Below are 54,103 nucleotides of genomic sequence, written 5' to 3' on the forward strand. Positions count from 1 at the left end.
TCGACTACACCGAGGCCGACGCCGCCCGACGGCTCTTCCGCTCGCTCGGCCTGGACGACGCGCGCGTGATCTACGAAAGCCATTCGCGCAACACGTGGGAAAACGCCCGCTTGACCCGGCAGCTCGTGGCGCCGCGCCGCGGCGAGCGCTGGCTCCTTGTCACCTCCGCCTATCATATGCCGCGCAGCATGGGCATCTTCCGGGCGATCGGCTTTCCCGTCGTCCCCTATCCGGTCGATTTTCACACGGAGGGCAAGCCCGGGGACTTCCTGCGTCCCTTCCGCACCTGGTCGGAGGGCTGGCGCCTCGCCGATATCGGCATCAAGGAATGGGTCGGCCTCGCCGTCTATCGGCTCATGGGCTACACGGACGCTCTCCTGCCCGGTCCGCGCCCCTGATGTCGCCCGGCGACGGACCACTGCCCGCCTCGCTCCACGCCCCCGTGCGGCGCCCCGGAGCGGAGGGGCGAGCGGCGCGAGCCCGTGGTCCCGGATCGTCGGAGAGGTCACTCCTCGCGCGGCAAGCCGATGCGATAGACGCCGCGGAAATCTTCCGGATCGACCGGCTTGCCCTTGCGATAGATGACGACCCGTCCCTCCTTCGCCAGGCGCACGGCCGCGCGTCGGACGGGCTGCATCAGCGGTCCCCATCCGTCGGGATGATCGCCCCCGATCGCGCGCGCCACTTCGGAAGGGCACACGGTCTTGTCCGGCCCGCGTTCGGCGACCAGCGCGAGCATCACGGTCGCGAGCTCTGCATCGCGGATCTTGTCCAAATCAGCCATGGAGAAGGCGTGCCCGACGTAATCGGGAGTCGTCAAGGCGATTGTTGAACGATCACGGCCGCAATCCATAGGAAATACCACTACTAAATTACCAATAGTGGAATCTCCGAGAAGCATGTCTAATGGAAATTTCAACGATTTGATTCAATTTCTAATAAACGACTATGAAAATTTTACATAAACTCCGCCTCTGGCCCACTTGAAACAAATCCACCCAGCTGAAGGGCTTATGGCTGGGCGAATTGCGGGGAGATCGCGATCGGACGGCGCGCGTCTATCCGCAGCGCTGGCAGGCGCGCGGTGGTTGCAGCGACGGGCGTCGACGCCCCGCGCCGCCGGCCTCACGCGTCGAGCGCGGCGCGCGCATCCGAGGCGAACTGGCGACGCCACATGACGGCCAGGACGGCCGCCGTGGATATGACGAGGACGTAGGGGCTGACGAACCAGCCGAGGTAGGCGAGTGCAAAGAAGAAGGCGCGCTGGCCGCGATTGAAGTGCCGCCCGGCGACGACGTTCATGGCTGCGGTTCGCGATGCGGCCTCCTGCGCCGGCGCGGTGTCCTTCTCCGATGCCATCGGTGTCGCGCCGAGAAGGATCGCAGCGTAGTTGAACAGGCGGTAGGACCAGGAGAACTTGAAGAAGGCATAGCCGAAGATGACGACGAGGCCGACGACCTTCAGCTCCCAGGCGACCCGCGTCGTCTTCAGGCCGAAGGGCAGGTCCGCGACGAGGCCGAGCACTTCGTCGGTCGAGCGCAGCAGGGCGAGCGCGCCGCCGATGGCGATGAGCGAGGTGGAGGCGAAGAAGGCAGTGCCATTCTGGAGGGTGGCAAGGATGGTGGTGTCGACGATGCGCAATTCGCGTGCGAGCATCTGCTGCTTCCACGCGCGGCGATAGTCGTTCATCCTCGCATTGAGGCTGCGCTTGGCGATGGGCAGATCCTCGACCGCGATCTTGTAGCCGACCCACGCCGCGACGAAGAAGACGAGCGCCGCATAGTCGGCGAACACGAAATCGCTCAAGGTCGCCTCCCGATCTCACGAATCCGCCTCATGCTCGCCAAGCCGTCCGGCCGCCGCAAGGGCGTGCACGCGCATGTCCACGCCCGGCGGACATCGGCTCACGGCGCGTCCGCGCCCCTGTCGCCACCCGCAGCCGGCGGGACCATTGACGGCCGGCCGCCCGTGGGAAAGGGTCGGTGCCGGCAACCTTTGCAAGGCATGGTCCGCGCGCCTGTCGGCGATTACCGCGCATCATGCCGATCAACGGGATGGAGTGTGCTTGCGCCCCGGTCGGGCCGAGCCTCGCTCCAGGGAGGATGACATGCCGCAGACCATTACCCTAGGCTACAAGGCCCTTCTCGCCGAGGCCGAGCGGGAGATCGAGACGCTCCCGGCCGCCGATGCGGTCGCACTCCACGGGCGCGACGACATCGTCTTCGTGGATCTCCGGGACCCGCGCGAGCTCGAGCGCGAGGGGCGCATTCCCGGCGCCTTCCACTGCCCGCGCGGCATGCTGGAGTTCTGGATCGACCCGGAAAGCCCCTATCACAAGGCGGTCTTCTCGCAGGACAAGCGCTTCGTCTTCTTCTGCGCCGGCGGCTGGCGCTCGGCGCTCGGCGCCGCCACGGCCAAGCGCATGGGCCTTGCGCCCGTCGCCCACATCGGCGGCGGCTTCGCGGCCTGGCGCAGCGCCGGCGGCCCGATCGAAAAGGAGGACCTGAGCGGCTGACGGCGCGCGCCCGCGCCTCTGCCGGGCAGCAGCGCACCCTTGTGCCGACGTGAGGTCGTCCGCGACAGAGAGGCGGCGCCGGCTGTTTCGCGAACGACCGGTTCAGACCGTGGGCCGCACGACGAAGCCCGACGCGGTCACAACCCGCCCTCCCGGCGGCGCCTCCTCACGCTCGACGGTCTCGACCCGCGCCGCGGAGGGGCCGCGCCGACAGGCCGCGATCATCGCCTCCACGTCCGACGCGGGCCCCATGAACAGGGCCTCGACGCTGCCGTCGAGGCGATTGCGCACCCAGCCGTCGAGGCCGCGCCACTCGGCCTCGCGCGCCACCCAGGCGCGATAGCCGACCCCCTGGACGAGACCGCGCACGACGACGCGGATGGTGCTCTGATCCTCAGCCATGACGAGCCTGCCGGATTGATCGACAGAAACCTACCAAGGCAGCGTCGGCAGAGCCACTCGGCAGAACCTGATGTTATTCCTATTATGGAACTTATTCCTTGATGCCAACTGATGTTTATTGTATGTTCTTATTTGTGCGCTCTCCTCGAAAGGCAGACCAAATGACCTCCTAGGCCGTAAACCCATAAACGGCCGCATGGGATTCCCTTACAGCGGCAATCATGATTCAAGCTCCCTTTCTGGAGCTTGGCGAAGGGCCGCTACGACCTGACGGATTTCGAGTGGGAGGCGATCAGGCCTCACCTTCCCAACAAGCCGCGCGGTGTGCCACGGGTCGATGACCGGCGGGTCTTGAACGGCATTTTCTGGTGCCTGCGCTCGGGCGCGCCCCGGGCGGACATGCCGGCGCGCTATGGACCGCCCACGACGGTCTACAACCGCTTCAACCGCTGGCGGAAGGCGGGCGTCTGGGATCGGCTGATGGACGCCATCACAAAGGCTTACGATGGCGACGTCCAGATGATCGACACCTCCGTTGTCCGCGTCCACCAGCAGGGGGCGACGGCAAAAAGGGGGGTGTCGATCGATGTCCGGGTCGTTCCAGAGGCGGCCTCACCACGAAGCTCCACGCTCTCGTCGACCGGCAAGGCCGCCCGATCCAGATCAAGCTCACGGCAGGCCAGGCCAGCGATATCGCGAGCGCCACGGACCTGATCGGTCATCTTGCGCCCGGCTCCCTGCTGCTCGCCGACAAAGGCTACGACGCCGACGCGTTGCGCGCCGCCGTCGCCGAGCGGAAGGCATGGGCCAACATCCCGCCCAGGTGCAATCGCAAAGACCCGATCTGCTTCTCGAAGCATCTCTACAAGGCGCGCAATCTCGTCGAGCGCTTCTTCAACAAGATCAAACACTTCCGAAGGATCGCCCCACGCTTCGAGAAAACCGCCGAAAACTTCCTCGCCGCCGTGAAGCTTGCCTCCGTGCGCATCTGGCTACGCGGTAATGAGCCTACGGCCTAGTTTCCTGCATTCTATGACTGGTGCATTTCCAGCGAAGGGAGCCTTGTCCCCATGTTGCACGACTGCGGATTCCAAGATGTCGCCGTGCAACCGTTCTGGGGGCATGACTATTTCAAGCATCTGCCTGCCATGCGCCGGATCGATGATGCCTTCAACGCCTTCGCCGCGCGGCGCAACTGGCGACGTTTGCCAGCTATGCCTATGTGATCGTGAGGAAATGAGGGCCTTGTCCCTCATGCAAATTCCATGATCACCGCGTCGACCGCCAGGCTGTCCCCCTCGCGCGCGTGGATCTTGGCGATCGTCGCATCCCGCTCGGCGCGCAGCACGTTCTCCATCTTCATCGCCTCGACGATGGCGAGCGCCTCCCCGGCCTTGACCTCCTGGCCGGCGACGACGGCGATCGACTTCACGAGGCCGGGCATGGGGCAGAGGAGCTGCTTGCCCGTATCCGCAGCCGCCTTCTCGGGCATGAGGGCGGCGAGCTCGGCCTCGCGCCGCGTGAAAACGCGCACCTCGGCATGCGTGCCGGCATGGGAGAGCGCCACGCCGTTGAGAATGGGACGCACCTGCATGGCAAGGGTCTCGCCGTCGATCTCGCCGTGCCAGACCGGCTCGCCCGGCCGCCACGCCGAAGTCACCTCGAGCTCCCGGCCATCGGCGAAACGCAGGAGGAACACGGCCCCGTCGCCCTTGTCCGAAATCGTCAGCTCGTGCCGCTCGCCGCCGATCGTCACCACGCGGTCGCGCTCGAAGCGCACGGGCCGGCCCGCGCGCATCTGCCCGGAGATCCTGCGCTTGCGCTCGTTGAGGAGATGGTCGATCGCCGCCCCCACCGCGGCGAGCCGCACCGAGACCTCGCCCTGGGGGACCGGCATGGCGAAGCCGTCGGGAAATTCCTCGGCGATGAAGCCCGTGGACAGGTGCCCCGCCTTCCAGCGCGGATGCTGCATGAGGGCCGTCAGGAAGGGAATGTTGTGGCGGATGCCCTCGATGGCGAAGGCATCGAGGGCCCGGGCTTGCGCCGCGATCGCCTCGGCGCGCGTCGGCGCATGGGTGACAAGCTTGGCGATCATCGGGTCATAATAGATCGAGATTTCGCCACCCTCGTAGACGCCGGTGTCGTTGCGGATGGTTGCGCCGTTCTCCCTGCCCTCCGCCGGCGGGCGATAGGTGACGAGGCGCCCCGTCGAAGGCAGGAAGTTGCGCGTCGGGTCCTCGGCATAGACGCGGCTTTCGATCGCCCAGCCGTCGAGCCTGATATCGTCCTGCGTGAAGCGCAGGCGCTCGCCGGCCGCGACGCGGATCATTTCCTCCACGAGGTCGATGCCCGTGATCATCTCCGTGACCGGATGCTCGACCTGCAGGCGCGTGTTCATCTCGAGGAAGTAGAAGGAGCGATCCTGGCCTGCCACGAACTCCACCGTCCCGGCGGAGTCGTAGCCCACCGCCTTGGCGAGGGCGACTGCCTGCTCGCCCATCCTGCGCCGAGTCGCCTCGTCGAGAAGCGGCGACGGGGCCTCCTCGATGACCTTCTGGTTGCGGCGCTGGATGGAGCATTCGCGCTCGCCGAGATAGACCACGTTGCCGTGCTTGTCGCCGATGACCTGGATCTCCACGTGGCGCGGATCGGTGATGAACTTCTCGACGAAGACGCGGTCGTCACCGAAGGAGGAGGCCGCCTCCGACTTCGCGCGGGCGAAGCCCTCCGCCACCTCGTCGGCCGAGCGGGCGATGCGCATGCCCTTGCCGCCGCCGCCGGCCGAGGCCTTGATCATGACGGGATAGCCGATCTCCTCGGCGATCTTGACCGCATGGTCGGGGCTCTCGATGACGCCGAGGAAGCCAGGCACCGTCGACACCTTGGCGGCATTGGCGAATTTCTTCGACTCGATCTTGTCGCCCATGGCCTCGATGGCCTTGGGGTTCGGCCCGATGAAGACGAGCCCTTCGGCAGCGAGCGCCTCGGCAAAGGCGGCCCGCTCCGACAGGAAGCCGTAGCCCGGATGCACCGCCTCCGCGCCCGTGCGCCGGCAGGCCTCCACGATCCTGTCGATGACAAGGTAGGACTGGGCCGCCGGCGCCGGGCCGATCGCCACGGCCTCGTCGGCCATCTCCACGTGCAGCGCGTCCTTGTCGGCCTCGGAAAAGACGGCAACCGTCTTGATGCCCATCCGGCGCGCCGTCTTGATGACGCGGCAGGCGATCTCGCCGCGGTTGGCGATCAGGATCTTGGCGAACATGTCTCGGCCGGCTCCGCGCTTCCCCTTTGATATTCAGTCGCTTCTACGCGAGGTGGCGGCACGCGACAATTAGGGCGAAGGGAGCATAGGCGCACGGCGCGTCCGCGCATTTACGCGGGCAGGGCGACGAGCGCCGCCGCGCCGGCCGCCAGCGCGAGAAGCGATGCCGCGGCGAAGGCGAGGCCATAGCCCCTCCCGCCCAGCGCCAGGGCGTAGCCTGCCTTCGCGAGCGTGTTGGAAGCGACCGCCACGGCGACCGCCAGGGCTGCCCCACTGGCCGTCAGCGCCTGGGGCACGAGCCCGGCCACCGCGAGCGACACCGCATCGACATCGGCAAGCCCGGAAACAGCCGCGACGGCAAGGACGGCCTCCTGCCCGAAGAAGCGCGCGGCCACGTCCCCGGCGACACCGACGGCGGCGAGCAGGGCGGCAATCTTCAGCACTGCGAGGAATTCAAAGGGGTTGTGCTGCTCCTGTACGGCGCCGGCCTCGTCCGCGCCCCGCCAGGCGAAGCTGAGCGCGGCGAGGCCCTGCGCCAGAGCGCCGGCGGCGAGGGCCGGCAGGAGCAGCAGCCCGGTCTCCGGCGCCACGGCGAGGACGAGCGCAGCCGTGCGCAGGTAGGCGACGGCACCGGCGAGGCTGGCTCCGGCGACAAGCGACGCCGATGCGGTGCCATCGGCCGCGCGTCGGGCGTTGGCGACCGTCACCGCGGTCGACGACACGAGGCCGCCGGCGGCGCCCGCCGCCAGATGCCCCCAGCGCGCGCCGAAGAGCTTCACAGCGATGTAGCCGGCATAGGACACGGCGGCCAGCACGATGGCGAGCAGCCAGACACGCCGCGGATTGAGGCCGGCGAGCGCCGCGAAGCCCTCGTCCGGCACCAGCGGCAGGGCCACGAAGGTCATGGCGAGCAGCACGATGGCGGAACGAAGCTCCGCCCAGGTCAGCCGTTGCAGGAAGCGATGCAGGACGTGGCGGCTGGCGAGGAGCGCGGTCATGGCCACCGCCGCGGCGCCCGCTGCCGCGACATCACCGGCGACCGCCAGTGCGCCGAGCAGAAACGTGGCCTGCGCCACGATCACGGAGGTGACGCTGAAATCTCCTTCCGCCTCTGCCTCGCGCATCTTGAAGACGACGAAGGCGACGGAGAAGGCACCGAGGACGAAGCCGAGAAGGAGCCCCGCCCCGACGACGTCCTTGCCGAGCGGCACCGCGACCGCCGCGGCCAGCCCGCCGAGAAGCCCCGTGACGCCGTAGGTGCGCACGCCGGCCGTGCGTTGGCCCGCCGCCATCTCCCGCTCACGCCAGTGCCGCTCCACCCCGACGATGAGCCCGATGGCGAGCGCGATGCCGAGACGGTGCATGAGTTCGACGCCCTGCATGTCGCCTTGTCCCGCCCAACTCCCCGGCCACAGTAAAGCACCTGCGGGAGTGTGCCAGCACGCGTCGAAGGCCGAGACGCCAAGCGGGCTCAGGCTGCGCGCCGGCGCGGTTCGAAGGGGACGACCGAACGCCAGGTGCCGCTGCGCAGACCGTTCATGACGAAGGCGAGCAGCGCTTCGTCGACCTGCTGCGCCTCGCGCACGATCTCGAACGCCGCGCGCAGCGCGGTCTTCGTCGGTCCGCCGCCGGCGCCGAGCGAGGTGGCGAGCCAGTGCGCGTCTTCGCTGCGCACGACACCCGTTGGGCGGGCGCCCCAGACGACGAAGTCGACGAGAAGGGCGACGAGGGCGTCGCCCCACTCCTCGCACTGCTCGCCGATCCGGCGGTCGAGGGCGATGAGGACGTCGGCTTCCTCCCGGCTCGCGATACCGTCCGGCATCACATCCTGATTCAGCATCCGCACGTCGACGATCGAAATCGACCGACGGTCGATGACATCATCCGCGAATTCGCGCAAACTCTTCTTGATCATCTGTCGACGCCTCCCCGGCGATTATTTGTGCCGGTGCAGTTCCTGTCTGGCATCAACCTTCGCGCAAGCCCCATCGCCAAGCCGTTAATGCGGGTATATGAATCGCCGTTCAGGTTAAGCGTTGCTGACGGTCGTTGGTTGATCAAATGCTCACGCCGGCATCCGATCCATGCACCGCCCGGCTGTCGTCCGGAGCGGCGCTGCGCTCAACCATGCCGTAATCGCGCAGCACGGCCGCCACGCGCAGGCGATAGTCCCGGAAGACGCCGCCCCGGCCAGCGCTCTGCGCGGCACGGTGCCGGTCGCGATTGCGCCAGACGGCGACCGCCTCCTCATCGCGCCAGAACGATAGCGACAGCAGCTTGCCCGGCTCGCTGAGGCTCTCGAAGCGCTCGACGGACAGACAGCCGTCGATCCCTTCGAGCTCCCGTCTCAATCCGGCTGCGATATCGAGATACTGCTGCCTCTGGCCCTCTGCGGGCCAGACCTCGAAGATCACGGCGATCATCGTCTTGTTCCCTGGTTCTTGGGGGCGGCCGGCAGGTCGGCCGCTCCCGCACTCGCACCGCCATCCTGCGCCCGCCGCGCCTTCAGCGCCGTGCGACGCTGAAGACGGGAATGCGCACATTGACCGAGGGCCGATAACCCGCAGGTTCGCCCAGGTCATCGAGCCCGACCACCGGCTCCGCCAACACTGCGACGGCCGAGGCTGCGATCATGGCGGCGATCCTGTGCCCCGGACAGGCGTGCCGTCCATCGCCCATGGCGAAGCAGCGCGCGTTCCGGCGCCCCATGTCGAACCGGTCGGGATCGGAATTGACGGAAGGGTCGCGGTTGGCCGCGGCGAGCACCACAAGGACGGCCTCTCCGGCCCCCATGCGCACCCCCGCCACGGTCGCGTCCGCGGCGAGGAAGCGGCGCGTGTTCTGGACCGGCGGATCGTGGCGCAGGACCTCGCGGACGAAAGCCTTGCCCAGCCCCGGCTCGCGCCGCAGCGATGGCCGCAGATCCGGGCGGCGGGCGAGCGCGACGAGCGCGTTGCCGAGAAGCCCTGCCGTCGCGTCATGCGCCTGGAAGAGAAGGCCGAGCGCATTGGCGGCGACCGCCTCGGTACCGGCCTCGCGCGCAAGGCGGGCGAGGTGCGGCAGCAGCCCGTCGGCCTCGCCTTGCGCCGCAAGCGCACGGCGGAATGCGTCAACAAGCGCCGCCGCGGCCGCATGGCCCGCTCCGACATCCCCTGTCGTGGCGCCCGGCGCGCAACAGCGCACGAAGGCGCCGACGCCGGCGATCGTCTCCGCCGAGCCCGCCTCCGGCAGGCCGAGGAGCTGGCCCACCACCTGGACCGGCAGACGGACGAGCGCGTTGTCGATCCCGGCGCGGGTCAGGCAGCCTCCTGCCGCGGCGACAAGATGCTTCGCGCAGGCGCGGGCGATCGCCCCGACCTGCGCGGGACGCACGGTTGCCAAGGCCCCCGCCAGCGCCGGTTTCACGGCGGCATGGAAGGCGCCGTCGTTCATCCGCACGAGCTGTCCGAAGGCATCCCCCGCCGCCGATCCCGCGAGATGGCGCGGCACCGGCTCGCGCAGCGGCCGCACGCGACAGGCCTCCGCCGCCAGCACGTCGGCCACCTCCCCCGCCCCCGCGGCGACCCACAGGCCGAGCCCCTCGTCGCGATGCACGGGGCGATGACGCACCAGCTCGGCATAGTAGGGATAGGGATCGTGATGCGTCACGGCGGCAACGGCGTCGGTCGGATGCATGGCAAGCCGGCGTCCTCGTCTGAGATCGACGCGAAGGTAGCCCCTTGCCCGACGATGATGCTTCGGCGACGATCGAAGCATGAAGGAAGGACCGAGCATCGCCCCGATTGCCGCCCTGATCGGCGACCCCGCCCGCGCCAACATGCTCACCGCTCTGATGGCCGGGCGGGCGCTGACGGCGAGCGAACTCGCCGCCGAGGCCGGCGTCACCCTGCAGACGGCGAGCGGGCACCTCGCCAGGCTCGAGTCGGCACGCCTGCTGGTCGTGGAAAAGCAGGGCCGCCATCGCTATTTTCGCCTGTCCGAACCGGATGTCGCGCAGGTCCTAGAGAATCTGATGGGCATCGCAGCCCGCGCGGGCCTCGCGCGCGTGCGCACCGGTCCGAGGGATCATGCCCTGCGCAAGGCCCGCGTCTGCTACGACCATCTCGCCGGCGAGCGCGGGGTCGCCCTGCTGCGCGGCCTGGACGAGCGGAGGCTCATCGCGGATGAGGGTACGCTCGCCCTGACGGAGGCCGGCCGGCGCTTCTTCTGCGACTTCGGCATTGACCTCGAGCGGCTCGAGCGGAGCCGCCGCCCCCTGTGCCGCGCCTGCCTCGACTGGAGCGAGCGGCGCCATCATCTCGGCGGCGCCCTCGGGGCGGCGATTCTCGCACGCCTGTGCGACCTCGGCTGGGCGCGGCGGGGCGCGGACCGCGTGGTGACTTTCAGCCCCCGGGGCGAGCACGAATTCGCGCGCGTCCTCGCGGCGCCGCTATCCTGAAGGCGAGGGCCCGGGCGGGACCGCGCCTCGGCCGGCGCGGCGAAGGGCGCGAAGGGGGCTATGCTGCGCCGCCCGCCCCTGCTATGTGGGCCGCCCTTTGCATTCCCCCCGTCTCGATCGCGCTCATCGCTCGCGATGAGCGGCAACCATTCGTCGCATCATGTTCTGCGGATTGGATTTCGGCACCTCCAACACGACGCTCGGCATCGCCACCGGCGACGGGCTCGCGCTCGCACGGCTCGAAGGACCGGAGACGACCCTGCCGAGCGCCGTCTTCTTCGCTGCGGGCTCGCACGAGGTGCTCACGGGCCGCGCGGCCATGGCCGCCTATCTCGACGGCGTCGACGGGCGCCTCCTGCGCTCGCTCAAATCGGTCCTGGGCACGGCACTCATCGACGAGAGCACGCAGGTTGGGCGGCGGCGCATCTCCTTCCGGGATGTAATCGCGACCTTCCTGCACGAAGCCAAGCGCCGTGCCGAAGCCGAGAGCGGGCGGGAGCTCACGGCCGTCGTGATGGGCCGGCCCGTGCATTTCGTCACCGACGACGAGGAGGCGAACCGCCGCGCCGAGGACGCGCTCGCGGCTGTCGCGCGATCCGTCGGCTTCCGCGACGTGCTCTTCCAGTTCGAGCCCGTCGCGGCGGCCCTCGAATACGAACGCGGCCTCGCGCGGGAGGAGATTGCCATCGTCGCCGACATCGGTGGCGGCACGTCGGATTTCTCCGTCATCCGTCTCGGCCCGGAGCATGCGCAACGTCACGACCGCCAGGCGGACGTGCTGGCCAACGAAGGCGCGCGCGTCGGCGGCACGGACTTCGATCGGGACTTGAGCCTGCTCGCGGTCATGCCGCTGCTCGGCTACCGCAGCGCCATGCAGAAGAAGGGGCTCGACGTCCCCTCCTGGTACTACTTAGAGCTCGCCACCTGGTCGCGCGTCAATTTCCTCTACGCCTCCAAGGTCCTGCGCGAGCTGCAGGAGGTGCGGCGGCAGGCCGCGCGTCCCGACCTCATCGAACGCCTTGCGCGCGTCATCGAGACGAGGCAGGGACACACGCTGCTCATGACGGTCGAGCAGGCCAAGATCGCCCTGACCGAGGACATGTCCACGCGCCTTGCGCTCGGCGCCATCGAGGACGGCCTCGCCGCCGCGGTCGAACGCCGGGAGTTCGCGGAGGCGACAGACAGGCTCGCCGCCACGATCGCCGAGCGGATACGCCGCTGCCTCTCGCAGGCGGGCCTCGCGGCCGCGGACATCGACGTCGTGTTCCTGACCGGCGGCTCCACCTGCCTGCCGCACGTGCGCGGCCGGATCCTCGCCGAACTGCCCGCAGCGCGCGTCGTCGACGGCGACCGCTTCGGCGCCGTCGGCCTCGGCCTCACGGTGGAGGCCGCGCGGCGCTTCGCCTGAGCGGTGGCCGCGGAGCTTGCATCGGCGCAAGCGGCCCTTTCCGCCATAGGCGACGGCAACCGCACGGCCCATCTCCGGCGCAACGGGCATCGCCGCCGCGATGCCGCAGGGAGTTCGAGCCATGACCACCGCGCCAGCCACCGCCGGCGTCCACCACGTGACGGCGATCGCGAGCGACGCCCGCCGCAACCTCGCCTTCTACACGCAGACCCTTGGCCTGCGCTTCATCAGGAGGACGGTCAATTTCGACGATCCGACGACCTACCACTTCTACTTCGGCGACGAGGTCGGCACGCCCGGCACCATCCTGACCTTCTTTCCCTGGGCCCATGTGGCGCCCGGGCGAGCGGGCGTCGGGCAGACGATGGAGACTTCCTTCCGCGTCCCGGAGGGCTCCGTCGGCTTCTGGGCCGAGCGTTTCGTCGCGCGCGGTGTCGTGCACGATGCCCCGGAAAGGCGCTTTGGCCGCACCGTGCTGCCCTTCCGGGATCCTGACGGCATGAGGCTCGCTCTCGTCGCCACGCCGGCTGCCGAGGCGGAACCGGCCTGGACGACGCCCGAGATCGCGGCGGAGGCCGCCATTCGCGGTTTCGCCGGCGTGACCCTGCTCGTCGGCGACGCCGGCCCCACCGGCGCGGTTCTCTCCGATGTGCTCGGCTTTGTCGAGATCGGGAAGGAGGGCACGCTCGTGCGCCACGCCACCGGAGCGCAGCACGGCGGGATCGTCGACCTGCGCATCGCCCCGGGCTTTCTCCCGGCGACCATGGGGGCCGGCTCCGTGCACCATGTCGCCTTCCGCGCAGCCGATGACGCGGCCCAGGCCGCCATGGCGCGCAGGCTCGCCAGGGAGCATGGCCTGCCGGTCACCGAGCAGAAGGACCGGACCTATTTCCGCTCCGTCTACTTCCGCGAGCCGGCCGGCGTGATCTTCGAGATCGCGACCGACGGACCCGGCTTCACTGTGGACGAGAGCCGCGACGCGCTCGGCACAGCGCTGCGGCTGCCGGCGCAGTACGAGCCGCATCGCGCGGCGATCGAAAGCGCCCTGCCCTCGCTTGCCTGACGCCCCCCGAGGTTCGGGATCGGGACCCGGAGACGGTCATGACCGATGTGAGCACGAAACCCCATTCCTTCATCCACCGCTTCGTCCCGGCGCGAACACCCGATCGCCCGCCGCTTCTCCTGTTGCACGGCACGGGCGGGGACGAGAACGACCTCCTGCCCCTCGGCGAGGCTGTCAGCGCCGGCGCCGCCCTGCTCTCGCCGCGCGGCAAGGTGCTCGAGAACGGCATGCCGCGCTTCTTCCGCCGCCTCGCCGAGGGTGTCTTCGACGAGGCCGACGTGAAGGCCCGGGCTGAAGAACTCGCCGATTTCGTCGAGGAGGCCCGCGCCCGCTACGGCCTCGGCCGACCGGTCGCGCTCGGCTTCTCGAACGGCGCCAACATCGCCGCCGCGATGCTTCTCGTCCGCCCGGAGGTGCTCGCCGGCGCCATCCTGCTACGCGCCACGGTGCCCCTTGTGGCGGCAGCCGTGCCCGCGCTGAAGGACAAGCCGATCCTGCTCGTCTCCGGCGCGGCGGACCCCCTCGTGCCCGCGGCCAATGCAGCGAAGCTCGCCGCGCTCTTCACGACGGCCGGCGCCGCCCTGCGGCACGAAACCCTGCCCGTCGGCCACGGCCTGTCGCAGGCCGATCTCTCCCTGGCCGGAGCCTGGCTCGCCGGTCTCGGCCGCTGAGGAGCCATGCACGCGGCATGCTTGCCAAGCCCGCGGGGAATCTCCCACGTTTCGAGAAATCCCAGAAGCGATTCCCGAGGTCCCAGCCGCAATGACCGCGCAGACGACGGTGCGAAGCGATGCCGCCTTCGAAAAGGCTTTGGCTCTCTTGGAGCATATGCCGCTCGTCGACGGCCACAACGACCTGCCCTGGGTCATTCGCACCGACGCCGGCGCCCGCGGCGACGTGCGTGCCTACGATCTCACCCGCCTGCACGAGGAGGCCGACACCGACATTCCGCGGCTGCGCGAGGGCGGCCTCAGCGCCCAGTTCTGGGCGGCCTTCATCCCCACCGACACGCCGCGGCCGGGCCGTGCAACGCTGGAGCAGATCGACGTTATCCTGCGCCTCAACGAGGCGCATCCGGACGTCTTCATGCCGGCGACCAAGGCGAGCGATATCGCCAAGGCCAAGCGCATCGGCAAGATCGCCTCCTTCATCGCGGTGGAGGGCGGCGTGGGGCTCGAGAACAGCCTCGCGCCGCTGCGCGTCTGGCACGCCGCAGGCGCGCGGCTGATGACGCTCTGCCACAACGAGACGCTGGACTGGATCGATTCCGCCACGGACGCGCCCCGCCACGGCGGCCTCACCGCCTTCGGCCGCGCCGTGGTGCGCGAGCTCAATCGCCTCGGCATGATCGTCGACTGCGCCCACGTCTCGCACGCGGTCATGCATCAGGTGCTCGACCTGTCGACCGCTCCGGTGGTCTTCTCCCACTCGAATGCCTTCGCGCTGTGCGACCACCCGCGCAACGTGCCGGACGACGTGCTGGCGCGGCTCGCCGCCAACGGCGGCCTCGTCATGGCGACCTTCGTGCCGGATTTCATCAACCAGGCAACCCGGGACTGGATGCGCCCGCTGAAGGACGCCTGGGGCAAGACACCACCCGACCTCGACCAGGCCGCGGCCCTGGCGGCCGAGGAGCAGCGCTCGGGTCCCTGCCCCCGCGCGACCCTCGTGCAACTCGCCGATCACATCGAATATCTCGCCGACAGGGCCGGCATCGCCCATGTCGGCATCGGCTCCGACTTCTTCGGCGGCCCGACGCCCGACGGGCTCGAGCATGTCGGGCGCTTCCCCCATCTCATCGCCGAACTGATCCGTCGCGGCTGGTCGGATGCTGCCATCGTCGGCCTCGCCGGCCAGAATTTCGTCCGCGTCTTCCGCGCCGTGGAGCGGGAGGGGCAGCGGCTGCGGCGTGTCGTCCAGCCCGCTCTCGGCACCGCCGAGGAACTCGACGAGCGCTGACGCCGACCAGGGCGCCCGCATCCCTCGGTGCGGGCGGCCGATGGGCGTAGGCCTATTGGAAGGCGAGCGCGGGGATCGTGGCGAGCGGCGTCAGCGGCGCGCTCCTGATCGTCTTCGCATCAAGGTCGAAGCTCATCAGATCGACGCTGCGCAGCACCTGATTGTCGTAGGTCTTGATGTAGTAGCGCCGGGCCTTGAGATCGGCGATCGCGGAAAACTGCGTATATTCGAGCCCCCCTCCCTCCTTCGGCGTGCCGCGGATGAAGCCCACGGGAATGTCGAAATTGTTGAGGATGTGCTCGGCGAGCCTCACCGTCTCGGCCCCCGTCGGCAGGGTCTTGGCCGATATCACGTAGCCGATCGCCCGCAGGAAGCGCGATGGCGGCGTCGGGTCACCGGGAATGCCGAGAAGCCCGGACCCCTGGCCGAACGGTTCGAGCTTCAAGCCCTCGATGCTCACCGGGTCGGCATTGACCGGCGAGATCTTGATGTAGTTGCGCAGATTGGTCATGTGCCAATCGAACGTCGGCGAATTGGTGAGGACCCCGAGGGGATTGTCGTAGACCCTCAGCTTGCCGTCGATCGGCTCGATGACGATCGAGGCGCCGCTCGCGTCATGCAGCGCGAAATGGAAGGGTGGAGCGATGCCGCCGAGCTCGGCCACCGGCGCGTCGATGACCTCGACACCGGCGAGCGCCGCCTTCACCTCGGCGACCGTCGCGAAACTGGTGAGCACCCAGGTCAGGAACTCGGCCCCGGCGATCGACCTGGCCGGGTCGGCCTTGGCCGGGTCCGCATAGCCTGCGAAACCGGGGAAGTAGAGGTTGCCGCCGGCCAGTCCCTTCTCGTTCATGCCGTCGGCGACCCCGGGCTTGCCGAAGGCACTCATCCCCACGACCGCATATTTGCTGGACCATTTCAGGCCGGGGCCGCCCGCCGGGCCGGTCGCCACATAGGGCTGCCCGCGCGGAATGATGATGACCGAGGATTTCAGGTCGATGCCGTATTCCATCGTGCGGCCGTAGACGGGCGAACCGTCTGCCGCCTTCAGAAGGAAGCTGGTGCAGGCCTCGGCGGAAGGCGCGAAGGCGACAGCACCGGCAAGCGCCATCGCCGCCACGCGCCGAAGGGTCGAGGATCTGAGCTTGAAGAAAGACATGGGTGCCCCGCAATGCGATCGATCGAACGAGTGAAGGTCGGCCGATCTAGCCCGGGAGACACTTAACGAGGCCTGTTCGCCGGCCACCCGAAGGACAACGCCTGCGAACACGGAAAACCGAACCTTACCGCGAGGGGGCGGAAGCCGGCGCGCCACCTCAGAGCGGGATGTTGTCGTGCTTGCGCCAGGGGGTCTCGGCCTTCTTCTGCCGCAGCATGGCGAGAGCGCGCGCGAGGCGCCGGCGCGTCGAATGCGGCATGATCACCTCGTCGATGTAGCCGCGCTCGGCGGCGACGAAGGGCGACATGAAGCGGTCCTCGTAAGCCTTGGTGCGCGCCGCGATCTTCTCGGCGTCGCCAAGGTCGGCCCGGAAGATGATCTCGACCGCGCCCTTGGCGCCCATGACGGCGATCTGCGCCGTGGGCCAGGCATAGTTCACGTCGCCGCCGATGTGCTTGGAGGCCATGACGTCATAGGCGCCGCCGTAGGCCTTGCGCGTGATGACGGTGACGAGCGGCACGGTCGCCTCGGAATAGGCGTAGAGGAGCTTCGCCCCATGCTTGATGAGGCCGCCGTACTCTTGCGCCGTACCGGGGAGGAAGCCCGGCACGTCGACGAAGGTGACGATCGGGATCTCGAAGGCATCGCAGAAGCGCACGAAGCGCGCCGCCTTGCGCGAGGCGTCGGCGTCGAGCACGCCGGCGAGCACCATCGGCTGGTTGGCGACAACGCCGACCGTGCGCCCCTCGATCCGGATGAATCCGGTTATGATGTTTTTGGCGTAAGCCTCCTGGATCTCGAAGAAATCCCCCTCGTCCGCGACCTTGAGGACGAGTTCCTTCATGTCGTAGGGCTTGTTGGGATTGTCCGGAACCAGCGTGTCGAGCGACATCTCGATGCGCTCGGGATCGTCGGTCGTCGGCCACTCGGGCACGCCCTCGGTGTTGTTCGCCGGCAGGAAGTCCATGAGGCGGCGAATCTGCAGCAGCGCCTCGACGTCGTTGTCCCAGGCCCCGTCCGCGACCGAGGATTTCGCAGTGTGCACCTTGGCGCCGCCGAGTTCCTCGGAGGTGACGGTCTCGTTCGTCACCGTCTTCACCACGTCGGGGCCGGTCACGAACATGTAGCTCGTGTCGCGCACCATGAAGATGAAGTCGGTCATGGCCGGCGAATAGACGTCGCCACCGGCGCAAGGGCCCATGATGACCGAGATCTGCGGAATGACGCCGGAGGCCTGGACATTCCGCTTGAACACCTCGCCGTAGCCACCGAGCGCGGCGACGCCCTCCTGGATGCGCGCCCCGCCCGCGTCGAAGAGGCCGATGACGGGGGCGCGCATCTTCAGCGCCATGTCCTGGACCTTGGTGATCTTCTGGGCATGCGTCTCGCTCAGCGAGCCGCCGAAGACCGTGAAGTCCTTGGCGAAGACGAAGACGGTGCGGCCGTTCACCGTACCCCAGCCGGTGACGACGCCGTCGCCCGGGATCTTCGCCTGCTCGGCCATGCCGAAATCGATGCAGCGGTGCTCGACGAACATGTCGAACTCCTCGAAGGAGCCCTTGTCGAGCAGGAGCTCGATGCGCTCGCGGGCGGTGAGCTTGCCGCGCGCGTGCTGCGCCGCGATGCGCTTCTCGCCGCCGCCGAGGCGCGCCCCGGCACGCCGCTCTTCGAGCTTTTCGAGGATATCTTTCATGCTCCCGCCCTGCCGGTCGTTTCCTTGAACCCCGTGGGCTCATTAGCACGCCAGCCCTGGAGCAGGAACCGCGACGGAAGGGGGAGACGCGCACGCGCCGAACGGCAACATGCGCGGGCGCCCCACCCCCGATCTGGCGGGGGGGATCGCCGGGCGAGGCTCACAGCATCCCCAGGTCACCGAGAAGCGCCTTGACCGTCGGTATCCGCTTGCCGATCAGGTCCCGACTGGTGAGGTCGAGGTTCAGGGCGAAGAAGAAGACGTCCTGACCCCGCTCCACCCAGCCGACGAACCAGCCGATGCCGCCCTTTCCGGCCGAACCGGTCTTGCCACGCAGCGCGTAGCCCTCGCCTTTCTCGACGAGCATGATGTCCTTCACGATGGCCTGCGCCCGCTTTGACACGCGCAGCTCGTCACGATAGAGCCGCTCGAGGAAGACGATCTGCTCGTAGGCGCTGATGTGCAGGTTGCCGGCGAGCCAGAACCGATCGACCGGCGCGCCGCCGATGTCGGCATTGCCGTAGCCGAGTTGCCTGACAAGGGCCTTCATGCGGTCATGCCCGATGCGGCGCGCGATCTCCTGAAAGACGGGCAATGCCGAGGCATTGACTGCGGAGCGGAGGGTGTGGTCCTGGTTCCAGGCCTCGATCGCGCGCGTCCTGCCGTCCCATTTGAACACCGGGTGGTCGGCGTCCTGCGCCACCCCGGTCTCGAGCGCGATCAGCGCATTGGCGATCTTGAAGGTGGACTGCGGCCTGTAGCCCCGCCGCGCCCGCTGCTCATCGACCACGATGACGCGGCCCGTACGCATGTCCTTGGCGACGAACGTGCCGTGGGTGCCGAGGTCGGCGAAATAGGACTGGAGTTCCGGTCGCTCTTCGGCGCGGGCAGCCGACAACGGAGCAGCCGCGGAGGCACTGTCCGCGCCTTGCGTCGTGCCACCGCCCTGCGCGGCGAGAGCGGACAGTCCCTCGCCCGCCAGCGCGAGCCCGAAAGCGAGCGATACCGCTCCGACCAAGCGTGACATATTCCCCACGAGCGACCTCCATGATGCCGTCCGACGGTTGCGTTCCATGATACCGCTGGACCAGCAACCTAGACGCCGCCCGAAATCGCGATGTGACATACCGCACCGCCCGAATGGCCACAACCGGCCTCGGCCCGCGGCGGCACCGGGCATGAGATGTCAGATTGTCGACATCTCAGCCGACGAGGCGCAGGAGCGTCGCCGCAGCGCGGAACTCGGCGAAGCGGTGCTCGCGCCGCGCGAGCGCCTCCGCGTCCTTGCCCCAGATCTCCATCTGCACGTCCTCGTCGACATGCGCCGCCTGCCAGCCTTCCTCGACGCTCAGCCGGCCGTGCGCCACGGCGAGCGCGATGAGGACGGAGCCGGTAAGCGTCGTCATGGCGTGCAGCGCCGCGAGCGCCAGGGGCGTCGAGAAGGCCGCCACGGCGCGCTCGATGCCCGCGATCGCCTCCGGCGGCTGCTCGACGAACATCACGCCCGCGGCGAGCACGAAGCGGCTACCCAGACGCTCGCGCGCCCAGGCAAGCACGGGATCCCACACCGCCGTCTGGCGTGCGGCCAGGCGCGCGGGCGCGTCCGCCCGGTAGCAGAGGAGATCGGACCCTGCGTATTTCACCGCGTCCGCCGCCACGGCGGCCGGATCGGCGGCGACCCCGTCGATCGCCGAATTGACGAGGCGCGTCAGCGGCATCGTGGCCGGATCGACGACGTCGATCTGCGCCGCCCATTCGGCGGCCACGGCCTCGGCCGCGGCCCGGGTCGGCAGGCTCAGGGGCTTGCGCGCCGGCGTCCGCGCCGCCCGCCCGTCGAGCAGAAGCACGAAGGCATCGCCGCGCGCCTCGACGGTCGCCGCCTTGTAGAAGCGCCTGGGCAGGGGCTTTCGCATCGCTTCCTGTGCCGCCTTCATGGGATCGACGGAACGCTCCCCGGAAGACGGGAAGAAGATGTCGGTGAGATCGTCACTCATGCGCCGCTCATAGCACCCGGCGCGCAAGGACGAAAAGTGGCGGCGCGGCAGGTCGGCGACCGATGCCTCACCCCGCCTGCGGCAACAGGCGCGGCAGATCCTCGAAGCGCGTCAGCACCTCCTCCGCTCCGGCCGCGCGCAGGGCCTCGGCCGGATGGTAGCCCCAGGCGACGCCGACGGCGCGACAGCCCGCCGCCCGCGCCATCGCGACATCGAAGGTCGTGTCGCCGACCATCACGGTCTCGCCGGGTTCCGCGCCGACCTCCGCCATCGCCTGCAGGAGCATGGCCGGGTGGGGCTTCGACGGCGCATCGTCGGCTGTCTGCACGGTGTGGAACAGGCGGTGCCAGCCGTGTGCATCGAACAGGCGCGATACACCGCGGCGCGACTTGCCGGTGGCGATGCCGAGCATCACCTCCTCCCGCCGGCCGAGGCTCGCAAGGACGTCGACCGCGCCCGGAAAGAGCGGAGAGGCGAGCACGGGATCGGAGAGGAGGCGCTGGAAGGCCGTCTTGTATCCCTCCGCAAGGCTCTCGTGGGGCCCCTCCGGGCCGACGAGCTCCAGGAAGGCCTCGCGCAGCGACAGGCCCACCACCGAGAGCGAGCGCTCGCGCGGCGGGGGCGCGAGGCCGTGCGCCGCGAAGGTCGCGGCCTGGGCTGCGACCAGGAGGTTCTGGCTGTCGACGAGCGTGCCGTCGACGTCGAAGACGACGAGCCTCATTCCTCCGGTGCCTCGACGATCGGGTCGTAGCGGCTCGCATCGAAGCCGAGGAGATTCCAGGACTGCTGCATGTGCGGCGGCAGCGGGGCCGTGACGTCGATCGCCTTGCCCGTGCGCGGATGCGGGATGACGATGCGCCGTGCGAGCAGATGCAGCCGGTTCTGGATGCCGCCGGGAAGCTCCCAGTTCTCGACGTTGAAGTATTTCGGATCGCCGACGATCGGGTGGCCGATGTGGGCGGTGTGGGCGCGCAGCTGGTGCGTGCGCCCGGTGACGGGCTTCAGCGACAGCCAGGAGAGCTTCTGCCCCGCCTGGTCGACGAGGGCGTAATAGGTCACGGCGTGGCTCGCCCCTTCGTCGCCGTGCGCCGCCACGCGCATGCGGGCGTCGCCGTCCGCGGCCTCCTCCTTGGCGAGATAGGTCGAGACCCGGCCCTGCTTGACGCGCGGCACGCCGGCCACGAGCGCCCAGTAGATCTTGCGCGCCGCGCGCGAGCGGAAGCTCCTGGCGAGCGTGGTGGCGGCGAAGCGGGTCTTGGCGATGACGAGGCAGCCCGCCGTGTCCTTGTCGAGCCGATGGACGAGGCGGGGCTTCTGCCCCTCGGCGTCGCGAAGGGCCTCGAGCATGCCGTCGACGTGCCGCTTCGTGCCAGAGCCGCCCTGCACCGCGAGCCCCATGGGCTTGTTGAGCACGAGGACGTCCTTGTCCTCGTAGAGGGTGATCGACTTGAGAAAGGCAGCATCGTCCGCGTCCTTCGCCGCGCTGCGCGCCGGCGCCGGGCGCTCCTCGAGCTTGAGCGGCGGCACGCGCACCTTCTGGCCGGGCGAAAGGCGCTCGTTCGGCTTTGCCCGCTTGCCGTCGACGCGCAGCTCGCCCTTGCGCACGATGCGCTGGATGTGCGTGAAGGCGAGCTGCGGGAAGCGCGCGACCAGGAACCGGTCGAGCCGCATGTCCGCCTCGTCGGCCTCGACGACGAGGGTCTGCACGCCGGTCGCGAGCGTTTCGCTGGCGGCGGCCTTCTGCTCGGCCTTCGTCGCCCCCTTCGGAGCGGCGGCCGCGGGCCGCCCGGTGCGCGCCGCCCCCTTGGCCGCGGGCGCCTTCGTCGCAGCCGTCCCCGGCACCAGCGCCTTGGTGGCCGGCGCCTTGCTGGCAGCCGGCGCGCCGCGCTTTCCCTTGCCCGCGCTGCGCGCGGCTTCACCGTGCAGGGTTGCGTTGCGGGGCCCGGTCCTTCGACCGCCCGTTGCCGGGCTGCCGCCCGCCCGGCCCCGCGCGCCCCCCCCGTTCCGTCTGTCGCGGCTCATGACATGCTCCGGATGAGGAAGAGACCAACGGCGAGGCCGATGATCGAGAGGATGAACGATGCGGCCGTGTAGGTGCCCGCGGCCGCGACCTGGCCGCGTTCCCACAGCAGCACCACATCGAGCGAGAAGGCCGAAAAGGTGGTGAAGCCGCCGAGTACGCCCGTGGCGAGGAAGAGCCGCACGTGCTGGCTCCACCCCTCGCCCGCCTTCAGCGCGAGCCAGCCGGCAAGAAGGCCCATGACGAGCGAGCCGACTACGTTGACGGTCAGCGTGCCCCACGGGAAATCCGTGCCGAAGGCCCGCGCCGCGGCCAGGTTGACGCCGTGGCGGAGCACCCCGCCGAGGCCGGCGCCGAGGAAGACGAAGAGGGTGGCCTGCATCGCAGTTCCGACGCGCTCCCGTATCGATGCCGGAACGGCTCCGGCGACCCCTGCAAACCCCGCTCGACGCGAGACCCGGATTGCGTATCGCGCCCACGGGACAGCCGGGTCAAGCCCGACCGCGGCGACAGAGCGACTGCATCCTGTCATTCGGCGCTGCGGCGCCGATCCTGCCTGAGCTTCTCCCACCACTCGAGGCGCTTCCTGATCTCGCGCTCGAAGCCGCGCTCCACCGGCTCGTAGAATCGCTGCCGGCCGAGTGCCTCCGGCCAGTAGTCCTGGCCGGAAAAGGCGTCGGGTTCGTCGTGGTCGTAGGCGTAGCCGGCGCCATAGCCCTCGCTCGTCATAAGCCTGGTGGGCGCGTTGAGAATGGTCTTCGGCGGCATGAGCGAGCCGGCCGTCTTCGCCGTCTGCATGGCGGCCTTGTAGGCGACATAGGCGGCGTTCGACTTCGGCGCGGTGGCGAGATAGATCGCCGCCTGCGCGAGCGCCAGTTCGCCCTCGGGTGTGCCGAGGAAGTCGTAGGCCTCCTTCGCCGCATTGGCGACGACGAGCGCCTGCGGATCGGCGAGCCCGATGTCTTCCACCGCCATGCGCACGAGTCTGCGCGCGATGAACAGCGGGTCCTCGCCCGCGTCGAGCATGCGGGCGAGATAGTAGAGCGCCGCGTCCGGGTCCGAGCCGCGCACCGTCTTGTGCAGGGCGGAAATGAGGTTGTAGTGGCCCTCCTGCGCCTTGTCGTAGATCGGCGCCCGGCGCTGCACGATCTCCTGCAGCTTCACCTGGTCGAAGGTCTCGCCCTCATGCGCGGCGCGCCACACCTCCTCGGCGAGCGTCAGGGCCGCGCGGCCGTCGCCGTCGGCCATGCGGACGAGAGACAGGCGCGCCTCCGCGTCGAGGGGCAGGGCCTTTCCCTCGATATCCTCGGCCCTTGCGAGGAGTTTCCGGATCGCTTCCTCGTCGAGCGGCTTGAAGACGAGCACGCGCGCCCGCGACAGGAGCGCCGCATTGAGCTCGAAGGAAGGGTTTTCCGTCGTCGCGCCGACGAGGGTGATCGTCCCGTCCTCCATGACGGGGAGGAACGCATCGAGCTGGGCGCGGTTGAAGCGGTGGATCTCGTCGACGAAGAGCAGTGTCCCCTGCCCCGTCGAGCGCCGGCCGCGCGCCGTGTCGAAGGCCTTCTTCAGGTCTGCCACGCCCGAGAAGATCGCCGACATCGGCTCGAAGACGAGCTTCGTCTCTCCGGCGAGGAGCCGCGCCACGGTCGTCTTGCCTGTGCCCGGCGGCCCCCAGAAGATGAGGGAACCGACCGAGCCTGAACGCAGGAGCCGCGTCAGCGCTCCGTCCGGGCCGACGAGATGGTCTTGCCCCACGACCTCGTCGAGCTTGCGCGGCCTGAGGCGGTCGGCGAGCGGACGCGGGGCGGACTTGTCGAGGCCGGCGGCGGAAAAGAGATCGGACATGGCTTGTCTTTAACGCCGCGCGGCCAGGGAGGACAACTTTCCCGCGGCCGCGGCGAAGGGCGCATGGGCGCGGGCCGCCCCACGCCTTTAGTCCCTCGCCCTCTGCCGCAAGTAGACGTCGGGCTCGTGGCGGGTCACCCGCCGCTCGGGCGTGGCGATCGGCTCGAAGCCGTAGCGCGCGTAGAGGGCATGGGCGTCGCGCGTCGCGAGCAGTCACCGGCGCAGGCCCTGGAGGTGGGGATGCGCCATGATCGCCGCGACGAGCGCCTTGCCGATGCCGCCGCCGCGGCGCGCGGGATCGACGATCACGTCGCAAAGATGGGCGAAGGTGGCACGATCGCTCACCACACGCGCGAAAGCGCATATCCCGCCCGCTGCATCGAACGCCGCAAAGCACAGCGAGCCTTCCACGGACCGGTCTAAGACCTGACGCGGCAGCCCGGCCGCCCGGTAGCTCGCGGCGAGCCACGCATGAATCCTGTCGAGGTCCATGCGCGCCGGCTCGGTCACGATCGTCACCCCGCCGCCGCCCGGCGGCCCTGCATGCGGGGGGCCATCTCGTCTCTCCCGAAGGCACCGGGATCAGGACGAAGCGATTCGTGCCGAAAGTCACCGGCTACCGCCCGGCCCGGCCGAGTTGGCCCTCAGCCGCCGAGGACAGTTGTGAACACCTGGCCCTTGCGGCTGATGGTCAGTTCCCATAGCCGGCTGCGTTCGCGCAGGGCTTTCTCGAGCGCCCGCGACGTGCCGATCCGCTCGCCGTTCACGGCGAGGATCATGTCGCCCTTCTGGAAGCCGACCTGCGCCGCCGCGCTCCCTTCCTGCACGTCGGTGATGACTACGCCCTCGCTCACGGGGTCCATGGACAGCTCTTCCGCCACCGCGGGCGACATGTTGGCCGCCGTGGCGCCGGCGAGCGGCGAGCGCCCGGTGATCTTCACCGCCTCCCGCGGCCGCGTCTCCGGGGCCGGCTCCAGCCGCACGGGCACGACGACCTTCTTGCCGCCGCGCAGCACGGTGAGCGAGGCCGTGCCGCCGAGCGGCTTCGTGGCGAAGCGGTAGCCGAAGCCCTCCGGGTCGTCGACGGGCTGGCCGTCGACGGCCACGATGACGTCGCCCCGCAGCAGGCCGCCCTGCGCCGCAGGGCTCCTGTCGTCGATCGCGGCGACGAGCGCGCCGGCCGGGCGGTCGAGCCCGATGCTCTCGGCGATGTCGTTGGACACGACCTGCAGCCGCGCCCCGAACCACGGCCGGCGCACCGACCTGCCGCCGTTCCGCGCCGAGTCGACGACGACACGCACCATGCTCGCCGGAATGGCGAAGCCGATGCCGTGGCTGCCGCCCGAGCGAGAGAAGATCGCCGTGTTGATGCCGACCACGCGGCCGTGCATGTCGACGAGCGCACCGCCCGAATTGCCGGGATTGATGGCCGCGTCCGTCTGGATGAAGGACTGGTAGTCGGTGATGCCGACCTGCGTGCGCGCGAGCGCCGAGACGATGCCCTGCGTCACCGTCTGCCCGACGCCGAAGGGATTGCCGATGGCAATGACGAAGTCGCCGACCTCGAGCGCATCGGAATCGCCGAGCAGGAGCGCCGGGAACGGGCCCTTGTTCTTGAGGCGCAGCACCGCAAGGTCCGTGCGCGGATCGCGCAGGACGATCTCCGCCTCGAACTCGCGCCGGTCGGCGAGCGCCACCTTCACCTCCGTCATGTTCTCGATGACGTGGTTGTTGGTGACGACGAGCCCCGAAGGATCGACGATCACGCCCGAACCGAGCGAGCGCTGCACACGCTCCTGCGGCACGCCGAAGTCGCCGCCGAAGAAGCGACGGAAGAAGGGATCGTCGAAGAAGGGGTTCTGCTGCTGCTTCTCGACCCGCGTTCCGTAGACGTTCACCACCGCCGGCGCCGCCTGCTTCACGACCGGAGCGAGCGACAGCTGCACCTGCGCCCTGCCTTCCGGCACCGCGCGCTGCTGCGCCGAGGCCGGCCCGGCGGTCAGCGCGAGGGCGAGGGAAGCACAGAGGACGATCGATCGGATCATGGCAGGGTCCGCAACTCGAAACCGCGGGACATATAGGCCCCGCGCCCCTCGCGCGCCAGCCCCGCCCGGCCGCCCCCAGCCGGCCGGTGGTCCGCCCGCCGCCCCCGCCCGCCGCAGGGCGGCCCCGGCCTTCGTGCATGGCTCGTTCAAAGGTTCTTCAAGCCTTGCCGGTCACCATGCCGGTTACCGACGCCGCAGGATGCGAGCGGGATGGACGAGACGAAGGGCGGCGCCCGCATGGACGAGACATCGCCGGACGCGATTGAATGGGTGGAGAGGCTGTTTCTCGCGGGGCAGGATCCCCATGAGGAGCGACGCCGCGCCCCGCGCCGTCCGGTGGCGGTGCCCGCCGCCATCGCACTTGCCGACGGCGCAACGCTCTATTGCGCCATCCGCGACGTGACGGCGGCCGGCGCGCGGCTCGCCGTCCCGAAGGAGGCGAAACTGCCCGAGGCCTTCGACCTCGCACTCCTGCCGAAGGGCCTGACGCGGCGCGTCAGCCTGAAATGGCGCCGCGGGCAGGCGGCCGGCGTCGCCTTTCTGTGACTTCGCCGTCGGATCGCATGGACGCGGAGCCGTTCAGCGGCCTCCTGCCGCCTCGAGGATGCGGGCGATCTCGGCATGGCCCTTCCGCCGCGCATGCTGGAGCGGCGTGACGCCGTCGCGGTCGGCCAGATTGACCTTCGCGCCCCTTTCCACGAGCCGCCGCACGATCTCCGTGTGACCCGCACCGCCGGTGCCGAGGAGAACGGCCTCCAGCAGCGCCGTCCAGCCCAGACGGTTGACGTGGTCGATATCGATCGCTGTCACGAGAAGCATCCTCACCGCCTCGACATGTCCCCGCTCGCACGCGGGAATGAGCGCCGTCCCACCGAACCGGTTCGTGCTTCCCACATCGGCACCGGCGGCGAGCGTCATCGCGAGGATTGCGACCCGCCCTTCCGCTCCGGCGTAGAGGAAGGGGCTGTCCTCGATCGCGTCCTTGGCATTCACGTCTGCACCGGCCTCGATCAGCACGCGTGCGACATCCGGCCTGTCGGCGATGGTCGCCACAAGAAGCGCTGTCCGGCCCTGCTCGTCTCGGGTATCGACAGCCGCACCACGTTTCAGGAGGTCGCGCACCAGGGCAACCTCGCCGGCTCGCACGGCCACGAGAAGCTCGCGGTCCAACGGTGTTCCTCCCTGCCGCGACAGACCGGGCTGCGCGAGGAGGGTCGCCGCCGCCGCGAGCGCTGCCATTGCAGCGCGCCGATCCATCCTGCCCCTCCCCTTCCGCTCGCCTTGCGGCGCCCTCCAAACAGTGTGCCCCGCCGGCCTTGCGCCCGACCGGCCCTCGATCTGCGCCGGTCGGCCCGGCCGGCCCCCGGTCGATCGATATCACTGCCGGCCCTGGCGACAAAAAAAGGGGCGGCCGAAGCCGCCCCTTATGTTCAAACCGGCGAGGTCCGCTCAGGCGGCGGTCTCGACCACCTCTTCCTTCTGCGTCGGGCCCGAGTCCTGTCCCTTCGCGTCCACGTCGCGGTCGACGAACTCGATCACCGCCATCGGCGCGTTGTCGCCGTAGCGGAAGCCGGCCTTGAGCACGCGGGTGTAGCCGCCATTGCGCTCCTTGTAGCGCGGGCCGAGCACGTCGAAGAGCTTCTTCACCATAGCGACGTCGCGCAGCTGGGCGATCGCCTGACGGCGGGCATGCAGGTCGCCGCGCTTGCCAAGGGTCACGAGCTTCTCGACGACCGGACGCAGGTCCTTGGCCTTCGGCAGCGTCGTGACGATCTGCTCGTGCTTGATGAGCGCGGCCGCCATGTTGGCGAACATGGCCTTGCGGTGCTCGGACGAGCGGTTGAACCGCCGATGGGCGAAACCGTGACGCATGGCTGTCTCCTTGATGTTACGGCCGCCGTGCCAAGGTACGGCCGTCCTTTCTTCCGGCCCGCTGCGGGCCGCTGCACAAGCGAACGGAGCCCCCGGGCCGAGCGCCCGGGGGGCCTGTCAGTAGTGCTCCTCGAAGCGCTTCGCGAGCTCTTCGATGTTCTCCGGGGGCCAGCCGGTCACCTCCATGCCGAGGTGAAGGCCCATGGAGGCGAGCACTTCCTTGATCTCGTTGAGCGACTTGCGGCCGAAGTTCGGGGTGCGGAGCATCTCCGCCTCCGTCTTCTGGATCAGGTCGCCGATGTAGACGATGTTGTCGTTCTTCAGGCAGTTCGCCGAGCGGACCGACAGCTCGAGCTCGTCCACCTTCTTGAGGAGCGCCGGGTTGAAGGGCAGCTGCGGCGCGGCGACGGCGGCCTCCTCGCGGCGCGGCTCCTCGAAGTTGACGAACACGGCGAGCTGGTCCTGCAGGATGCGGGCGGCATAGGCCACCGCGTCCTCGGGGCTGACCGAGCCGTTGGTCTCGACCGTCATCGTCAGCTTGTCGTAGTCGAGGATCTGGCCTTCGCGCGTGTTCTCGACGCGATAGGAGACCTTCTTGACCGGGCTGTAGAGGCTGTCGACGGCGATGAGGCCGATCGGCGCGTCCTCCGGCCGGTTGCGCTCCGCCGGCACGTAGCCCTTGCCGGTGTTGACCGTGAACTCCATGCGGATCTCGGCCCCCTCATCGAGGGTGCAGAGCACGAGCTCGGGGTTGAGGATCTGCACGTCGCCGACGGTCGCGATGTCGCCAGCGGTGACCGGCCCCGGCCCCTGGCGGCGCAGCGTCATGCGCTTGGGACCGTCGCCGTGCATCTTGATGGCGATGGTCTTGATGTTGAGGACGATGTCGGTCACGTCCTCGCGCACGCCGGGAATCGACGAGAACTCGTGCAGCACGCCGTCGATATGCACGGCCTGCACCGCCGCGCCCTGGAGCGACGACAGCAGCACGCGGCGCAGCGCGTTACCGAGGGTCAGACCGAAGCCACGCTCCAGGGGTTCGGCGACGACGGTCGCCACCCGCTTCGGATCGTCGCCCGGGGAGACCTCGAGCTTGTTCGGCTTGATGAGCTCTTGCCAGTTCTTCTGGATCACGACCGCACCTCTGCGAGTCTCAAGACACGGACGGGTGGCCGCTTGGGACACCCGTCCGATCGATGCGTGATGCAGCGGTTGCCCGCCGCTCGGCGTCAGACGCGCCGACGCTTGCGCGGACGGCAGCCGTTGTGCGGAATGGGCGTCACGTCGCGGATCGAGGTCACGGTGAAGCCCGCGGCCTGCAGCGCGCGCAGCGCCGACTCGCGGCCCGAGCCCGGACCGGACACCTCGACCTCGAGGGTGCGCATGCCGTGCTCGGCGGCCTTGCGCGCCGCATCCTCGGCCGCAACCTGCGCCGCATAGGGCGTCGACTTGCGCGAGCCCTTGAAACCCATGGCGCCGGCGGACGACCACGAGATGGTGTTGCCCTGCGCGTCCGTGATGGTGATCATCGTGTTGTTGAACGACGCATTCACATGCGCGACGCCCGACACGATGTTCTTGCGTTCGCGACGGCGGACGCGGGTGGCTTCCTTTGCCATACTCAAAGATCCTTCAGGCGCGCCCGTCGTACCAGGCGCTCGGGATTGAGCTCGCTCACGCGAGCAGGTGATCGCGACGACGAAGGCCCGCGCCGCTCGCGGGCCGCCGCATCACTTCTTCTTGCCGGCGATCGGCTTCGCCTTGCCCTTGCGGGTGCGCGCATTCGTGTGCGTCCGCTGGCCGCGCACCGGCAGGTTGCGGCGGTGGCGCAGGCCGCGGTAGCAGCCGAGATCCATGAGGCGCTTGATGTTCATGGACACTTCGCGGCGCAGGTCGCCCTCGACGAGATAGTCGCGGTCGATCGTCTCACGGATCTGCAGCACCTCGGAGTCGGTGAGCTGGTTCACGCGGCGCTCAGCCGGAATGGACACCTTCTCGCAGATTTCCTGAGCCTTCTTCGGCCCGATACCGTGAATGTACTGCAACGCGATGACCACGCGCTTGTTGGTCGGGATGTTTACGCCTGCGATACGAGCCACGTCTCGTCTCCATGTGGGCCGGCGATTGACCTTCGCCGGCGTCGGTTGTCCCCGCGTCCGGTGGAGGCCGGCCCTTGCGGAGGGTTCATGCAAGCGAACGACGCCGCCCTTCCTCGGAAGGATGACGGCATCGCCCTTGAAGCAAGACGAGTGCCATAGCGAGTCTCAGCCGAGCCGTCAACCCGCCTTCAGCACCCGTTCGATGTCGGCGGACACGGCCTCGATCGACCGCATGCCGTCAATCTCGGTGAGCTGGCCGCGGGCCTTGTAGTACGGCGCGACCACCGCGGTATCGCGGTTGTAGGCCGCGAGCCGGGTCTTGAAGACCTCGGGATCGTCGTCCTTGCGCACCGGCTCGCCGCGGGCCCTGGTCTCCGCGGCACGCTTGACGATGCGGCCGACGAGATCGGCCTGATCGACCTTGAGCTCGATCACCGCATCGAGCCTGAGGCCCTTGGCGGCGAGCATCGCCTCCAGTGCCTCGGCCTGGGCCACGGTGCGCGGAAAGCCGTCGAGGATGAAGCCCTTCTTCGCATCCGGCTCCTCGATGCGGTCGGCAACGATGCCGATCACGATCTCGTCGGAGACGAGATTGCCGGCGTCCATCACCGCCTTGGCCTTGAGCCCGATGGGCGTGCCGGCGCCGACAGCCGCACGGAGCATGTCGCCGGTCGAGAGCTGCGGGATGCCGTAGCGCTCCATGAGGAGCTTCGCCTGCGTGCCCTTACCGGCCCCCGGCGGTCCGAGCAGAATGAGCCTCATTTGCGCCTAGCCCCCCTGAGCTTCGCCTTCTTCACCAGCCCCTCGTACTGATGCGCGAGCAGATGTCCGTGCACCTGGGCGACCGTGTCCATGGTCACGCTGACCACGATGAGTAGCGACGTCCCACCGAAATAGAACGGCAGCGAGGCGTAGGAAATCAGCACTTCGGGTATGAGGCTGATCAGCGCCAGATAGGCCGCACCGATCACGGTGATGCGCGTCAGCACGTGGTCGATGTAGTCCGCCGTGCGCTCGCCCGGGCGGATGCCGGGAATGAAGCCGCCGTGCTTCTTCAGGTTGTCCGCCGTCTCCGTCGGATTGAACACGATCGCCGTGTAGAAAAAGGCGAAGAAGACGATGAGCGCGACGTAGAGCAACATGTAGAGCGGCCGGCCGTGACCCAGGTAGGCCGCCATGGTGGCAAGGATGCCCGTGCCACCCGCCTGCTGCGAGAAGCTTGCGATCGTCGTCGGCAGGAGCAGCAGCGACGAGGCGAAGATCGGCGGGATGACGCCGGAAGTGTTGAGCTTCAGCGGCAGGAAAGAGGTCTGGCCCTCGTACACGCGATTGCCGACCTGCCGCTTCGGATAGTTGATGAGCAGCCGGCGCTGGGCGCGTTCCATGAAGACGATGAAGGCGATGACGGCAACCGCCATCACCATCACGCCGAGGATGAGGCCGGTCGAGATGGCACCCTGGCGGCCGAGCTCGAGCGTGCCGACGAGCGCCGACGGCAGCTCGGCCACGATGCCGGCGAAGATGATGAGCGACGTGCCGTTGCCGATGCCCCGCGCCGTGATCTGCTCGCCGAGCCACATCAGGAACATGGTGCCGCCGACGAGCGTGATCACCGTCGAGATGCGGAAGAACATGCCCGGCTCCTGCACCACGTTGCCGGAGCCCTCGAGGCCGATGGCGATGGCATAGGCCTGGAAGACCGCCAGCACGACGGTGAGGTAGCGCGTGTACTGGTTGATGACCTTGCGGCCCTGCTCGCCTTCCTTCTTCAGCGACTCGAGCGACGGCACGACGCTCGTCAGGAGCTGCACGATGATGGAGGCCGAGATGTACGGCATGATGTTGAGGGCAAAGATCGCAAGCCGGCCGACGGCGCCCCCCGAGAACATGTTGAACAGGCCGAGCACGCCGCCCTGCGCCTGCTTGAAGATGTCGGCGACGGCTTCCGGATTGATGCCGGGCAGCGGGATGTAGGTGCCGAGGCGATAGACGAGAAGCGCCCCGAGCGTGAACCAGATGCGCTTCTTCAGTTCCTCGGCCTTGGCGAGCGCGCCGAAGTTGAGGTTTGCCGCGAGCTGTTCCGCTGCCGATGCCATGGCTGCCCCGCTTGTGACCCGATGGGCTCTTGCGCAAGAACGGCGGCCGCGGAGGTTCCCCCTCCCCGGCCGCCGCCCCGTCAATCACATAGGATCGAGATCACGCCTCGGCCACAGCCTGGCCGAGAAACTTGATCGATCCGCCGGCCTTCTCGATGGCGGCGACCGCGGACTTGGACGCAGCCGCCACTTCGAAGGTCAGCTTTGCCTTCAGCTCGCCGACACCGAGCACCTTCACGCCGTCGCGCGGCTTGGCGCAGATGCCGGCGGCGACGAGCGCCTCCACCGTGATCGGCGCCTGGGCGTCGAGCTTGCCCGCGTCGATCGCGGCCTGCACCCGCCCGATGTTGACCTCGTTGAAGTCATTCGAGAAGGGATTCCAGAAGCCGCGCTTCGGCAGGCGCCGGTGCAGCGGCATCTGGCCGCCTTCGAAGCCCTTGATGCGCACGCCGGTCCGGGACTTCTGGCCCTTCACGCCGCGGCCAGCGGTCTTGCCCTTGCCGGAGCCGATGCCGCGGCCGACGCGCATCCGCTCCTTGGTCGCGCCGGGATTGTCGCGAATATCCGTGAGTTTCATCGTGGCGCCCTCCTCACTGCCCGTCGACGACGCGCACGAGGTGCTTGACCTTCTCGATCATGCCGCGCACCGCGGGGGTGTCGGGCAGGGTCGAGCGGCGGTTGAGCTTGTTGAGACCGAGGCCGATCAGCGTCTGGCGCTGCACGTCGGGACGACGCAGCGGGCTGCCGATCTGCTGGACCGTCACGGTCTTGTCGGAGGTCTTCTTGGCCATCTCGGGAGCCCTCCCCTCACGCGTCCGCGCCGACGCCCTCGGCGTCGGCATCGCGACGGCGCGCCTGCAGCGTCGAGACCTTGAGGCCACGGCGGGCAGCCACCGAGCGCGGCGAATCCTCGCGCTTCAGCGCATCGAAGGTCGCACGCACCAGGTTGTAGGGGTTCGACGAGCCGAGCGACTTCGCCACGACGTCGTGCATGCCGAGCGTCTCGAAGACGGCGCGCATGGGGCCGCCCGCAATGATGCCGGTACCGGCCGGCGCGGCACGGAGCACGACCTTGCCGGCGCCCCAGCGCCCGGCGACGTCGTGATGCAGCGTGCGGCCTTCCTTGAGCGGAATGCGCACGAGCGACCGCTTGGCGGCCTCGGTGGCCTTGCGGATCGCCTCCGGAACCTCGCGGGCCTTGCCATGGCCGAAGCCGACGCGGCCCTTCTGGTCGCCGACGACGACGAGGGCGGCGAAGCCGAAGCGCCGGCCACCCTTCACCACTTTGGCAACACGATTGATGTGGACCAGCCGATCCACGAACTCGCTGTCGCGCTCTTCGCGCTCGCGAGGCTGCTGACGCTCTCTCGCCATTGTCCGTCTCACTTCCGCGGGGCGGCGGCCCCGCTCGCTCGAATGGATATGTCCGCCGAAAACCGACGGTCCGCCCCTTAAGGGCGAACCGCCGAAACTTCAAGCCGATATGTGGATGGGCTCAGAAGTTGAGCCCGCCCTCGCGCGCCGCCTCGGCGAGTGCCTTGACGCGACCGTGGTAGATGTAGGCGCCGCGGTCGAAGATCACGTCCTTGACCCCGGCCTTCAGCGCGCGCTCGGCAATGAGCTTGCCGACCACGGCCGCCGCGTCGACCGTCGCGCCCGTCTTCAGCGAGCCGCGCACGTCCTTCTCCATCGTCGAGGCGGAGGCCAGGGTATGGCCCTTCGCATCGTCGATGATCTGCGCGTAGATCTGCTTCGAGGACCGGAACACGGACAGGCGCGGCCGGCCGTTCGCAGCAGCGCGGAGCGAGCGGCGCACGCGCGCCTTGCGGCGCTCGGTAGCATTGAGGTGAGCCATCTCTGCCGCCCCTTACTTCTTCTTGCCTTCCTTGCGGAAGATGAACTCGTCCGCGTATTTGACGCCCTTGCCCTTGTAGGGCTCCGGCCCGCGGAACTTGCGGATCTCGGCAGCGGCCTGACCGACCTTCTGCTTGTCGATGCCCGCGACGACGATCTCGGTCGGCTTCGGCGTCGTGATCGTGACGCCAGCCGGGATCTCGTAGTCGACATCGTGGCTGTAGCCGAGCGACAGCTTGAGCACCTTGCCGGCGACCGCCGCCTTGTAGCCGACGCCGTTGATCTCGAGCTTCTTCTCGAAGCCCTTCGACACGCCCTCGACCAGGCTCGCCACCTGCGCCCGCGACATGCCCCACATGGCCCGCGCGCGCTTCGTTTCGCTGCGCGGATCGACCTTCACCGCGCCGTTCTCCATGACGACGGCAACATCGTCCGGCACGACGAACGACAGCTCGCCCTTCGTGCCCTTGACCTTCACCGTCTGGCCGTCGACCGTCGCCGTCACGCCGGACGGGATGGTGACGGGCTTCTTGCCAACTCGAGACATGTTCTCGACTCCCGTGGTTCTCGCCAGCGCCCGAAGGATCAGAAGACCTTGCAGAGCACTTCGCCGCCCACGTTGCTCTCGCGCGCCGCGTGGTCGGCCATGACCCCCTTCGGCGTCGAGAGAATGGTGATGCCGAGGCCGTCGGCCACGCGCGGCATGGTGTCGACCGAGGCATAGACGCGACGGCCGGGCTTCGACACGCGCGAGATCGAGCGGATCACCGGCTCGCCGTCGTAGTACTTGAGCTCGATCTCGAACTCGGTCCGGCCGTTGCCGTATTCCGTGGTCGAGTAGCCGCGGATGTAGCCCTCAGCCTGCAGCACGTCGAGAACGCGCGCACGCAGCCTGGAACCCGGGGTCGTGACCTTGCTGCGACGCCGCTGCTGGGCGTTGCGGATGCGGGTCAGCATATCGCCGAGCGGATCATTGATCGCCATCTGCCGATCCTCCTTACCAGCTCGACTTCACGAGGCCGGGAACCAGGCCCTTCGAGCCGAGTTCGCGCAGCGCGATACGCGACATCTTGAGCTTGCGGTAGAACGCGCGCGGACGGCCCGTCACCTCGCAGCGGTTGCGCAGGCGCGTGGGATTGGCATTGCGCGGCAGGGCCGCGAGCTTGAGGCGCGCCTCGAAGCGCTCCTCGAACGACTTCGACTCGTCGTTCGCCACGGCGAGCAGACGCTCGCGCCTGCCGGCGAACTTCTTGACGAGCCGCGCCCGCCGGTTGTTCTTCTCGACTGAACTCTTCTTCGCCATGTCTATCTCCGGTGTCCGCGTATGAGAGCCTCGGCTCTCACTGCCGGAACGGGAAGTTGAAATGCCTGAGGAGCGCGCGCGCCTCCTCGTCGGTCTTGGCCGTCGTGCAGACCACGACGTCCATGCCCCAGATGGCCTCGACCTTGTCGTAGTTGATCTCGGGGAACACGATGTGTTCCTTGATCCCGAGGGCGTAGTTCCCCCGCCCGTCGAACGACTTCGGATTGAGGCCCCGGAAGTCGCGCACGCGCGGCAGCGCGACCGTCACAAGCCTGTCCAGGAACTCGTACATCCGCGCCTTGCGCAGCGTCACCTTGGTGCCGATCGGCATGTTCTCGCGCACCTTGAAGGTCGCGATCGCCTTGCGGGCGCGGGTGATGACGGGCTTCTGGCCGGCGATGAGGGCGAGATCGGCCGCGGCCACGCTCGCCTTCTTCGAGTCGTTCACCGACTCGCCGACGCCCATGTTGATCACGACCTTCTCGATGGCCGGAACCTGCATGGGGTTCTTGTAGCCGAACTCGGCGATGAGCTTCGGCCGCACGACCTCGTCGTAATGCTTCTTCAGACGGGGCATGTAAGCCGCCGTCACGTCCTTCTTCGCCGCCTCAGCCATCGATCAGATCTCCCGAACGCTTGGCGAAACGCACCTTGCGCCCGTCGTCCAGCGTCTTGAAGCCGACGCGGGTCGGCTTGCCATCCTTCGGGTCCGCAAAGGCCAGGTTCGACAGGTGGAGGGACGCCTCCTTGGAGACGATGCCACCTTCTTGGTTCGCGGTCTGACGCTGATGCCGCTTCACGAGGTTCACGCCGCGGACGAGCGCACGCTGCTCCTTCGGCAGAACCTGAATGACTTCTCCGGTCTTGCCCTTGTCGCGACCGGTCAGGACGACGACCTTGTCGCCCTTCTTGATCTTCGCGGCCATCAGAGCACCTCCGGCGCGAGCGAAATGATCTTCATGTGATTCTTGGCGCGCAGCTCACGGGGAACCGGGCCGAAGATACGCGTGCCGACCGGCTCCTTCTGGTTGTTGATCAGCACGGCCGCATTGCGGTCGAAACGGATCACCGAGCCGTCGGGACGACGAATGTCCTTGGCGGTACGCACGACGACCGCCTTCATGACGTCGCCCTTCTTCACGCGCCCGCGCGGAATGGCTTCCTTGATGGACACGACGATGATGTCGCCCACCCCGGCATACTTGCGCTTCGAGCCGCCCAGCACCTTGATGCACATGACACGGCGCGCGCCGGAGTTGTCGGCGACGTCGAGATTCGTCTGCATCTGGATCATGGCAACGATCCTTTCTCTGTCTCAGCCGGTTTCCGGCAATCCTGCCGGACTACGCCTGACGGGGATCTCGCGTCCCCTCGCCCTTGTTCGTTCACGCCTTGGGAGCGTTCGGGAGAAGCACCCAGGTCTTCAACTTGGAAATCGGCTTCGATTCCTCGATCCAGACGGTATCGCCAACCTTGGCCGTATTGCCCTCGTCGTGCGCGTGGTAGTTCTTCGTCCGCCGCACCGTCTTCTTCAGAAGCGGATGCGTGAAACGACGCTCGACCTTCACGACGACAGTCTTGTCCTGCTTGTCGCTGACGACGACGCCCTGCAACACACGTTTCGGCATAGTCGCCTCCTCAAGCCTTGCCCGCCTGCGCGAGCTTCTGACGCTGCAGCGTCTTGATCCGGGCAATGTCCTTGCGGACCTCGCCGACGCGGCCCGTGTTCTCGAGCTGCCCGGTCGCGCGCTGGAAGCGCAGATTGAACTGCTCCTTCTTCAGCTTCAGGAGCTCGTCCTGAAGCTGGTCCCCCGACATCGCCTGGAGGTCGGAGAGCCTCTTCTTAGCCTTCATCTCTCATCCCTCACTCGGCGATACGCTGAATGAAGCGCGTCTTGATCGGCAGCTTGGCGGCGCCGAGACGCAGCGCCTCACGGGCGATCTCCTCGTCCACGCCGTCAAGCTCGAACATGATCCGGCCGGGCTTCACGCGGCACGCCCAGTAATCGGGCGCGCCCTTGCCCTTGCCCATGCGGACTTCGGCAGGCTTGTCCGAAACCGGCACGTCAGGGAAGATGCGGATCCACACGCGACCGGCGCGCTTCATGTGACGCGTGATCGCGCGGCGAGCCGCCTCGATCTGACGCGCGGTGACTCGCTCCGGCTCGAGCGCCTTAAGGCCAAACTGGCCGAAGTTCAACGCCGTGCCGCCCTTGGCCACACCATGGATGCGGCCCTTGAACTGCTTGCGGAACTTAGTCTTTTTGGGCTGCAGCATTGTCCTGCCTCCTGACCGCCTGCGCTGTTACGCCGCAGCCTCACGACGACCGCTCGGACGCTGGCCGCCCTCGTCGGCAAGCCGCTTGTCCTGGGCCATCGGATCGTGCTCGAGGATCTCGCCCTTGAAGATCCACACCTTGATGCCGCACGTGCCGTAGGTCGTGAACGCCGTGGCCGTGCCATAGTCGACGTCGGCGCGCAGCGTGTGCAGCGGCACCCGCCCCTCACGGTACCACTCGAGCCGCGCGATCTCGGCCCCGCCGAGGCGACCGGAGCAGTTGATGCGGATGCCCTCGGCCCCGAGGCGCATGGCCGACTGCACGGCCCGCTTCATGGCGCGGCGGAAGGCAACGCGACGCTCGAGCTGCTGCGCGATCGACTCGGCGACCAGTGTCGCGTCGATCTCGGGCTTGCGCACCTCGACGATGTTGATCGCGACATCCGCGTCCGTCATCTTCGCCACGGTCTTGCGCAGCTTGTCGATGTCGGCACCCTTCTTGCCGATGACCACGCCCGGCCGCGCCGAGTGGATGGTCACGCGGCACTTCTTGTGCGGACGCTCGATCACGATCTTGGAGACGGCCGCCTGCTTCAGCTGCTTCATCAGCGCTTCGCGGATGGCCATGTCCTCGTGCAGGAGCTTGCCGTATTCGCCCTTGTTGGCGAACCAGCGCGAGTCCCAGGTCCGGTTGATGCCGAGACGCAGACCGATCGGATTGACCTTCTGACCCATCTCGCTCTCCTCAAGCCTTCTCGGCGACTTCACGAACCACGATCGTGAGGTTCGAGAAGGGCTTCTCGATGCGGGCGCCGCGACCGCGGGCACGCGCGTGGAACCGCTTCATGACGAGCGCCTTGCCGACGAACGCCTCCGCCACGACGAGATCGTCCACGTCGAGATCGTGGTTGTTCTCGGCATTGGCGATGGCGCTCTCCAGCGTCTTCTTGACGTCGCCGGAAATGCGCTTGCGGCTGAACTCGAGGTCGGCGAGCGCGGTCGAAACCTTCTTGCCGCGGATGAGCGCCGCCACGAGGTTGAGCTTCTGGGGGCTGACACGCAGGTTGCGCGTCACCGCCCGGGCCTCGTTGTCGGCGAGCGCGCGGGGATGGGCTTGCTTACCCATGGCTCACTTCCTCTTCGCCTTCTTGTCCGCCGCGTGGCCGTGGAAGGTCCGCGTCGGAGAGAACTCGCCGAACTTGTGGCCGACCATCTCCTCGGTCACCGAGACCGGGATATGCTTCTGGCCGTTGTAGACGCCGAAGGTGAGGCCCACGAACTGCGGGAGGATCGTGGAGCGGCGGCTCCAGATCTTGATCACCTCGGCGCGCTGAGAGCCGCGGGCGGCCTCCGCCTTCTTGAGGAGGTAGCCGTCGACGAACGGACCCTTCCAGACAGAACGTGCCATCGTGCGCGCCCCTTACTTCTTCTTCCGCTGGTGACGGCTCGACACGATCATGCCGTCCGTCCGCTTGTTGGAGCGGGTCTTCTTGCCCTTGGTCGGCTTGCCCCAGGGCGTGACCGGATGGCGGCCACCCGAGGTGCGGCCCTCACCACCACCGTGCGGGTGGTCGATCGGGTTCATGGTCACGCCGCGGTTGTGCGGGCGACGACCGAGCCAGCGGGAACGACCGGCCTTGCCGATGTTGATGTTCATGTGGTCCGGGTTCGACACCGCACCGACGGTGGCGAAGCACTGACCATGAACGAGGCGCTGCTCGCCCGAGTTCAGGCGGACGATGACATAGCCCTGGTCGCGGCCGACGATCTGAGCGTAGGTTCCGGCCGAGCGGGCGACCGCACCGCCCTTGCCGATCTTCAGCTCGATGTTGTGGACGATGGTGCCGACCGGCATGTTGCCGATGGGCATGGCATTGCCCGGCTTGATGTCGACCTGCTCGCCGGCCACCACCGCGTCGCCCACCGACAGGCGCTGCGGCGCGAGGATGTAGGCGAGCGCCCCGTCCTCGTACTTGACGAGGGCGAGGAAGGCGGTGCGGTTCGGATCGTACTCGATCCGCTCCACCGTGCCCGGCACGCCGAGCTTCTCGCGGCGCTTGAAATCGACCAGGCGGTAGGTCCGCTTGTGGCCGCCGCCGCGAAAGCGCACGGTGACCCGGCCGTTGTTGTTGCGGCCGCCCGAGGACGACAGGCCCTCGGTCAGCGACTTGACCGGCTTGCCCTTGTAGAGCTCGGACCGGTCGACGATCACGAGCTGGCGAAGGCTCGGCGTGACCGGTTTGAATGTCTTCAAAGCCATCGGCTCACTCCTTCACCTGCTCACAGGCCGGTCGTGACGTCGATCGAATGACCCTCGGCGAGGGTCACGACCGCCTTCTTCACGTCCGAACGCTGGCCGACCGTGTTCCTGAAGCGCTTCACCTTGCCCTTGGTGAGCACGGTGTTGACGCTCGTGACCTTCACGTCGAACAGCTTCTCGACGGCGGCCTTGATCTGCGGCTTCGTGGCGGTCTTGGCCACCTTGAAGACGACCTTGTTCTGCTCGGCAGCGTTGGTCGCCTTCTCGGTGATCACCGGGCCGACGATGACGTCGTAATGGCGCGGATCGATGCTCATTTGAAGCGCGCCTCCAGCGCGTCCACGGCGGCCTTCGTCAGGACGAGCGTGTCCCGCCGCAGGATGTCATAGACGTTGATGCCCTGGACCGGCAGGACGTCGACGTTCGGGATGTTGCGCGCGGCAAGCCCGAAGTTCGCGTCGAGCTCGGCCCCGTCGATCACGAGCGCGCTCGCAAGCCCGAGCTTGCCGAAGCGCTCCTTGAGCGCCTTGGTCCTGGGCTCCGCGACCGCGGCCTTGTCGAGCACCACGATGGCGTTTGCCTTGGCCTTGGCCGACAGGGCGTGCTTGAGCGCCAGCGCACGGACCTTCTTCGGCAGGTCGTGGGCGTGGTCGCGCACAACCGGCCCGAAGGCCTTGCCGCCGCCGCGGAACTGCGGCGCCGAGGCCGCGCCGTGGCGGGCGTTGCCCGTGCCCTTCTGTCGGTACATCTTCTTCGTCGTGCGGCTCACTTCGGAGCGGCCGAGCGACTTGTGCGTGCCGGCCTGGCGCTTGGCGAGCTGCCAGCGCACGCAGCGGTGGATGAGGTCGGCGCGAGGCTCGAGGCCGAAGATGGCCTCGTCAAGCTCGATCGAGCCGGCCTTGCCGCCTTCGATGGTGGTCACGTCGAGCTTCATCACGCGCTCTCCTGCCCTTCAGCTGCCGGCTGCTCGGCGGCCGGAGCCGCGTCGGCCTTGCCCGCCTCGCGGAAGGCGCCCGGCAGCGGGGCCTCCTTCGGCAGCGCCCGCTTCACAGCGTCGCGCACCATGATCCAGCCGCCGGCGACGCCCGGAACAGCGCCCTCGACGAGGATCAGGCCGCGCTCGACGTCGGTCCGCACGACACGCAGGTTCTGCGTGGTGACGCGCTCGACACCGAGGTGACCGGGCATCTTCTTGTTCTTGAACGTCTTGCCGGGGTCCTGGCGGCCGCCCGTCGAACCGATGGAACGGTGCGAGATCGACACGCCGTGCGAAGCACGCAGACCGCCGAAATTCCAGCGCTTCATGCCGCCGGCAAAGCCCTTGCCGGTCGTGACGCCCGTGACGTCGACAAACTGGCCCGGCACGAAGTGGTCCGCCGTGATCTCGGCGCCGACCGGGATCATGTGAGCCGGATCAACACGGAACTCGACGAGCTTGCGCTTCGGCTCAACCTTGGCGACGGCGAACCGGCCGCGCTCGGCCTTCGAGACGTTCTTCACCTTGGCCCTGCCGGCGCCGACCTGCAGCGCCGTGTAGCCGTTGGTCTCGGCGGTCCGATGCGCGACCACCTGGCAGTGGTCGAGTTTCAGGACCGTGACCGGGACATGCTCGCCCGCGTCCGTAAAGACACGGGTCATCCCGACCTTCTGTGCGATGACGCCTGAGCGCATGAGCGTATCCTCTCGGCGTGACCCTAAACTGACAGGCCCGAAGGCGCCGTCAGAGCTTGATTTCCACGTCGACGCCAGCAGCGAGGTCGAGCTTCATGAGAGCATCGACCGTCTGCGGCGTCGGTTCGACGATGTCGAGCACGCGCTTGTGCGTGCGCATCTCGAACTGCTCGCGCGACTTCTTGTCGATGTGCGGCGAGCGGTTGACCGTGAATTTCTCGATGCGCGTCGGCAGCGGGATCGGACCCCGAACCTGCGCGCCCGTCCGCTTCGCCGTCGACACGATCTCGCGCGTGGAGGCGTCGAGAATGCGGTGGTCGAAAGCCTTCAGGCGGATCCGGATGTTTTGACCGTTCATGACAGAGCCCTCAGGGCACGATCCCGGGACGGGCGGCGGCGCAGCCGAAGCGGCGCGCCGCCGGTCCGCCTTACTCGATGATGGATGCGACGACGCCGGCGCCGACGGTGCGGCCGCCCTCGCGGATGGCGAAGCGCAGCTTCTCCTCCATGGCGATCGGCACGATCAGGTGCACTTCCATCGTCACGTTGTCGCCCGGCATCACCATCTCGGTGCCCTCGGGCAGGTGCACGACGCCCGTCACGTCCGTCGTCCGGAAGTAGAACTGCGGACGGTAGTTCGTGAAGAACGGCGTGTGGCGGCCGCCCTCCTCCTTCGTCAGGATGTAGGCCTCGGCCTTGAACTTCGTGTGCGGCTTCACCGACCCGGGCTTGCACAGCACCTGCCCGCGCTCCACATCCTCGCGCTTCGTGCCGCGCAGCAGCGCGCCGATGTTGTCGCCCGCCTGACCCTGGTCAAGCAGCTTGCGGAACATCTCGACGCCCGTCACCGTCGTCTTCTGCGTCGCACGCAGACCGACGATCTCCACTTCCTCGCCGACCTTGATCACGCCACGCTCGACGCGACCCGTCACCACCGTGCCGCGCCCCGAGATCGAGAACACGTCCTCGACCGGCATCAGGAACGGCTGGTCAACAGGGCGCTCCGGCTGCGGGATGTAGGCGTCCACCGCCTCCATCAGCTTCAGCACCGCGTCGTGCCCGATCTCCGGGTTGCGGTCCTCCAGCGCGCACAGCGCAGAGCCCTTCACGATCGGGATGTCGTCGCCGGGGAACTCGTACTTCGACAGAAGCTCCCGAACCTCAAGCTCCACAAGGTCCAGAAGCTCAGGATCGTCGACCATGTCCACCTTGTTCATGAACACGACAAGCGCCGGAACGCCCACCTGCCGCGCAAGCAGGATGTGCTCCCGCGTCTGCGGCATCGGCCCGTCCGCAGCCGACACCACCAAGATCGCCCCGTCCATCTGCGCCGCGCCCGTGATCATGTTCTTCACGTAGTCCGCGTGCCCGGGGCAGTCCACGTGCGCATAGTGCCGGTTCGCCGTCTCGTACTCCACATGCGCCGTCGAGATCGTGATGCCGCGCGCCTTCTCCTCAGGCGCCTTGTCGATCTGGTCATACGCCGTGAACGACGCACCACCCTTCTCGGCCAGAACCTTCGTGATCGCAGCCGTCAGAGACGTCTTGCCATGGTCAACGTGGCCAATCGTCCCGATGTTGCAGTGCGGCTTCGTCCGCTCAAACTTTTCCTTCGCCATCGTAGGGCTCCTTGTAGGAACTCGACGTCAGTCGATTGTTCGTTTCTGGTTCAGGCTCAGGCGTACTTGGCCTGGACCTCGGCGGCGACCGCCGACGGCACCTGCTCGTAGTGGTCGAACTGCATCGTGTAGGTGGCGCGCCCCTGGCTCATCGAGCGCAGGGTGTTCACGTACCCGAACATGTTGGCGAGCGGCACCATCGCATTGATGACGACGGCGTTGCCGCGCATGTCCTGGCCCTGGATCTGGCCGCGACGCGAGTTCAGATCGCCGATGACGGAACCGGTGTAGTCCTCCGGCGTCACCACCTCGACCTTCATCACCGGCTCGAGAAGCACCGAGCCGCCCTTCTGCAGCGCCTCGCGCAGGGCCGCGCGGGACGCGATCTCGAAGGCGAGGGCCGAGGAGTCGACCTCGTGGAAGGCGCCGTCGACGAGCGCCACCTTCAGGTCCACGACCGGGAAGCCGGCCAGCACGCCCGAAGTGAGCACGCTGTTCAGCCCCTTCTCGACGCCCGGGATGTACTCCTTCGGCACCGCACCGCCGACGATCCGCGACTCGAACTCGTAGCCCGCACCCGGCTCGTTCGGCTCGACCACGAACTTCACGCGAGCGAACTGGCCCGTACCGCCGGTCTGCTTCTTGTGCGTGTAGTCGACCTCGGTCTTCTTCGTGATCTTCTCCCGATAGGCGACCTGCGGCGCGCCGATATTGGCGTCGACCTTGTAGGTGCGCTTCAGGATGTCGACCTTGATGTCGAGATGCAGCTCGCCCATCCCCTTGAGGATGGTCTGGCCCGACTCGCTGTCGGTCGACACGCGGAAGGAAGGATCCTCGGCCGCGAGCTTCGACAGGGCGATGCCGAGCTTCTCCTGGTCCGCCTTCGACTTCGGCTCGATCGCGATCTCGATGACGGGCTCGGGGAACTCCATCTTCTCGAGGATGACCGGCTTCAGGCCGTCGCACAGCGTGTCGCCCGTGCGCACCTCCTTGAGGCCGGCGAGCGCCACGATGTCGCCCGCGTAAGCCTCCTTGATGTCCTCGCGGTTGTTCGCGTGCATCAGGAGCATGCGACCGACGCGCTCCTTCTTGTCGCGCGTCGAGTTGAGGATCGAGGAACCGGACTCGACCTTGCCCGAATAGACGCGGCAGAAGGTGATCGTGCCGACGAACGGGTCGTCCATGATCTTGAAGGCGAGCATGGAGAACGGCTCGTCGTCCGACGGCTTGCGCTCGGCCGGCTCCTCCGTCTTCATGTCGATGCCCCTGATCGCGCCGCGATCCACGGGCGACGGCAGGTAGGCGACGACGGCGTCGAGCAGCGGCTGCACGCCCTTGTTCTTGAAGGCCGAGCCGCAGAGCACCGGATGGAAGGCGCGCTTCTGCACGGCGAGGCGCACCAGACGCTGCAACGTCGCCTCGTCCGGCTCCTGGCCGTCGAGGTAGGCCATCATGGCCTCCTCGTCGAGCTCCACGCAGGCCTCGACCAGCTTCGTGCGGTACTCCCTGGCCTTCTCGACGAGATCGGCCGGGATCTCCTCGTCATGGTACTTCGCGCCGAGCGCCTCGTCTTCCCACACGACCGCCTTCATGCGGACGAGGTCGACGACGCCCTTGAAGTTCGACTCCGAGCCGATCGGCAGCTGCAGGCAGACGGGCTTGCCCGCCACCCGGTCGACGATCATGTCGACGCAGCGGAAGAAGTCAGCGCCGATCTTGTCCATCTTGTTGACGAAGACGAGACGCGGCACGTCGTACTTGTCGGCCTGGCGCCACACCGTCTCGGTCTGCGGCTCGACGCCCTGGTTGCCGTCGAGGACGCACACCGCGCCGTCGAGCACGCGCAACGAACGCTCCACCTCGATGGTGAAGTCGACGTGCCCGGGCGTGTCGATGATGTTCAGGCGCTTGCCCTGCCAGAAACAGGTCGTCGCGGCGGACGTGATCGTGATGCCGCGCTCCTGCTCCTGCTCCATCCAGTCCATGGTGGCAGCGCCCTCATGGACCTCGCCGATCTTGTGGCTCTTGCCGGTGTAATAGAGGATCCGCTCGGTCGTGGTCGTCTTGCCGGCATCGATGTGGGCCATGATGCCGAAGTTGCGGTAGTCCTCGATGGCGTGCGTGCGAGGCATCGTCTTGAGCTCCGTCCGGTCCTGCGCCCGTCACCAGCGATAGTGCGAGAAGGCGCGGTTCGCCTCGGCCATGCGGTGCGTGTCTTCGCGCTTCTTCACGGCACTGCCGCGATTGTTCGACGCGTCGATGAGCTCCGCCGACAGGCGATCGACCATGGTCTTGTCGTTGCGCGCACGCGCGGCGGCGATGAGCCAGCGGATCGCCAGCGCCTGCCGACGCTCGCTGCGAACCTCGACCGGCACCTGGTAGGTGGCACCGCCGACGCGGCGGGACCGCACCTCGATCGCCGGCGCAACGTTGTCGAGCGCCTGCTTGAAGACGGCGAGCGGGTCGGTCTTCAGCTTCTGCTCGATGACGTCGAAAGCGCCGTAGACGATCGCCTCGGCGACCGACTTCTTGCCGTCGTGCATCACGGAGTTCATGAACTTCGTGACGACGACATCCCCGAACTTGGCGTCCGGAATGATCTCGCGCTTCTCGGCCCTGTGACGTCGGGACATCTGTTCCGCTCCGTCCTGTTCGAATTCCAGATCGCGCCCGACTTACTTCGGACGCTTCGCGCCGTACTTCGAACGACGCTGCTTGCGGTTCTTGACGCCCTGAGTGTCGAGCACGCCGCGCAGAACGTGGTAGCGCACACCCGGAAGGTCCTTGACACGGCCGCCGCGGATCATGACGACCGAGTGCTCCTGCAGGTTATGCCCCTCGCCGGGGATGTAACCGATCACCTCGAAGCCGTTGGTCAAGCGGACCTTGGCCACCTTACGCAGCGCCGAGTTCGGCTTCTTCGGCGTCGTCGTGTAGACGCGCGTGCACACGCCCCGCTTCTGCGGGCAGGCCTCGAGCGCGGGAACCTTGTTCCGGCTCTTCTGCGCCGTCCGCGGGTTGCGGATCAGCTGGCTGATCGTCGGCATCCTTCGCCCTCTCGCTCTCGCACCGCCCAGGCGGCCGCCAAGCAACGTCAATCAATTCGGTTCACGGCGCCGCCCCGCCCCATTCCATGGGAATGCAGACAAAGCGAATCCGCGCCTCAGGCCCATCCAGCCTTAGGCGCGAAGCGCACGCAGAGGACCACGATGCTCACACATCGCAGTCATGCCCCTTGCTGACTTTACAAGTCTGACTTGCGGTCAGTCGGTGCTGATCACGACAGCGTTTAGGGTTCAAACATCGAAGCTGGGCGCCTCGACCGGCGAACACCTACGGCCTATCGAAAGTGCAGTGCTTCTAACGTCTGAGTCGTCCCGCGTCAACCGCAAATCGGCACCAAATGCAGGTGGCGTCTAAGGTTGGCCGCCCGCATCCCCCGTCCGTTCCGTACGAGGGCGGATGACATCATCGGCGTTGAGCACGGCGGCGGGCCCGGCCTTGCCCTTCTGTGCACGGCCGGGGCCTTCGACCCGGTCCAGGATCGCGCGCCCCGATCGTGTGCGGCCGTATTCGTCCCGTCCGGGCCCGGAAGCCGGCTGGCGACCCAACGAAGCAAAAAGAAAGGGCCACCCGGAGGTGGCCCTTGCCGCTTGCCGATGAACCGGCCTTCGCCGCCCCCGGGCATCTTACTCCGCGGCAGCCGGCGGCAGCTCGCCGGCGACCTCCGCGGCAACCTTCGCCTCGCTCGCGCGCTGGGCCAGGATGAGATCGTCGCGGCGCTGGGCAACCTCGCGCAGGCGGCCGGCGATGGCGCCGGTGCCGGCGGGGATCAGGCTGCCGACGATGACGTTCTCCTTCAGTCCCTCGAGGTTGTCCGCCTTGCCGTTGACGGCCGCCTCGGTGAGGACGCGGGTCGTCTCCTGGAAGGAGGCGGCGGAGATGAAGGAGCGCGTCTGCAGGCTTGCCTTGGTGATGCCGAGCAGCACCGGCGCGCCGGCGGCCGGCTTCTTGCCCTCGGCGGCGAGCTTCTCGTTCGCCTCCTCGAGCTCCATCCGGTCGACCTGCTCGCCCTGCAGGAACTCGGAATCGCCCGGATCCGAGATCTCCACCTTCTGCAGCATCTGGCGGACGATCACCTCGATGTGCTTGTCGTTGATGTTCACGCCCTGCAGGCGGTAGACCTCCTGAATCTCGTTGACGAGATAGGCGGCGAGTTCCTCGACGCCCTTGATCGCCAGGATGTCGTGCGGCGCCGGGTTGCCGTCGACGATGAAGTCGCCGACTTCGACCACGTCGCCGTCCTGCAGGTGGATGTGCTTGCCCTTCGGGATCAGGTACTCGACCGGCTCCGACCCGTCATGCGGAACGAGCGTCAGGCGGCGCTTGTTCTTGTAGTCACGGCCGAAGGTGATCGTGCCCGACTTCTCGGCGATGATCGCCGCATCCTTCGGGCGCCGCGCCTCGAACAGCTCCGCCACGCGCGGCAGACCGCCCGTGATGTCGCGGGTCCTGGCGCTCTCCATCGGGATACGGGCGAGCACATCGCCGGCCTTCACCTTGGAGCCTGGGTCGCAGGCGATGATCGCATCGACCGGCAGCAGGTAGCGGGCATCGCCGCCGCGCGCCACCTTGGCGACCTTGCCGCCCTCGCCGAGCACGACCATGGCCGGACGCAGATCGGCCGTGCGGGCCGAGCCGCGCCAGTCGATGACGACGCGCTTGGCGATGCCGGTCGACTCGTCGATCGTCTCCGACATGGAGGCGCCCTCGACGAGATCCTCGAAGCCGACGGTGCCGTCCACCTCCGTGAGGATCGGCCGGGTGTAGGGGTCCCACTCGGCGATGCGCTGGCCACGCTTCACCTGGTCGCCCTCGTCCACCTTCAGGCGCGCGCCGTACTGGATGCGGTTGACCGCGCGCTCCTGGCCGTCCGGCCCGACGATGACGACGGACAGGTTGCGGCCCATGGCGATGAGGTCGCCGTCCGAGTTCCGTGCCACGTTGCGGTTGCGGATCTTGACCATGCCTTCGAAATTCGTCTCGAAGAACGACTGGTCGGCGATCTGCGCCGCGCCGCCGATGTGGAAGGTGCGCATCGTGAGCTGCGTGCCCGGCTCGCCGATGGACTGCGCCGCGATGACGCCGACCGCCTCGCCCATGTTGACGGGCGTGCCGCGGGCAAGGTCGCGCCCGTAGCAGGTGGCGCAGACGCCGTTCCTCGCCTCGCAGGTGAGCACCGAGCGGATCTTCACCTCCTGGATGCCGGCGGCGGTGATCGGCTCGATGTGCCACTCCTCGATCATGGTGCCGGCCGGCACGATGACGCGGCCCTCGGCGTCGACGACGTCCTCCGCCGCCGTACGGCCGAGGATGCGCGAGGCGAGCGAGGCCACGATCTGACCGGCATCGACGATGGCCCGCATGCGGATGCCCTTGTCGGTGCCGCAATCCGCCTCGCGGATGACCGCGTCCTGCGCCACGTCGACGAGGCGACGGGTGAGGTAACCCGAGTTCGCCGTCTTGAGCGCCGTATCGGCGAGGCCCTTGCGCGCGCCGTGCGTCGAGTTGAAGTACTCGAGCACGTCCAGGCCTTCCTTGAAGTTCGAGATGATCGGCGTCTCGATGATCTCGCCCGAGGGCTTCGCCATCAGGCCGCGCATGGCGGCGAGCTGGCGCATCTGCTCGCGCGAGCCGCGGGCGCCGGAGTGGGCCATCATGTAGATGGAGTTCACCGGCTTGTCGCGGCCCTGCTCGTCCTTCTGCACGGACGAGATGCGCGTCATCATCTCCTCGGCGAGGCGCGTGGAGCACTTGCCCCAGGCGTCGACCACCTTGTTGTACTTCTCGCCCTGGGTGATCAGGCCGTCGTTGAACTGCTGCTCGAACTCCTTCACGAGCGCGCGCGTCTCGTCGACGATCGCCCACTTGTTCTCCGGCACCACCATGTCGTCCTTGCCGAAGGAGATGCCGGCCTTGAACGCGTGGTAGAAGCCGAGCCCCATGATGCGGTCGCAGAAGATCACCGACTCCTTCTGACCGCAGTTGCGGTAGACGGCGTCGATCATGTTCGAGATCTCCTTCTTCGTCATGAGCTTGTTCACGACGTCGAAGGGCAGCTTCGGATGCTTCGGCAGCACCTGCGAGAGGATGACGCGGCCGGGCGTGGTCTCGTAGATCTTCGAAACCGGCTGGCCGTCCTCGCCGAGGCCCCTCCAGCGGTACTTGATCTTCGAATGCAGTGTGATGACCTTCTCGGCGAGCGCATGCTCGAGTTCGCCCATGTCGGCGAAGGCCTTGCCCTCGCCCGGCTGCCCCTCCGAGATGATCGACAGGTAATAAAGGCCGAGAACGATATCCTGCGACGGCACGATGATCGGCTGGCCGTTCGCCGGGTGCAGGATGTTGTTCGTCGACATCATCAGCACGCGCGCCTCGAGCTGGGCTTCCAGCGACAGCGGCACGTGCACGGCCATCTGGTCACCGTCGAAGTCGGCATTGAAGGCCGCGCAGACGAGCGGGTGCAGCTGAATGGCCTTGCCTTCGATCAGGATCGGCTCGAAGGCCTGGATGCCAAGGCGGTGCAGGGTAGGCGCGCGGTTGAGCATCACGGGATGCTCGCGGATCACCTCGTCCAGGATGTCCCAGACCTCGGGCTTCTCCTTCTCGACGAGCTTCTTCGCCTGCTTCACCGTGGCCGACAGGCCCTTGGCGTCAAGCCGCGCGTAGATGAACGGCTTGAACAGCTCGAGCGCCATCTTCTTCGGCAGGCCGCACTGGTGCAGCTTGAGCTCGGGGCCGACGACGATGACCGAACGGCCCGAATAGTCGACGCGCTTGCCGAGCAGGTTCTGGCGGAAGCGGCCCTGCTTGCCCTTCAGCATGTCTGCGAGCGACTTCAGCGGGCGCTTGTTCGCACCCGTGATGACGCGCCCGCGCCGGCCGTTGTCGAACAGCGCGTCCACCGACTCCTGCAGCATCCGCTTCTCGTTGCGGATGATGATGTCCGGCGCCCTGAGCTCGATGAGGCGCTTCAGGCGGTTGTTGCGGTTGATGACGCGCCGGTAGAGGTCGTTGAGGTCCGACGTCGCGAAGCGGCCGCCGTCGAGCGGCACGAGCGGACGCAGGTCCGGCGGGATGACGGGGATGACCGTCATCACCATCCATTCGGGCTTGTTGCCGGACTGGATGAAGGCCTCGATGATCTTGAGGCGCTTCATCAGCTTCTTCGGCTTGAGCTCGGACGTGGTCGTCGCGATCTCCTGGCGCAGGTCCGCGGCGATTTTCTCGAGATCGAGGCTCTTCAGGATCTCACGGATGGCCTCCGCGCCGATCATGGCCGTGAAGGAGTCCTCGCCGTATTCCTCCTGCGCGCGCAGATACTCCTCCTCGGTGAGCAGCTGGCGGTCCTTGAGCGGGGTGAGACCCGGCTCGATGACCACGTACTGCTCGAAGTAGAGGATGCGCTCGAGGTCCTTCAGCGTCATGTCGAGCAGAAGGCCGATGCGCGACGGCAGCGACTTCAGGAACCAGATGTGGGCCACGGGCGCGGCGAGCTCGATGTGGCCCATGCGCTCGCGCCGGACGCGCGCCAGCGTCACCTCGACGCCGCACTTCTCGCAGATGACGCCCTTGTACTTCATGCGCTTGTACTTGCCGCACAAGCACTCGTAGTCCTTGATCGGGCCGAAGATGCGCGCGCAGAACAGGCCGTCACGCTCCGGCTTGAACGTGCGATAGTTGATCGTCTCCGGCTTTTTGATCTCGCCGTAGGACCAGGACAGAATCTTTTCCGGGCTCGCGATCGAGATCTTGATCTGATCGAAGGTCTGCGCGGGCGCCTGGGTATTGAAGAGATTCATGACCTCTTGGTTCATCGCCGTCTCCTCGGTTGCGGGGGCGCTCAGGGAGCGGCACGTCCCGCCGGCAATCACGTTGCGGACACCGCGGCAGCCCGCGACATCAACGCTTCAAGCTCTGAAGCCGCGGGCGCTCGCTGAGCCCCCGCGGCCTTGTTCATCCTCAAACCGACACCGGCACCCTCACTCGGCTGCCTCCGCGGGCGGCAGCTCTTCCGCCGCCTTCTTCGTCGAGACGAGCTCGACGTTGAGGCCGAGCGACCGCATCTCCTTGACGAGAACGTTGAAGCTCTCCGGGATGCCCGCCTCGAAGGTGTCGTCGCCGCGCACGATGGCCTCGTAGACCTTGGTGCGGCCCGCCACGTCGTCCGACTTCACGGTCAGCATTTCCTGCAGCGTGTAGGCGGCACCGTAGGCCTCGAGGGCCCACACCTCCATTTCGCCGAAGCGCTGTCCGCCGAACTGCGCCTTGCCGCCCAGCGGCTGCTGGGTGACGAGCGAGTACGGGCCGATCGAACGGGCGTGGATCTTGTCGTCGACCAGGTGGTGCAGCTTCAGCATGTAGATGTAGCCGACCGTGACCTTCCGGTCGAAGGGCTCGCCCGTGCGTCCGTCATAGAGCGTCGACTGGCCCGACTCGTCGAGGCCCGCCTGCCGCAGCATGGTCTCGATGTCGGATTCCTTGGCGCCGTCGAAGACCGGGGTGGCGATCGGCACACCGCGGCGCAGGTTCTGGCCGAGTTCGACGAGATCCTCGTCCGCCATGCCCTCGACCAGCTTGTCGTCGCCGTAGACCGACGTCAGCGTCGACCGGAGCCCCGCCGCGTCCTTCGACTTCATGTAGGCGTCGACCGCCCGGCCCACCTGCCTGCCGAGACCGGCGCAGGCCCAGCCGAGATGCGTCTCGAGAATCTGGCCGACGTTCATGCGGCTCGGCACGCCGAGCGGATTGAGCACGATGTCGGCATGCGTGCCGTCCTCCAGGAACGGCATGTCCTCGATCGGCACGATGCGCGACACGACACCCTTGTTGCCGTGCCGGCCGGCCATCTTGTCGCCCGGCTGGATCTTGCGCTTCACCGCGACGAAGATCTTGACCATCTTCATCACGCCGGGCGGCAGCTCGTCGCCGCGCTGCAGCTTCTCGACCTTGTCGAGGAAGCGCTGCTCCAGACGCTTCTTCGACTCGTCATACTGCTTGCGCATGGCCTCGAGCTCGCCCATCAGGGCGTCGTCGGCCACGGCGAAGGTCCACCACTGCGAGCGCGGATACTCGGCGAGCACCTCGCGGGTGAGCTGGGTGTCCTTCTTGAAGCCCTTCGGGCCGGCGACCGCCACCTGGCCCGACAGCGCCTCGGCGAGGCGGGCGTAGACGTTGCGGTCGAGGATCGCCTGCTCGTCGTCGCGGTCCTTGGCGAGACGCTCGATCTCCTCGCGCTCGATCGCCTGGGCGCGCTCGTCCTTGTCGACGCCATGGCGGTTGAACACGCGCACCTCGACGACCGTGCCCGTCACGCCCGGGGGCACGCGCAGGCTGGTGTCACGCACGTCGGAGGCCTTCTCGCCGAAGATGGCGCGGAGCAGCTTCTCCTCCGGCGTCATCGGGCTTTCGCCCTTCGGCGTGATCTTGCCGACGAGGATGTCGCCGGCGTGGACCTCGGCGCCGATATAGACGATGCCGGCCTCGTCGAGGTTCTTCAGCGCCTCTTCCGACACGTTCGGAATGTCGCGCGTGATCTCCTCCGGCCCGAGCTTGGTGTCGCGGGCCATCACCTCGAACTCTTCGATGTGGATCGAGGTGAAGACGTCGTCCTTCACGATCCGCTCGGAGAGCAGGATGGAGTCCTCGAAGTTGTAGCCGTTCCACGGCATGAAGGCGACGAGGACGTTGCGGCCGAGCGCAAGCTCGCCGAACTCCGTCGACGGGCCGTCGGCGATGATGTCGCCCTTGCGCACCATGTCGCCCACCTTCACCAGCGGCCGCTGGTTGATGCAGGTGGACTGGTTGGAGCGCTGGAACTTCATCAGCCGGTAGATGTCGACGCCCGACTTTGACGGATCGAGGTCCTGCGTCGCGCGGATGACGATACGGGTCGCGTCCACCTGGTCGACGATGCCGGTCCGCCGCGCCGCGATGGCGGCGCCGGAGTCACGCGCGACGACCGCCTCCATGCCCGTGCCGACGAAGGGTGCGTCCGCCTTCACGAGCGGCACGGCCTGGCGCTGCATGTTCGAGCCCATGAGGGCGCGGTTGGCGTCGTCGTTCTCGAGGAACGGGATGAGCGCCGCCGCGACCGAGACGAGCTGCTTCGGCGACACGTCCATGCAGTCGACGCGATCCGGCGAGACGACCACGTTCTCGCCCGCCTTGCGGCAGACGACCAGCTCGTCCGTCAGGCGGCCGTCGGCGTCCAGAGCCGCATTGGCCTGGGCGACATAATACTTCGCCTCCTCCATGGCCGAGAGGTAGACGACCTCGTTCGTCACGCGGCCGTCCTTGACCTTGCGGTAGGGCGCCTCGATGAAGCCGTACTTGTTGACGCGGGCGAAGGTCGCGAGCGAGTTGATGAGGCCGATGTTCGGACCTTCCGGCGTCTCGATCGGGCAGATGCGGCCATAGTGCGTCGGGTGCACGTCGCGCACCTCGAAGCCCGCCCGCTCGCGGGTCAGGCCGCCCGGGCCGAGCGCCGAGAGACGGCGCTTGTGCGTGACCTCGGAGAGCGGGTTCGTCTGGTCCATGAACTGCGACAGCTGCGAGGAGCCGAAGAACTCGCGCACCGCGGCGGCCGCGGGCTTCGCGTTGATCAGGTCCTGCGGCATGACCGTGTCGATATCGACCGACGACATGCGCTCCTTGATGGCGCGCTCCATGCGCAGGAGGCCGAGGCGATACTGGTTCTCCATGAGCTCGCCGACCGAGCGCACGCGGCGATTGCCGAGATGGTCGATGTCGTCCACCTCGCCGCGGCCGTCGCGCAGGTCCACGAGCGCCTTGACCACGGCAAGGATGTCCTCGCGGCGCAGCGTGCGCACCGTGTCCTCGGCGTCGAGGTCCAGGCGCATGTTCATCTTGACACGGCCGACGGCCGAGAGGTCGTAGCGCTCCGGATCGAAGAACAGCGACTGGAACATCGCCTCCGCCGTCTCCAGCGTCGGCGGCTCGCCGGGGCGCATCACGCGATAGATGTCGAACAGCGCCTCCTCGCGCGAGGAGTTCTTGTCGACGGCAAGCGTGTTGCGGATGTAGGGACCGACATTGACGTGGTCGATGTCGAGCACCGGAATCTCGCCGAAGCCGGCATCGGCCAGCGTCTTGAGGAGCTTGTCGCCGATCTCGTCGCCCGCCTCGGCGAAGATCTCGCCCGTGTTCACGTCGACGAGGTCTTCGG

The 54,103-nt window shown here is 67.9% G+C and carries 61 protein-coding genes and 1 pseudogene (2 of these 62 running past the window's edge); 10 read left to right on the top strand and 52 right to left on the bottom strand.

Going from position 1 to position 54,103, the window contains the following annotated elements:
• Nucleotides 1–398 carry the 3' portion of a YdcF family protein gene (locus QNA08_RS03205; protein ID WP_283739211.1) on the top strand. It extends 397 nt beyond the left edge of the window, so 398 of the gene's 795 nt are visible here — the last part of the coding sequence; its start codon lies off the left edge, out of view; the stop codon is at nucleotides 396–398.
• 107 nt (nucleotides 399–505) lie between these two features.
• Here the strand turns inward: QNA08_RS03205 and QNA08_RS03210 are convergent, their stop codons facing one another.
• Nucleotides 506–784 (bottom strand): DUF3253 domain-containing protein, encoded by a 279-nt coding sequence (locus tag QNA08_RS03210; protein ID WP_283739323.1) that lies wholly within the window; start codon nucleotides 782–784, stop codon nucleotides 506–508.
• Nucleotides 785–1,125: 341 nt separating this feature from the next.
• Entirely contained in the window at nucleotides 1,126–1,806 is a 681-nt protein-coding gene (locus tag QNA08_RS03215) for a DUF599 domain-containing protein (protein WP_283739212.1), read from the bottom strand.
• 301 nt (nucleotides 1,807–2,107) lie between these two features.
• Between QNA08_RS03215 and QNA08_RS03220 the strand changes: the two genes are divergently transcribed.
• The gene (locus QNA08_RS03220; RefSeq protein ID WP_283739213.1) at nucleotides 2,108–2,515 is read left to right on the top strand and encodes a rhodanese-like domain-containing protein; all 408 of its coding nucleotides are present in this window, start codon (nucleotides 2,108–2,110) and stop codon (nucleotides 2,513–2,515) included.
• 102 nt (nucleotides 2,516–2,617) lie between these two features.
• Here QNA08_RS03220 and QNA08_RS03225 read toward each other — a convergent pair whose 3' ends face one another.
• Complete coding sequence (locus tag QNA08_RS03225) at nucleotides 2,618–2,917, bottom strand: acylphosphatase (protein WP_283739214.1); 300 nt, start codon at nucleotides 2,915–2,917, stop codon at nucleotides 2,618–2,620.
• A 246-nt stretch (nucleotides 2,918–3,163) separates the two neighbouring features.
• Here QNA08_RS03225 and QNA08_RS03230 point away from each other — a divergent pair.
• Both QNA08_RS03230 and QNA08_RS03235 read left to right on the top strand, forming a co-directional pair.
• Nucleotides 3,164–3,855, top strand: a pseudogene (locus tag QNA08_RS03230) (IS5 family transposase); the annotation flags it as partial.
• Nucleotides 3,856–3,987: 132 nt separating this feature from the next.
• Nucleotides 3,988–4,143: a hypothetical protein gene (locus tag QNA08_RS03235; protein ID WP_283739216.1), complete on the top strand. Its 156-nt coding sequence runs from the start codon at nucleotides 3,988–3,990 to the stop codon at nucleotides 4,141–4,143.
• Between the two features lie 26 nt (nucleotides 4,144–4,169).
• Here QNA08_RS03235 and QNA08_RS03240 read toward each other — a convergent pair whose 3' ends face one another.
• The 5 genes from QNA08_RS03240 to QNA08_RS03260 form a co-directional block, all read right to left on the bottom strand.
• Entirely contained in the window at nucleotides 4,170–6,179 is a 2,010-nt protein-coding gene (locus QNA08_RS03240) for an acetyl-CoA carboxylase biotin carboxylase subunit (RefSeq protein WP_283739217.1), read from the bottom strand.
• Between the two features lie 110 nt (nucleotides 6,180–6,289).
• Complete coding sequence (locus QNA08_RS03245) at nucleotides 6,290–7,561, bottom strand: MgtC/SapB family protein (protein ID WP_283739218.1); 1,272 nt, start codon at nucleotides 7,559–7,561, stop codon at nucleotides 6,290–6,292.
• Nucleotides 7,562–7,650: 89 nt separating this feature from the next.
• A complete protein-coding gene (locus tag QNA08_RS03250) occupies nucleotides 7,651–8,094 on the bottom strand; it encodes a hypothetical protein (RefSeq protein WP_283739219.1) in 444 nt (147 codons plus the stop codon).
• Nucleotides 8,095–8,236: 142 nt separating this feature from the next.
• Complete coding sequence (locus tag QNA08_RS03255; RefSeq protein WP_283739220.1) at nucleotides 8,237–8,602, bottom strand: antibiotic biosynthesis monooxygenase family protein; 366 nt, start codon at nucleotides 8,600–8,602, stop codon at nucleotides 8,237–8,239.
• A gap of 82 nt (nucleotides 8,603–8,684) precedes the next feature.
• Nucleotides 8,685–9,854: a cytochrome P450 gene (locus QNA08_RS03260; protein ID WP_283739221.1), complete on the bottom strand. Its 1,170-nt coding sequence runs from the start codon at nucleotides 9,852–9,854 to the stop codon at nucleotides 8,685–8,687.
• 79 nt (nucleotides 9,855–9,933) lie between these two features.
• Between QNA08_RS03260 and QNA08_RS03265 the strand changes: the two genes are divergently transcribed.
• From QNA08_RS03265 to QNA08_RS03285, 5 genes are all read left to right on the top strand, one after another.
• On the top strand, nucleotides 9,934–10,617 hold the full coding sequence (locus QNA08_RS03265; RefSeq protein ID WP_283739222.1) for an ArsR/SmtB family transcription factor: 684 nt from the start codon (nucleotides 9,934–9,936) through the stop codon (nucleotides 10,615–10,617).
• 157 nt (nucleotides 10,618–10,774) lie between these two features.
• Entirely contained in the window at nucleotides 10,775–12,025 is a 1,251-nt protein-coding gene (locus QNA08_RS03270) for an Hsp70 family protein (protein ID WP_283739324.1), read from the top strand.
• Nucleotides 12,026–12,146: 121 nt separating this feature from the next.
• On the top strand, nucleotides 12,147–13,088 hold the full coding sequence (locus QNA08_RS03275) for a VOC family protein (RefSeq protein ID WP_283739223.1): 942 nt from the start codon (nucleotides 12,147–12,149) through the stop codon (nucleotides 13,086–13,088).
• Nucleotides 13,089–13,126: 38 nt separating this feature from the next.
• Nucleotides 13,127–13,759, top strand: coding sequence for an alpha/beta hydrolase (locus QNA08_RS03280; protein ID WP_283739224.1), 633 nt, complete (start codon nucleotides 13,127–13,129; stop codon nucleotides 13,757–13,759).
• Nucleotides 13,760–13,916: 157 nt separating this feature from the next.
• Nucleotides 13,917–15,047, top strand: a complete 1,131-nt coding sequence (locus QNA08_RS03285) for a dipeptidase (RefSeq protein ID WP_283739225.1) — start codon at nucleotides 13,917–13,919, stop codon at nucleotides 15,045–15,047.
• 52 nt (nucleotides 15,048–15,099) lie between these two features.
• Here QNA08_RS03285 and QNA08_RS03290 read toward each other — a convergent pair whose 3' ends face one another.
• From QNA08_RS03290 to QNA08_RS03335, 10 genes are all read right to left on the bottom strand, one after another.
• Nucleotides 15,100–16,206 carry a linear amide C-N hydrolase gene (locus QNA08_RS03290; protein WP_422679838.1) on the bottom strand — a complete coding sequence of 369 codons (1,107 nt, stop codon included), beginning with the start codon at nucleotides 16,204–16,206 and terminating at the stop codon, nucleotides 15,100–15,102.
• Between the two features lie 157 nt (nucleotides 16,207–16,363).
• Nucleotides 16,364–17,899, bottom strand: coding sequence for an acyl-CoA carboxylase subunit beta (locus QNA08_RS03295; RefSeq protein WP_283739226.1), 1,536 nt, complete (start codon nucleotides 17,897–17,899; stop codon nucleotides 16,364–16,366).
• 160 nt (nucleotides 17,900–18,059) lie between these two features.
• On the bottom strand, nucleotides 18,060–19,025 hold the full coding sequence (gene blaOXA / locus QNA08_RS03300) for a class D beta-lactamase (RefSeq protein ID WP_283739227.1): 966 nt from the start codon (nucleotides 19,023–19,025) through the stop codon (nucleotides 18,060–18,062).
• A gap of 76 nt (nucleotides 19,026–19,101) precedes the next feature.
• Nucleotides 19,102–19,893 carry an ATP12 family chaperone protein gene (locus tag QNA08_RS03305; RefSeq protein ID WP_283739228.1) on the bottom strand — a complete coding sequence of 264 codons (792 nt, stop codon included), beginning with the start codon at nucleotides 19,891–19,893 and terminating at the stop codon, nucleotides 19,102–19,104.
• A gap of 67 nt (nucleotides 19,894–19,960) precedes the next feature.
• Complete coding sequence (locus QNA08_RS03310) at nucleotides 19,961–20,614, bottom strand: HAD-IA family hydrolase (protein ID WP_283739229.1); 654 nt, start codon at nucleotides 20,612–20,614, stop codon at nucleotides 19,961–19,963.
• Nucleotides 20,611–21,915, bottom strand: a complete 1,305-nt coding sequence (locus QNA08_RS03315) for an RluA family pseudouridine synthase (RefSeq protein ID WP_283739230.1) — start codon at nucleotides 21,913–21,915, stop codon at nucleotides 20,611–20,613. The genes QNA08_RS03310 and QNA08_RS03315 overlap by 4 nt, the downstream gene beginning before the upstream one ends.
• On the bottom strand, nucleotides 21,912–22,295 hold the full coding sequence (gene crcB, locus QNA08_RS03320; RefSeq protein ID WP_283739231.1) for a fluoride efflux transporter CrcB: 384 nt from the start codon (nucleotides 22,293–22,295) through the stop codon (nucleotides 21,912–21,914). The genes QNA08_RS03315 and crcB overlap by 4 nt, the downstream gene beginning before the upstream one ends.
• A 146-nt stretch (nucleotides 22,296–22,441) precedes the next feature.
• A complete protein-coding gene (locus tag QNA08_RS03325) occupies nucleotides 22,442–23,758 on the bottom strand; it encodes a replication-associated recombination protein A (RefSeq protein ID WP_283739232.1) in 1,317 nt (438 codons plus the stop codon).
• Between the two features lie 213 nt (nucleotides 23,759–23,971).
• On the bottom strand, nucleotides 23,972–24,277 hold the full coding sequence (locus QNA08_RS03330; RefSeq protein ID WP_283739233.1) for a GNAT family N-acetyltransferase: 306 nt from the start codon (nucleotides 24,275–24,277) through the stop codon (nucleotides 23,972–23,974).
• 125 nt (nucleotides 24,278–24,402) lie between these two features.
• Nucleotides 24,403–25,803 (bottom strand): DegQ family serine endoprotease, encoded by a 1,401-nt coding sequence (locus QNA08_RS03335; protein WP_283739234.1) that lies wholly within the window; start codon nucleotides 25,801–25,803, stop codon nucleotides 24,403–24,405.
• Between the two features lie 210 nt (nucleotides 25,804–26,013).
• Between QNA08_RS03335 and QNA08_RS03340 the strand changes: the two genes are divergently transcribed.
• Nucleotides 26,014–26,349: a PilZ domain-containing protein gene (locus tag QNA08_RS03340; protein ID WP_283739235.1), complete on the top strand. Its 336-nt coding sequence runs from the start codon at nucleotides 26,014–26,016 to the stop codon at nucleotides 26,347–26,349.
• A gap of 33 nt (nucleotides 26,350–26,382) precedes the next feature.
• On the opposite strand, the gene QNA08_RS03345 is transcribed toward QNA08_RS03340, so the two are convergent.
• The 34 genes from QNA08_RS03345 to rpoB all read right to left on the bottom strand — a co-directional run.
• Nucleotides 26,383–27,060 (bottom strand): ankyrin repeat domain-containing protein, encoded by a 678-nt coding sequence (locus QNA08_RS03345; RefSeq protein WP_283739236.1) that lies wholly within the window; start codon nucleotides 27,058–27,060, stop codon nucleotides 26,383–26,385.
• A gap of 192 nt (nucleotides 27,061–27,252) precedes the next feature.
• The gene (rplQ, locus tag QNA08_RS03350; RefSeq protein ID WP_283739237.1) at nucleotides 27,253–27,675 is read right to left on the bottom strand and encodes a 50S ribosomal protein L17; all 423 of its coding nucleotides are present in this window, start codon (nucleotides 27,673–27,675) and stop codon (nucleotides 27,253–27,255) included.
• 117 nt (nucleotides 27,676–27,792) lie between these two features.
• Nucleotides 27,793–28,860, bottom strand: a complete 1,068-nt coding sequence (locus QNA08_RS03355; protein ID WP_422679839.1) for a DNA-directed RNA polymerase subunit alpha — start codon at nucleotides 28,858–28,860, stop codon at nucleotides 27,793–27,795.
• A 44-nt stretch (nucleotides 28,861–28,904) separates the two neighbouring features.
• Nucleotides 28,905–29,294: a 30S ribosomal protein S11 gene (gene rpsK / locus QNA08_RS03360; RefSeq protein ID WP_112663964.1), complete on the bottom strand. Its 390-nt coding sequence runs from the start codon at nucleotides 29,292–29,294 to the stop codon at nucleotides 28,905–28,907.
• Between the two features lie 111 nt (nucleotides 29,295–29,405).
• Nucleotides 29,406–29,774 (bottom strand): 30S ribosomal protein S13, encoded by a 369-nt coding sequence (gene rpsM, locus QNA08_RS03365; protein WP_283739239.1) that lies wholly within the window; start codon nucleotides 29,772–29,774, stop codon nucleotides 29,406–29,408.
• A gap of 177 nt (nucleotides 29,775–29,951) precedes the next feature.
• Nucleotides 29,952–30,536 carry an adenylate kinase gene (locus tag QNA08_RS03370; RefSeq protein WP_283739240.1) on the bottom strand — a complete coding sequence of 195 codons (585 nt, stop codon included), beginning with the start codon at nucleotides 30,534–30,536 and terminating at the stop codon, nucleotides 29,952–29,954.
• Complete coding sequence (gene secY, locus QNA08_RS03375; protein ID WP_283739241.1) at nucleotides 30,533–31,870, bottom strand: preprotein translocase subunit SecY; 1,338 nt, start codon at nucleotides 31,868–31,870, stop codon at nucleotides 30,533–30,535. The genes QNA08_RS03370 and secY overlap by 4 nt, the downstream gene beginning before the upstream one ends.
• Before the next feature lie 100 nt (nucleotides 31,871–31,970).
• A complete protein-coding gene (rplO, locus tag QNA08_RS03380) occupies nucleotides 31,971–32,447 on the bottom strand; it encodes a 50S ribosomal protein L15 (RefSeq protein WP_283739242.1) in 477 nt (158 codons plus the stop codon).
• Nucleotides 32,448–32,460: 13 nt separating this feature from the next.
• A complete protein-coding gene (rpmD, locus tag QNA08_RS03385; protein WP_283739243.1) occupies nucleotides 32,461–32,661 on the bottom strand; it encodes a 50S ribosomal protein L30 in 201 nt (66 codons plus the stop codon).
• Between the two features lie 16 nt (nucleotides 32,662–32,677).
• A complete protein-coding gene (rpsE, locus tag QNA08_RS03390; protein WP_283739244.1) occupies nucleotides 32,678–33,244 on the bottom strand; it encodes a 30S ribosomal protein S5 in 567 nt (188 codons plus the stop codon).
• A gap of 121 nt (nucleotides 33,245–33,365) precedes the next feature.
• Complete coding sequence (gene rplR / locus QNA08_RS03395; RefSeq protein ID WP_283739245.1) at nucleotides 33,366–33,725, bottom strand: 50S ribosomal protein L18; 360 nt, start codon at nucleotides 33,723–33,725, stop codon at nucleotides 33,366–33,368.
• A gap of 12 nt (nucleotides 33,726–33,737) precedes the next feature.
• Entirely contained in the window at nucleotides 33,738–34,271 is a 534-nt protein-coding gene (gene rplF, locus QNA08_RS03400; protein ID WP_283739246.1) for a 50S ribosomal protein L6, read from the bottom strand.
• A 38-nt stretch (nucleotides 34,272–34,309) separates the two neighbouring features.
• Nucleotides 34,310–34,708: a 30S ribosomal protein S8 gene (gene rpsH, locus QNA08_RS03405; protein WP_283739247.1), complete on the bottom strand. Its 399-nt coding sequence runs from the start codon at nucleotides 34,706–34,708 to the stop codon at nucleotides 34,310–34,312.
• A 13-nt stretch (nucleotides 34,709–34,721) separates the two neighbouring features.
• Entirely contained in the window at nucleotides 34,722–35,027 is a 306-nt protein-coding gene (rpsN, locus tag QNA08_RS03410) for a 30S ribosomal protein S14 (RefSeq protein ID WP_283739248.1), read from the bottom strand.
• 37 nt (nucleotides 35,028–35,064) lie between these two features.
• Nucleotides 35,065–35,643 (bottom strand): 50S ribosomal protein L5, encoded by a 579-nt coding sequence (rplE, locus tag QNA08_RS03415; protein WP_283739249.1) that lies wholly within the window; start codon nucleotides 35,641–35,643, stop codon nucleotides 35,065–35,067.
• The gene (gene rplX, locus QNA08_RS03420) at nucleotides 35,636–35,953 is read right to left on the bottom strand and encodes a 50S ribosomal protein L24 (protein ID WP_283739250.1); all 318 of its coding nucleotides are present in this window, start codon (nucleotides 35,951–35,953) and stop codon (nucleotides 35,636–35,638) included. Before rplX ends, rplE begins: the two co-directional genes overlap by 8 nt.
• On the bottom strand, nucleotides 35,953–36,321 hold the full coding sequence (rplN, locus tag QNA08_RS03425) for a 50S ribosomal protein L14 (protein WP_283739251.1): 369 nt from the start codon (nucleotides 36,319–36,321) through the stop codon (nucleotides 35,953–35,955). The genes rplX and rplN overlap by 1 nt, the downstream gene beginning before the upstream one ends.
• Nucleotides 36,322–36,412: 91 nt before the next feature.
• The gene (gene rpsQ / locus QNA08_RS03430; protein ID WP_283739252.1) at nucleotides 36,413–36,655 is read right to left on the bottom strand and encodes a 30S ribosomal protein S17; all 243 of its coding nucleotides are present in this window, start codon (nucleotides 36,653–36,655) and stop codon (nucleotides 36,413–36,415) included.
• 10 nt (nucleotides 36,656–36,665) lie between these two features.
• Complete coding sequence (rpmC, locus tag QNA08_RS03435) at nucleotides 36,666–36,881, bottom strand: 50S ribosomal protein L29 (protein WP_283739253.1); 216 nt, start codon at nucleotides 36,879–36,881, stop codon at nucleotides 36,666–36,668.
• Nucleotides 36,882–36,891: 10 nt separating this feature from the next.
• Nucleotides 36,892–37,305, bottom strand: a complete 414-nt coding sequence (gene rplP, locus QNA08_RS03440; protein ID WP_283739254.1) for a 50S ribosomal protein L16 — start codon at nucleotides 37,303–37,305, stop codon at nucleotides 36,892–36,894.
• A 27-nt stretch (nucleotides 37,306–37,332) separates the two neighbouring features.
• Nucleotides 37,333–38,040, bottom strand: a complete 708-nt coding sequence (gene rpsC, locus QNA08_RS03445; RefSeq protein WP_283739255.1) for a 30S ribosomal protein S3 — start codon at nucleotides 38,038–38,040, stop codon at nucleotides 37,333–37,335.
• Between the two features lie 10 nt (nucleotides 38,041–38,050).
• A complete protein-coding gene (rplV, locus tag QNA08_RS03450) occupies nucleotides 38,051–38,431 on the bottom strand; it encodes a 50S ribosomal protein L22 (RefSeq protein WP_283739256.1) in 381 nt (126 codons plus the stop codon).
• 3 nt (nucleotides 38,432–38,434) lie between these two features.
• On the bottom strand, nucleotides 38,435–38,713 hold the full coding sequence (gene rpsS, locus QNA08_RS03455; protein WP_283739257.1) for a 30S ribosomal protein S19: 279 nt from the start codon (nucleotides 38,711–38,713) through the stop codon (nucleotides 38,435–38,437).
• A 12-nt stretch (nucleotides 38,714–38,725) separates the two neighbouring features.
• Nucleotides 38,726–39,565: a 50S ribosomal protein L2 gene (gene rplB, locus QNA08_RS03460; protein WP_283739258.1), complete on the bottom strand. Its 840-nt coding sequence runs from the start codon at nucleotides 39,563–39,565 to the stop codon at nucleotides 38,726–38,728.
• Between the two features lie 20 nt (nucleotides 39,566–39,585).
• The gene (locus QNA08_RS03465) at nucleotides 39,586–39,882 is read right to left on the bottom strand and encodes a 50S ribosomal protein L23 (protein WP_283739259.1); all 297 of its coding nucleotides are present in this window, start codon (nucleotides 39,880–39,882) and stop codon (nucleotides 39,586–39,588) included.
• The gene (gene rplD / locus QNA08_RS03470; RefSeq protein WP_283739260.1) at nucleotides 39,879–40,499 is read right to left on the bottom strand and encodes a 50S ribosomal protein L4; all 621 of its coding nucleotides are present in this window, start codon (nucleotides 40,497–40,499) and stop codon (nucleotides 39,879–39,881) included. Before rplD ends, QNA08_RS03465 begins: the two co-directional genes overlap by 4 nt.
• On the bottom strand, nucleotides 40,499–41,236 hold the full coding sequence (gene rplC / locus QNA08_RS03475; protein WP_283739261.1) for a 50S ribosomal protein L3: 738 nt from the start codon (nucleotides 41,234–41,236) through the stop codon (nucleotides 40,499–40,501). Before rplC ends, rplD begins: the two co-directional genes overlap by 1 nt.
• A 49-nt stretch (nucleotides 41,237–41,285) precedes the next feature.
• Entirely contained in the window at nucleotides 41,286–41,594 is a 309-nt protein-coding gene (rpsJ, locus tag QNA08_RS03480; protein WP_283739262.1) for a 30S ribosomal protein S10, read from the bottom strand.
• 70 nt (nucleotides 41,595–41,664) lie between these two features.
• The gene (gene tuf, locus QNA08_RS03485) at nucleotides 41,665–42,855 is read right to left on the bottom strand and encodes an elongation factor Tu (RefSeq protein ID WP_283739263.1); all 1,191 of its coding nucleotides are present in this window, start codon (nucleotides 42,853–42,855) and stop codon (nucleotides 41,665–41,667) included.
• Nucleotides 42,856–42,911: 56 nt separating this feature from the next.
• Nucleotides 42,912–44,987, bottom strand: a complete 2,076-nt coding sequence (gene fusA / locus QNA08_RS03490) for an elongation factor G (RefSeq protein ID WP_283739264.1) — start codon at nucleotides 44,985–44,987, stop codon at nucleotides 42,912–42,914.
• Between the two features lie 30 nt (nucleotides 44,988–45,017).
• On the bottom strand, nucleotides 45,018–45,488 hold the full coding sequence (gene rpsG, locus QNA08_RS03495) for a 30S ribosomal protein S7 (RefSeq protein ID WP_283739265.1): 471 nt from the start codon (nucleotides 45,486–45,488) through the stop codon (nucleotides 45,018–45,020).
• A 42-nt stretch (nucleotides 45,489–45,530) separates the two neighbouring features.
• Nucleotides 45,531–45,902: a 30S ribosomal protein S12 gene (gene rpsL / locus QNA08_RS03500; protein WP_283739266.1), complete on the bottom strand. Its 372-nt coding sequence runs from the start codon at nucleotides 45,900–45,902 to the stop codon at nucleotides 45,531–45,533.
• Between the two features lie 642 nt (nucleotides 45,903–46,544).
• Nucleotides 46,545–50,732: a DNA-directed RNA polymerase subunit beta' gene (rpoC, locus tag QNA08_RS03505; protein WP_283739267.1), complete on the bottom strand. Its 4,188-nt coding sequence runs from the start codon at nucleotides 50,730–50,732 to the stop codon at nucleotides 46,545–46,547.
• Nucleotides 50,733–50,897: 165 nt separating this feature from the next.
• Nucleotides 50,898–54,103: the 3' portion of a DNA-directed RNA polymerase subunit beta gene (rpoB, locus tag QNA08_RS03510; protein WP_283739268.1), read on the bottom strand. It continues 916 nt past the right edge of the window; the window shows 3,206 of its 4,122 coding nt (coding positions 917–4,122); its start codon lies off the right edge, out of view — the gene reads right to left on this strand; the stop codon is at nucleotides 50,898–50,900.

Source organism: Chelatococcus albus (assembly GCF_030067675.1).
Taxonomy (GTDB): Bacteria; Pseudomonadota; Alphaproteobacteria; order Rhizobiales; family Beijerinckiaceae; genus Chelatococcus_A; species Chelatococcus_A albus.

Excerpts from the sequence above, each read along its gene's own strand:
- QNA08_RS03210 (WP_283739323.1), bottom strand. The coding sequence starts at position 784 with ATGGCTGATTTGGACAAGATCCGCGATGCAGAGCTCGCGACCGTGATG.
- QNA08_RS03220 (WP_283739213.1), top strand. The coding sequence starts at position 2,108 with ATGCCGCAGACCATTACCCTAGGCTACAAGGCCCTTCTCGCCGAGGCC.
- QNA08_RS03225 (WP_283739214.1), bottom strand. The coding sequence starts at position 2,917 with ATGGCTGAGGATCAGAGCACCATCCGCGTCGTCGTGCGCGGTCTCGTC.
- QNA08_RS03235 (WP_283739216.1), top strand. The coding sequence starts at position 3,988 with ATGTTGCACGACTGCGGATTCCAAGATGTCGCCGTGCAACCGTTCTGG.
- QNA08_RS03240 (WP_283739217.1), bottom strand. The coding sequence starts at position 6,179 with ATGTTCGCCAAGATCCTGATCGCCAACCGCGGCGAGATCGCCTGCCGC.
- QNA08_RS03245 (WP_283739218.1), bottom strand. The coding sequence starts at position 7,561 with ATGCAGGGCGTCGAACTCATGCACCGTCTCGGCATCGCGCTCGCCATC.
- QNA08_RS03250 (WP_283739219.1), bottom strand. The coding sequence starts at position 8,094 with ATGATCAAGAAGAGTTTGCGCGAATTCGCGGATGATGTCATCGACCGT.
- QNA08_RS03255 (WP_283739220.1), bottom strand. The coding sequence starts at position 8,602 with ATGATCGCCGTGATCTTCGAGGTCTGGCCCGCAGAGGGCCAGAGGCAG.
- QNA08_RS03260 (WP_283739221.1), bottom strand. The coding sequence starts at position 9,854 with ATGCATCCGACCGACGCCGTTGCCGCCGTGACGCATCACGATCCCTAT.
- QNA08_RS03265 (WP_283739222.1), top strand. The coding sequence starts at position 9,934 with ATGAAGGAAGGACCGAGCATCGCCCCGATTGCCGCCCTGATCGGCGAC.
- QNA08_RS03275 (WP_283739223.1), top strand. The coding sequence starts at position 12,147 with ATGACCACCGCGCCAGCCACCGCCGGCGTCCACCACGTGACGGCGATC.
- QNA08_RS03280 (WP_283739224.1), top strand. The coding sequence starts at position 13,127 with ATGACCGATGTGAGCACGAAACCCCATTCCTTCATCCACCGCTTCGTC.
- QNA08_RS03285 (WP_283739225.1), top strand. The coding sequence starts at position 13,917 with ATGCCGCTCGTCGACGGCCACAACGACCTGCCCTGGGTCATTCGCACC.
- QNA08_RS03290 (WP_422679838.1), bottom strand. The coding sequence starts at position 16,206 with ATGTCTTTCTTCAAGCTCAGATCCTCGACCCTTCGGCGCGTGGCGGCG.
- QNA08_RS03295 (WP_283739226.1), bottom strand. The coding sequence starts at position 17,899 with ATGAAAGATATCCTCGAAAAGCTCGAAGAGCGGCGTGCCGGGGCGCGC.
- blaOXA (WP_283739227.1), bottom strand. The coding sequence starts at position 19,025 with ATGTCACATCGCGATTTCGGGCGGCGTCTAGGTTGCTGGTCCAGCGGT.
- QNA08_RS03305 (WP_283739228.1), bottom strand. The coding sequence starts at position 19,893 with ATGAGTGACGATCTCACCGACATCTTCTTCCCGTCTTCCGGGGAGCGT.
- QNA08_RS03310 (WP_283739229.1), bottom strand. The coding sequence starts at position 20,614 with ATGAGGCTCGTCGTCTTCGACGTCGACGGCACGCTCGTCGACAGCCAG.
- QNA08_RS03315 (WP_283739230.1), bottom strand. The coding sequence starts at position 21,915 with ATGAGCCGCGACAGACGGAACGGGGGGGGCGCGCGGGGCCGGGCGGGC.
- crcB (WP_283739231.1), bottom strand. The coding sequence starts at position 22,295 with ATGCAGGCCACCCTCTTCGTCTTCCTCGGCGCCGGCCTCGGCGGGGTG.
- QNA08_RS03325 (WP_283739232.1), bottom strand. The coding sequence starts at position 23,758 with ATGTCCGATCTCTTTTCCGCCGCCGGCCTCGACAAGTCCGCCCCGCGT.
- QNA08_RS03335 (WP_283739234.1), bottom strand. The coding sequence starts at position 25,803 with ATGATCCGATCGATCGTCCTCTGTGCTTCCCTCGCCCTCGCGCTGACC.
- QNA08_RS03340 (WP_283739235.1), top strand. The coding sequence starts at position 26,014 with ATGGACGAGACGAAGGGCGGCGCCCGCATGGACGAGACATCGCCGGAC.
- QNA08_RS03345 (WP_283739236.1), bottom strand. The coding sequence starts at position 27,060 with ATGGATCGGCGCGCTGCAATGGCAGCGCTCGCGGCGGCGGCGACCCTC.
- rplQ (WP_283739237.1), bottom strand. The coding sequence starts at position 27,675 with ATGCGTCACGGTTTCGCCCATCGGCGGTTCAACCGCTCGTCCGAGCAC.
- rpsK (WP_112663964.1), bottom strand. The coding sequence starts at position 29,294 with ATGGCAAAGGAAGCCACCCGCGTCCGCCGTCGCGAACGCAAGAACATC.
- QNA08_RS03370 (WP_283739240.1), bottom strand. The coding sequence starts at position 30,536 with ATGAGGCTCATTCTGCTCGGACCGCCGGGGGCCGGTAAGGGCACGCAG.
- secY (WP_283739241.1), bottom strand. The coding sequence starts at position 31,870 with ATGGCATCGGCAGCGGAACAGCTCGCGGCAAACCTCAACTTCGGCGCG.
- rplO (WP_283739242.1), bottom strand. The coding sequence starts at position 32,447 with ATGAAACTCACGGATATTCGCGACAATCCCGGCGCGACCAAGGAGCGG.
- rpmD (WP_283739243.1), bottom strand. The coding sequence starts at position 32,661 with ATGGCCAAGAAGACCTCCGACAAGACCGTGACGGTCCAGCAGATCGGC.
- rpsE (WP_283739244.1), bottom strand. The coding sequence starts at position 33,244 with ATGGCGAGAGAGCGTCAGCAGCCTCGCGAGCGCGAAGAGCGCGACAGC.
- rplR (WP_283739245.1), bottom strand. The coding sequence starts at position 33,725 with ATGGCTCACCTCAATGCTACCGAGCGCCGCAAGGCGCGCGTGCGCCGC.
- rplF (WP_283739246.1), bottom strand. The coding sequence starts at position 34,271 with ATGTCTCGAGTTGGCAAGAAGCCCGTCACCATCCCGTCCGGCGTGACG.
- rpsH (WP_283739247.1), bottom strand. The coding sequence starts at position 34,708 with ATGGCGATCAATGATCCGCTCGGCGATATGCTGACCCGCATCCGCAAC.
- rpsN (WP_283739248.1), bottom strand. The coding sequence starts at position 35,027 with ATGGCGAAGAAGAGTTCAGTCGAGAAGAACAACCGGCGGGCGCGGCTC.
- rplE (WP_283739249.1), bottom strand. The coding sequence starts at position 35,643 with ATGGCTGAGGCGGCGAAGAAGGACGTGACGGCGGCTTACATGCCCCGT.
- rplX (WP_283739250.1), bottom strand. The coding sequence starts at position 35,953 with ATGGCCGCGAAGATCAAGAAGGGCGACAAGGTCGTCGTCCTGACCGGT.
- rplN (WP_283739251.1), bottom strand. The coding sequence starts at position 36,321 with ATGATCCAGATGCAGACGAATCTCGACGTCGCCGACAACTCCGGCGCG.
- rpsQ (WP_283739252.1), bottom strand. The coding sequence starts at position 36,655 with ATGCCGAAACGTGTGTTGCAGGGCGTCGTCGTCAGCGACAAGCAGGAC.
- rpmC (WP_283739253.1), bottom strand. The coding sequence starts at position 36,881 with ATGAAGGCTAAGAAGAGGCTCTCCGACCTCCAGGCGATGTCGGGGGAC.
- rplP (WP_283739254.1), bottom strand. The coding sequence starts at position 37,305 with ATGCTGCAGCCCAAAAAGACTAAGTTCCGCAAGCAGTTCAAGGGCCGC.
- rpsC (WP_283739255.1), bottom strand. The coding sequence starts at position 38,040 with ATGGGTCAGAAGGTCAATCCGATCGGTCTGCGTCTCGGCATCAACCGG.
- rplV (WP_283739256.1), bottom strand. The coding sequence starts at position 38,431 with ATGGGTAAGCAAGCCCATCCCCGCGCGCTCGCCGACAACGAGGCCCGG.
- rpsS (WP_283739257.1), bottom strand. The coding sequence starts at position 38,713 with ATGGCACGTTCTGTCTGGAAGGGTCCGTTCGTCGACGGCTACCTCCTC.
- rplB (WP_283739258.1), bottom strand. The coding sequence starts at position 39,565 with ATGGCTTTGAAGACATTCAAACCGGTCACGCCGAGCCTTCGCCAGCTC.
- QNA08_RS03465 (WP_283739259.1), bottom strand. The coding sequence starts at position 39,882 with ATGAGCATCGATCCGCGCCATTACGACGTCATCGTCGGCCCGGTGATC.
- rplD (WP_283739260.1), bottom strand. The coding sequence starts at position 40,499 with ATGAAGCTCGACGTGACCACCATCGAAGGCGGCAAGGCCGGCTCGATC.
- rplC (WP_283739261.1), bottom strand. The coding sequence starts at position 41,236 with ATGCGCTCAGGCGTCATCGCACAGAAGGTCGGGATGACCCGTGTCTTT.
- rpsJ (WP_283739262.1), bottom strand. The coding sequence starts at position 41,594 with ATGAACGGTCAAAACATCCGGATCCGCCTGAAGGCTTTCGACCACCGC.
- tuf (WP_283739263.1), bottom strand. The coding sequence starts at position 42,855 with ATGGCGAAGGAAAAGTTTGAGCGGACGAAGCCGCACTGCAACATCGGG.
- fusA (WP_283739264.1), bottom strand. The coding sequence starts at position 44,987 with ATGCCTCGCACGCACGCCATCGAGGACTACCGCAACTTCGGCATCATG.
- rpsG (WP_283739265.1), bottom strand. The coding sequence starts at position 45,488 with ATGTCCCGACGTCACAGGGCCGAGAAGCGCGAGATCATTCCGGACGCC.
- rpsL (WP_283739266.1), bottom strand. The coding sequence starts at position 45,902 with ATGCCGACGATCAGCCAGCTGATCCGCAACCCGCGGACGGCGCAGAAG.
- rpoC (WP_283739267.1), bottom strand. The coding sequence starts at position 50,732 with ATGAACCAAGAGGTCATGAATCTCTTCAATACCCAGGCGCCCGCGCAG.